Source organism: Acinetobacter sp. YH12134 (assembly GCF_013418555.1).
Classification (GTDB): Bacteria; Pseudomonadota; Gammaproteobacteria; order Pseudomonadales; family Moraxellaceae; genus Acinetobacter; species Acinetobacter indicus.
In genome coordinates, this window is the sequence record NZ_VPBT01000023.1 from 1 (window position 1) to 49,554 (window position 49,554).

General features: G+C 47.1%; 48 protein-coding genes and 1 pseudogene. 7 read left to right on the forward strand and 42 right to left on the reverse strand.

Annotation, left to right across the window (positions count from 1 at the left end; genetic code table 11):
* The 5 genes from FTU69_RS12150 to FTU69_RS12170 form a co-directional block, all read right to left on the reverse strand.
* Positions 1-124: GTP-binding protein (locus FTU69_RS12150; protein ID WP_228151030.1), on the reverse strand; the 124-nt coding region annotated here is incomplete at its 3' end.
* Positions 125-218: 94 nt separating this feature from the next.
* Positions 219-2,354, reverse strand: coding sequence for an elongation factor G (gene fusA / locus FTU69_RS12155; protein WP_005179843.1), 2,136 nt, complete (start codon positions 2,352-2,354; stop codon positions 219-221).
* A gap of 132 nt (positions 2,355-2,486) precedes the next feature.
* A complete protein-coding gene (rpsG, locus tag FTU69_RS12160; RefSeq protein WP_005179845.1) occupies positions 2,487-2,957 on the reverse strand; it encodes a 30S ribosomal protein S7 in 471 nt (156 codons plus the stop codon).
* A 179-nt stretch (positions 2,958-3,136) separates the two neighbouring features.
* Positions 3,137-3,511 (reverse strand): 30S ribosomal protein S12, encoded by a 375-nt coding sequence (gene rpsL / locus FTU69_RS12165; RefSeq protein WP_002050319.1) that lies wholly within the window; start codon positions 3,509-3,511, stop codon positions 3,137-3,139.
* Positions 3,512-3,674: 163 nt separating this feature from the next.
* On the reverse strand, positions 3,675-5,123 hold the full coding sequence (locus tag FTU69_RS12170; protein WP_180103951.1) for an EcsC family protein: 1,449 nt from the start codon (positions 5,121-5,123) through the stop codon (positions 3,675-3,677).
* 276 nt (positions 5,124-5,399) lie between these two features.
* On the opposite strand from FTU69_RS12170, the gene FTU69_RS12175 reads away from it, so the two are divergent.
* Together FTU69_RS12175 and FTU69_RS12180 are read left to right on the forward strand one after the other, a co-directional pair.
* Complete coding sequence (locus FTU69_RS12175; RefSeq protein WP_005179853.1) at positions 5,400-6,629, forward strand: beta-ketoacyl synthase N-terminal-like domain-containing protein; 1,230 nt, start codon at positions 5,400-5,402, stop codon at positions 6,627-6,629.
* 19 nt (positions 6,630-6,648) lie between these two features.
* Positions 6,649-7,101, forward strand: coding sequence for a CopD family protein (locus FTU69_RS12180; RefSeq protein ID WP_005179856.1), 453 nt, complete (start codon positions 6,649-6,651; stop codon positions 7,099-7,101).
* 55 nt (positions 7,102-7,156) lie between these two features.
* Here the strand turns inward: FTU69_RS12180 and FTU69_RS12185 are convergent, their stop codons facing one another.
* The 4 genes from FTU69_RS12185 to FTU69_RS12200 form a co-directional block, all read right to left on the reverse strand.
* Complete coding sequence (locus FTU69_RS12185; RefSeq protein WP_016659472.1) at positions 7,157-8,620, reverse strand: amino acid permease; 1,464 nt, start codon at positions 8,618-8,620, stop codon at positions 7,157-7,159.
* Positions 8,621-8,768: 148 nt separating this feature from the next.
* Positions 8,769-9,131, reverse strand: a complete 363-nt coding sequence (locus FTU69_RS12190) for a RidA family protein (RefSeq protein ID WP_005179861.1) — start codon at positions 9,129-9,131, stop codon at positions 8,769-8,771.
* A gap of 24 nt (positions 9,132-9,155) precedes the next feature.
* Positions 9,156-10,268, reverse strand: coding sequence for an alanine racemase (gene alr / locus FTU69_RS12195; protein WP_180103952.1), 1,113 nt, complete (start codon positions 10,266-10,268; stop codon positions 9,156-9,158).
* A gap of 22 nt (positions 10,269-10,290) precedes the next feature.
* A complete protein-coding gene (locus FTU69_RS12200) occupies positions 10,291-11,544 on the reverse strand; it encodes a D-amino acid dehydrogenase (protein ID WP_075167990.1) in 1,254 nt (417 codons plus the stop codon).
* Positions 11,545-11,683: 139 nt separating this feature from the next.
* Between FTU69_RS12200 and FTU69_RS12205 the strand changes: the two genes are divergently transcribed.
* Positions 11,684-12,151, forward strand: coding sequence for an Lrp/AsnC ligand binding domain-containing protein (locus FTU69_RS12205; protein WP_005179867.1), 468 nt, complete (start codon positions 11,684-11,686; stop codon positions 12,149-12,151).
* Between the two features lie 99 nt (positions 12,152-12,250).
* Here FTU69_RS12205 and FTU69_RS12210 read toward each other — a convergent pair whose 3' ends face one another.
* Positions 12,251-12,931: an HAD-IA family hydrolase gene (locus FTU69_RS12210; RefSeq protein WP_005179868.1), complete on the reverse strand. Its 681-nt coding sequence runs from the start codon at positions 12,929-12,931 to the stop codon at positions 12,251-12,253.
* A 92-nt stretch (positions 12,932-13,023) separates the two neighbouring features.
* On the opposite strand from FTU69_RS12210, the gene FTU69_RS12215 reads away from it, so the two are divergent.
* Entirely contained in the window at positions 13,024-13,791 is a 768-nt protein-coding gene (locus FTU69_RS12215; RefSeq protein WP_180103965.1) for a hydroxymethylpyrimidine/phosphomethylpyrimidine kinase, read from the forward strand.
* 78 nt (positions 13,792-13,869) lie between these two features.
* Here FTU69_RS12215 and FTU69_RS12220 read toward each other — a convergent pair whose 3' ends face one another.
* The 8 genes and pseudogenes from FTU69_RS12220 to rpe form a co-directional block, all read right to left on the reverse strand.
* Positions 13,870-14,964 (reverse strand): catalase family protein, encoded by a 1,095-nt coding sequence (locus tag FTU69_RS12220; RefSeq protein WP_005179873.1) that lies wholly within the window; start codon positions 14,962-14,964, stop codon positions 13,870-13,872.
* A gap of 153 nt (positions 14,965-15,117) precedes the next feature.
* Positions 15,118-15,773: pseudogene (locus tag FTU69_RS12225) on the reverse strand (nuclease-related domain-containing protein).
* Positions 15,774-16,006: 233 nt separating this feature from the next.
* Entirely contained in the window at positions 16,007-16,492 is a 486-nt protein-coding gene (locus FTU69_RS12230; protein ID WP_180103953.1) for a methylated-DNA--[protein]-cysteine S-methyltransferase, read from the reverse strand.
* A 33-nt stretch (positions 16,493-16,525) separates the two neighbouring features.
* Positions 16,526-16,843: a quaternary ammonium compound efflux SMR transporter SugE gene (gene sugE / locus FTU69_RS12235; protein WP_005179881.1), complete on the reverse strand. Its 318-nt coding sequence runs from the start codon at positions 16,841-16,843 to the stop codon at positions 16,526-16,528.
* A gap of 303 nt (positions 16,844-17,146) precedes the next feature.
* Positions 17,147-17,851 carry a copper resistance protein B gene (locus FTU69_RS12240; protein WP_306669962.1) on the reverse strand — a complete coding sequence of 235 codons (705 nt, stop codon included), beginning with the start codon at positions 17,849-17,851 and terminating at the stop codon, positions 17,147-17,149.
* Between the two features lie 184 nt (positions 17,852-18,035).
* A complete protein-coding gene (locus FTU69_RS12245; protein WP_180103955.1) occupies positions 18,036-19,850 on the reverse strand; it encodes a copper resistance system multicopper oxidase in 1,815 nt (604 codons plus the stop codon).
* 41 nt (positions 19,851-19,891) lie between these two features.
* On the reverse strand, positions 19,892-20,359 hold the full coding sequence (locus FTU69_RS12250; RefSeq protein WP_180103956.1) for a hypothetical protein: 468 nt from the start codon (positions 20,357-20,359) through the stop codon (positions 19,892-19,894).
* 407 nt (positions 20,360-20,766) lie between these two features.
* The gene (rpe, locus tag FTU69_RS12255; protein ID WP_005179885.1) at positions 20,767-21,453 is read right to left on the reverse strand and encodes a ribulose-phosphate 3-epimerase; all 687 of its coding nucleotides are present in this window, start codon (positions 21,451-21,453) and stop codon (positions 20,767-20,769) included.
* A gap of 178 nt (positions 21,454-21,631) precedes the next feature.
* Between rpe and FTU69_RS12260 the strand changes: the two genes are divergently transcribed.
* Positions 21,632-21,916 (forward strand): DUF2218 domain-containing protein, encoded by a 285-nt coding sequence (locus FTU69_RS12260; RefSeq protein WP_180103957.1) that lies wholly within the window; start codon positions 21,632-21,634, stop codon positions 21,914-21,916.
* Between the two features lie 16 nt (positions 21,917-21,932).
* On the opposite strand, the gene FTU69_RS12265 is transcribed toward FTU69_RS12260, so the two are convergent.
* The 9 genes from FTU69_RS12265 to FTU69_RS12305 all read right to left on the reverse strand — a co-directional run bounded on the left by FTU69_RS12265 (position 21,933) and on the right by FTU69_RS12305 (position 30,172).
* Entirely contained in the window at positions 21,933-22,970 is a 1,038-nt protein-coding gene (locus FTU69_RS12265) for a M48 family metallopeptidase (RefSeq protein ID WP_180054899.1), read from the reverse strand.
* Between the two features lie 11 nt (positions 22,971-22,981).
* The gene (locus FTU69_RS12270; RefSeq protein WP_180103958.1) at positions 22,982-24,085 is read right to left on the reverse strand and encodes a YjgN family protein; all 1,104 of its coding nucleotides are present in this window, start codon (positions 24,083-24,085) and stop codon (positions 22,982-22,984) included.
* Positions 24,086-24,205: 120 nt separating this feature from the next.
* Positions 24,206-25,042, reverse strand: coding sequence for an S-formylglutathione hydrolase (gene fghA, locus FTU69_RS12275; protein ID WP_180103959.1), 837 nt, complete (start codon positions 25,040-25,042; stop codon positions 24,206-24,208).
* Positions 25,043-25,056: 14 nt separating this feature from the next.
* Positions 25,057-26,463, reverse strand: a complete 1,407-nt coding sequence (locus FTU69_RS12280; protein ID WP_035363274.1) for a C13 family peptidase — start codon at positions 26,461-26,463, stop codon at positions 25,057-25,059.
* Between the two features lie 112 nt (positions 26,464-26,575).
* Complete coding sequence (locus FTU69_RS12285; protein WP_180103960.1) at positions 26,576-27,403, reverse strand: class I SAM-dependent methyltransferase; 828 nt, start codon at positions 27,401-27,403, stop codon at positions 26,576-26,578.
* The gene (locus FTU69_RS12290) at positions 27,397-28,221 is read right to left on the reverse strand and encodes an undecaprenyl-diphosphate phosphatase (protein WP_180074605.1); all 825 of its coding nucleotides are present in this window, start codon (positions 28,219-28,221) and stop codon (positions 27,397-27,399) included. Before FTU69_RS12290 ends, FTU69_RS12285 begins: the two co-directional genes overlap by 7 nt.
* 12 nt (positions 28,222-28,233) lie before the next feature.
* Positions 28,234-28,899, reverse strand: a complete 666-nt coding sequence (gene tsaB, locus FTU69_RS12295; protein WP_180103961.1) for a tRNA (adenosine(37)-N6)-threonylcarbamoyltransferase complex dimerization subunit type 1 TsaB — start codon at positions 28,897-28,899, stop codon at positions 28,234-28,236.
* Positions 28,900-29,023: 124 nt separating this feature from the next.
* Complete coding sequence (locus FTU69_RS12300) at positions 29,024-29,551, reverse strand: gamma carbonic anhydrase family protein (protein WP_163143421.1); 528 nt, start codon at positions 29,549-29,551, stop codon at positions 29,024-29,026.
* Positions 29,552-29,563: 12 nt separating this feature from the next.
* Positions 29,564-30,172, reverse strand: a complete 609-nt coding sequence (locus FTU69_RS12305; protein WP_005179902.1) for a CoA pyrophosphatase — start codon at positions 30,170-30,172, stop codon at positions 29,564-29,566.
* Positions 30,173-30,294: 122 nt separating this feature from the next.
* On the opposite strand from FTU69_RS12305, the gene FTU69_RS12310 reads away from it, so the two are divergent.
* Positions 30,295-30,843: an NUDIX hydrolase gene (locus tag FTU69_RS12310; protein WP_104470910.1), complete on the forward strand. Its 549-nt coding sequence runs from the start codon at positions 30,295-30,297 to the stop codon at positions 30,841-30,843.
* 70 nt (positions 30,844-30,913) lie between these two features.
* On the opposite strand, the gene FTU69_RS12315 is transcribed toward FTU69_RS12310, so the two are convergent.
* The 6 genes from FTU69_RS12315 to FTU69_RS12340 all read right to left on the reverse strand — a co-directional run bounded on the left by FTU69_RS12315 (position 30,914) and on the right by FTU69_RS12340 (position 38,994).
* On the reverse strand, positions 30,914-32,842 hold the full coding sequence (locus tag FTU69_RS12315) for a flagellar protein FilF (protein WP_180103962.1): 1,929 nt from the start codon (positions 32,840-32,842) through the stop codon (positions 30,914-30,916).
* Positions 32,843-32,860: 18 nt separating this feature from the next.
* The gene (gene filE / locus FTU69_RS12320) at positions 32,861-34,108 is read right to left on the reverse strand and encodes a putative pilus assembly protein FilE (protein ID WP_005179905.1); all 1,248 of its coding nucleotides are present in this window, start codon (positions 34,106-34,108) and stop codon (positions 32,861-32,863) included.
* Complete coding sequence (locus FTU69_RS12325) at positions 34,102-35,766, reverse strand: OmpP1/FadL family transporter (RefSeq protein WP_016659496.1); 1,665 nt, start codon at positions 35,764-35,766, stop codon at positions 34,102-34,104. The genes filE and FTU69_RS12325 overlap by 7 nt, the downstream gene beginning before the upstream one ends.
* Positions 35,767-35,778: 12 nt before the next feature.
* Positions 35,779-36,948, reverse strand: coding sequence for a hypothetical protein (locus FTU69_RS12330; protein WP_168383803.1), 1,170 nt, complete (start codon positions 36,946-36,948; stop codon positions 35,779-35,781).
* Between the two features lie 48 nt (positions 36,949-36,996).
* Complete coding sequence (locus tag FTU69_RS12335; RefSeq protein ID WP_045795549.1) at positions 36,997-37,830, reverse strand: C39 family peptidase; 834 nt, start codon at positions 37,828-37,830, stop codon at positions 36,997-36,999.
* A 195-nt stretch (positions 37,831-38,025) separates the two neighbouring features.
* Positions 38,026-38,994: a DUF6160 family protein gene (locus tag FTU69_RS12340; protein ID WP_163145470.1), complete on the reverse strand. Its 969-nt coding sequence runs from the start codon at positions 38,992-38,994 to the stop codon at positions 38,026-38,028.
* 249 nt (positions 38,995-39,243) lie between these two features.
* On the opposite strand from FTU69_RS12340, the gene FTU69_RS12345 reads away from it, so the two are divergent.
* Positions 39,244-40,581 carry an anthranilate synthase component I family protein gene (locus FTU69_RS12345; RefSeq protein WP_180088645.1) on the forward strand — a complete coding sequence of 446 codons (1,338 nt, stop codon included), beginning with the start codon at positions 39,244-39,246 and terminating at the stop codon, positions 40,579-40,581.
* Between the two features lie 123 nt (positions 40,582-40,704).
* Here the strand turns inward: FTU69_RS12345 and hisC are convergent, their stop codons facing one another.
* The 9 genes from hisC to FTU69_RS12390 all read right to left on the reverse strand — a co-directional run.
* On the reverse strand, positions 40,705-41,793 hold the full coding sequence (hisC, locus tag FTU69_RS12350) for a histidinol-phosphate transaminase (protein ID WP_180103963.1): 1,089 nt from the start codon (positions 41,791-41,793) through the stop codon (positions 40,705-40,707).
* Positions 41,794-41,952: 159 nt separating this feature from the next.
* Complete coding sequence (hisD, locus tag FTU69_RS12355; protein WP_168370025.1) at positions 41,953-43,254, reverse strand: histidinol dehydrogenase; 1,302 nt, start codon at positions 43,252-43,254, stop codon at positions 41,953-41,955.
* 184 nt (positions 43,255-43,438) lie between these two features.
* Positions 43,439-44,140, reverse strand: a complete 702-nt coding sequence (hisG, locus tag FTU69_RS12360) for an ATP phosphoribosyltransferase (RefSeq protein ID WP_005179926.1) — start codon at positions 44,138-44,140, stop codon at positions 43,439-43,441.
* The gene (gene murA / locus FTU69_RS12365) at positions 44,140-45,396 is read right to left on the reverse strand and encodes a UDP-N-acetylglucosamine 1-carboxyvinyltransferase (protein ID WP_005179929.1); all 1,257 of its coding nucleotides are present in this window, start codon (positions 45,394-45,396) and stop codon (positions 44,140-44,142) included. The genes hisG and murA overlap by 1 nt, the downstream gene beginning before the upstream one ends.
* A gap of 7 nt (positions 45,397-45,403) precedes the next feature.
* Entirely contained in the window at positions 45,404-45,655 is a 252-nt protein-coding gene (gene ibaG / locus FTU69_RS12370) for a BolA family iron metabolism protein IbaG (protein WP_005179933.1), read from the reverse strand.
* A 136-nt stretch (positions 45,656-45,791) separates the two neighbouring features.
* Positions 45,792-46,124, reverse strand: coding sequence for a ribosome hibernation-promoting factor, HPF/YfiA family (hpf, locus tag FTU69_RS12375; protein WP_005179935.1), 333 nt, complete (start codon positions 46,122-46,124; stop codon positions 45,792-45,794).
* Positions 46,125-46,299: 175 nt separating this feature from the next.
* Positions 46,300-47,751: an RNA polymerase factor sigma-54 gene (locus FTU69_RS12380; protein ID WP_168382171.1), complete on the reverse strand. Its 1,452-nt coding sequence runs from the start codon at positions 47,749-47,751 to the stop codon at positions 46,300-46,302.
* A 145-nt stretch (positions 47,752-47,896) separates the two neighbouring features.
* A complete protein-coding gene (locus tag FTU69_RS12385; RefSeq protein WP_171501505.1) occupies positions 47,897-49,147 on the reverse strand; it encodes an esterase-like activity of phytase family protein in 1,251 nt (416 codons plus the stop codon).
* A 150-nt stretch (positions 49,148-49,297) separates the two neighbouring features.
* Positions 49,298-49,554: transposase (locus tag FTU69_RS12390; protein WP_180103964.1), on the reverse strand; the 257-nt coding region annotated here is incomplete at its 5' end.

Below are 49,554 nucleotides of genomic sequence, written 5' to 3' on the forward strand. Positions count from 1 at the left end.
CACCGAATTTCTTCGCACATACAGTTGCAATTGCAGCTGTTAAAGTTGTTTTACCATGGTCAACGTGACCGATTGTGCCCACGTTAACGTGTGGCTTATTACGTTCAAACTTAGCCTTAGCCATGTTCATCTTCCTTTGTAGATTACTCATGCAGGATCACTGCATGAGCATTAGATTTTAACTATAAAATTAGTTAGGCAATATAGTAATCGAAAGATTACTCGTCGTCACCTTTTTTACCGCCAGCTTGGAACTTAGCGATGATGCCTTCCGCCACGTTACGTGGAGTTTCAGCGTATTTAGCAAATTCCATAGAGTAAGTCGCACGACCTTGAGACATAGAACGCATTTGAGTCGCGTAACCGAACATCTCAGCCAGTGGAACTTCAGCACGGATTGCTTTAGTACCGCCAGGTAAATCGTCCATACCTTGAACCATACCACGACGACGGTTTAAGTCACCCATGATATCGCCCATGTAGTCTTCTGGAGTTTCTACTTCAACTTTCATGATTGGTTCAAGAAGAACAGGATCTGCTTTCATGAAACCGTCACGGAATGCGTAAGAACCCGCCATTTTGAACGATAATTCGTCAGAGTCGACATCGTGGTAAGAACCGTCGAACAATGTCGCTTTGATGCCAACGACTGGGTAACCAGCAAGGACACCATTCTTCATACGTTCTTGGATACCTTTGTCAACCGCACCGAAGAATTCTTTAGGTACTACACCACCAACAACTTCTTCAGCGAACTCGTAGTCTTTACCAGTTTCAGGATCAAGCGGTTCTAAACGTACGTATACGTGACCGAATTTACCTTTACCACCAGTTTGACGAACGAATTTACCTTCTTGTTCGATTGATTTCTTGATCGTTTCACGGTAAGCAACCATTGGTTTACCAATGTTCGCTTCAACGTTGAATTCACGCTTCATACGGTCAACGATGATGTCAAGGTGAAGCTCACCCATACCAGCGATGATAGTCTGACCAGATTCTTCGTCTGTGAATACGCGGAACGATGGATCTTCTTTCGCTAAACGGCCAAGCGCAACTGACATTTTTTCTTGGTCAGCTTTGGTCTTAGGTTCAACAGCCAATTGAATTACTGGCTCTGGGAATTCCATACGCTCAAGTGTGATTACGTTGTTTTCGTCACACAGTGTATCACCCGTAGTCGTGTCTTTAAGACCTACACACGCCGCGATGTCGCCCGCACGAATTTCTTCGATGTCGTGACGGTCGTTTGCGTGCATCTGTACAATACGGCCAATACGTTCACGTTTCATTTTCACTGGGTTGTAAACAGGGCTACCTGCTTTCAGAACACCTGAGTAAACACGTACGAACGTTAAGTTACCTACGAATTTGTCGTTCATGATTTTGAACGCAAGCGCAGAGAACGGAGCATCGTCAGACGCTTCACGAGAACCTTCGGTTTCATCTTTGTCGTCTAGGATACCTTTGATCGCTTCTACGTCTGTAGGCGCTGGAAGGAATTCAATCACTGCGTCCAACATACGTTGAACACCTTTGTTTTTGAACGCCGAACCACACATCATTGGTTGGATTTCACCAGCCAAAGTACGTTGACGAAGACCAGCTACGATTTCTTCTTTAGAAAGGTCGCCTTCTTCCAGGTATTTGTCCATGAGTTCTTCTGATGCTTCAGCAGCAGCTTCAACCATGTTTGTACGCCATTCTTCAGCTGTATCTTGCAGATCAGCAGGAATGTCGCCGTATTCAAACTTCATACCTTGAGAAGCTTCGTCCCAGATGATTGACTTCATTTCGATTAAGTCAACAACACCTGTGAATGTGTCTTCTGCGCCCACTGGAACAACGATTGGCACTGGGTTCGCACCAAGACGTGTTTTCATTTGCTCAACAACGCGGAAGAAGTTCGCACCAGTACGGTCCATTTTGTTTACGAACGCAATACGAGGCACTTTATATTTGTTCGCCTGACGCCATACAGTTTCAGACTGAGGCTGTACACCACCTACAGCACAGTAAACCATACACGCACCGTCAAGAACACGCATAGAACGCTCAACTTCGATTGTGAAGTCAACGTGTCCCGGGGTGTCAATTACGTTAATACGGTGTTGGTCGAACTGGTTAGCCATACCTTTCCAGAAGCATGTTACAGCTGCTGAAGTAATGGTAATACCACGTTCCTGCTCTTGTTCCATCCAGTCAGTTGTTGCTGAACCTTCGTGAGTTTCACCTAGTTTGTGGCTCTCACCTGTGTAGAACAAAATACGTTCAGAAGTGGTTGTTTTACCTGCGTCAATGTGCGCAGAGATACCAATGTTACGGTAACGAGAAATTGGGGTTTGACGTGCCATGATTTCTAGCATTCCTAAATTTTGTTGTTTAAAACAGGACGCTTTAAGCTGCATAGCAACTTAAAGCGCTTTGATGACAAACTAGTGACAACTAAATTCATCACCCTCCTGATTAGGTCCTGTTTTATCCGCTTAGAAACGGTAGTGAGAGAAGGCTTTGTTGGCTTCAGCCATACGGTGCACATCTTCACGTTTTTTAACCGCTGCGCCTTTACCTTCAGCTGCATCAAGCAACTCACCAGCAAGACGTAAAGCCATAGTTTTTTCAGAACGCTTAGCAGCAGCATCTACTAACCAACGCATCGCTAGAGCAGTACGACGGGATGGGCGTACTTCCATAGGAACTTGATAAGTAGCACCACCAACACGGCGTGCTTTTACTTCAACCATAGGACGAACTTTTTCAAGCGTAGCTTCAAAAAATTCAACTGGGTCTACTTTGTTTTTTTCTTGAACGCGGTCTAAAGCACCGTAAACGATACTTTCAGCAATAGATTTTTTACCATCTTGCATTACGTGGTTCATGAATTTAGCGATTGTTTGGCTGCTGAACTTAGGATCCGGAAGGATTTCACGAGCAGCGACTACGCGACGTCTTGGCATTTTAAAACTACCTATAAATATGACACTTCAGGTTAATCCAGCAGTAGCATAAAGTGTCGTATGCATTCGCTGGCCTTACTATACGTCGCTTGAATATTCACAAAATAAATGCAGAAATCAGACAAGCGAGACGATAAAGGATTGCAGTTCTAACGAACTAAGAGCTTAATCTCGAAAGATTATTTCTTAGGACGTTTAGTACCGTATTTAGAACGTGACTGGTTACGATCTTTCACGCCAGCACAGTCTAAAGAACCACGAACGGTATGGTAACGTACACCTGGTAAGTCTTTAACACGACCACCACGGATCAGAACAACACTGTGCTCTTGCAGGTTATGGCCTTCACCACCGATATAGCTAGAAACTTCGAAACCTGAAGTTAAGCGAACACGGCAAACTTTACGCATTGCTGAGTTAGGTTTTTTAGGTGTAGTTGTGTAAACACGTGTACAAACACCACGACGTTGTGGACAAGCCTTCAACGCAGGAACTTTAGATTTTTCAACTAAAGTCGTACGACCCTTACGGATCAACTGATTTGTTGTTGCCATGTGGCAATTCTCCCGTTAATAAAAAGCCCCAAAAACATACTACTTTTTGAGGGCATGCAATTGTAAGTCAAGATACTAAAATGGTCAATATTCGACAGACCGGCAAATATTGACCATTCCCGCATTAAAGGCTGATTTTACTGCTTTTTAAGGTATTAGCACCTTATTGCGCTTTTTGCTTTTTTGTAACCTTCTTCGCTACCGGTTTCTCAGCGTCTGCTTTTTGCGGTTCAGCCTCCGTTTCTGGTGGCTCCTCCACTGCCGGTGGCGTGTCGTCAAACTCGTCATCATCTGCAGGTTCCGGCTCAATCGATTCCGGTGGAATTGCCGGTTTTTGTGGCTCGACTGCAGCATTCGGTTCAACCATTTTATCGGCCAGCTGCTCTAGGCCCTGCTGGATATCCTGATCGATCTGTTCCGGCTCCGGTTTTTCCTCTGCCGATTTTTTCTGGATTTTCACCTTAGAGATGGTGCTGTTTTGCTGCAGCTCAATATCCTGATCCAGCTTTAGCTCCTCGACGGCCGGTGTAGCTGTAGCTGGCTGTTCCAGTAATTTCGGTGCAGCTTGTGCCAGTAAGGCTGCGGCTTTTTCATAGGCATCGACCGGGGATAGCTGACTGCCCTTATGCTGGATGAGATATTCACGGGCATGCGAGAACACTTCCTGCGCTTTCTGGTGCACATGTTCGACCAGCTTCCAGCTATAGGCGGCACTGACCGAGGCTGTCGCCACCGGGGTTAATTTGCTTAACAACGAGAACTTCGGCATCGAGTTCATCCACTGCCACTTCATTTCGCCCTGCTCATTGACCAGATATTTACGTAGCGCTTCCATATCATTACTGGAACCGACCAGCTGCTGTAACTGATGCACATCATGGGTTTGCAGCATGTTCAGCACGCTTTTAATACCCAGCAAGACCGCCTGCTTTTCGGCAATCAGGCCCAGATCAACCTGTTTGAAAATATATTGCACAATGGCCTGGCCTTCTTCTTTATTCAGCTCAAAGCCATACGAACGCCCAACCTGATAGATGGTACGTAACGACATGATCATCGAAACCGGCACATCTACCGCGGTTCCAATCACGCCGGTAGCCCCGGTGATCGCGCCCTGAATCGAGGCCAGCCATTTATTCTGCTCTGCCAGCGCCTGGCTGATGCGCTTGGAACGGTTCACATCCTGGGTCAGTTCCTCTAAGTCACGTACTCCGGCTTCATCTAAAACTGCATCGACCGAACTGATATTGGAGGTAAAGGTATTTAGCTGGTGAAAGAAGTAATCCGACACCTTATCGGAAAACTGAGGCGCCACAAAATGGGCAAGATTATTGACCTTATTATAATGACGACCTAGCAATTGACGTGAGACCTGCGGCAAATGTGCCTTCAGTACCTGCTGCGGATTGTCATAACGCGATGAATGGCGGCCGAATACCGGGCTGGCACTGCCTTCCACCACCCGCCCCTGACTGCTACCCGCCTCTTCTTTACTGGTCGAACCGGGCGCCACATGCTGAACCAGGTCAATGCCGGTATGACTGAGCTTTTTAGCCACTCCAAACGCACTCGAGAGGAATCCGCCTGATTGCTTATTATTAGAATCTGTCATTCTTGCTCCTCATTTTCTTTCTTAAGATTTATTGCTAAATACTAGGTATAGTCTGCGTTTATCTCAACCTTATTGTGTTTCTTTTGGTTATGTTCACGTAGTCTGCTCCCCAAATCTGGTCATTCCCAAAGAGGCATAGGATTTGCCATAAGAATTCAAAATTCTTTCTGTTATTATGAATCCAATTGAAAAACTTGGGAAATGCACTGGACACCGGCATTTGCGCCGACAGTCTCCAGGGTTGGACCCGATAATATCACCATAAGGGAACTGTAGATGAAACGTGTTGTAATCACTGGCATGGGCATTAATTCGTGCATTGGTAATACATTAGAAGATGTAACCCACTCTTTGCAAAATGGTATTTCAGGCACACGTTTTAACCAGACTTATGCTGAACTGAATTTTAAGAGCCATGTCAGTGCAGCTGCAGAACAGAATTTTGACAATATCGACCGTCGTTTAAAACGCTTCATGGGCGTGTGTGCAATGTATGCCTATAACGCAGCGGCAGCAGCCATTGAACATGCCGGCCTGAAAGTTGAAGATTTAGCTGGTAACCCGCGTTACGGTATTGCCGGTGGTTCAGGCGGCAACTCGACTGCATCTGTGGTTGAAATGGTGGAATTACTGGAAGAAAAAGGCGCGCGTAAAATTGGCCCATTCTTTGTACCACGTAACATGTCAAACACCATTACGGCCAACCTGGGCGTTGCCTTTAAACTGCAAGGCGTTGCGCACTCGATTACCAGCGCATGTGCAACTTCTGCCGATGCGATTGGTTATGCCTACAACCTGATTCAACTGGGTAAACAGGATCTTATGCTGGCTGGCGGTGGTGAAGAAGATCACTGGTCACAAAGCCTGCTGTTTGATGCGATGGGTGCGCTGTGTGCCAAATACAATGACACCCCAGAAACTGCTTCTCGTCCATATTCAGCAGACCGTGATGGTTTCGTGATTGCCGGCGGCGGTGGCTTCCTGGTACTGGAATCGCTGGAACATGCACAAGCACGTGGTGCCAACATTCTGGCAGAAGTGGTCGCGTATGCAGCCAACTCGGATGGTGCTGACATGGTTGCGCCAAGCGGTGAAGGTGCAACACGCTGTATCCTGATGGCGCTGGATGAAGCCAAACAGCATGGTGTTGAATCGATTGACTATGTGAACACACACGGTACATCTACCCCTGCAGGTGACGTGACTGAACTGAAAGCCATGGAACGTGCCTTTGGTGAAGGCCAGGTACCAGCCCTGAGCTCGACCAAATCTATGACCGGTCACAGCCTGGGTGCTGCCGGTGTACAGGAAGCGATCTACTCTGTCCTGATGATGCAAAACGACTTTATTGCGCCAAACATCAACGTGACCGAGCTGGATGAAGGCGCGAAAGGCTTTGATATCGTACTTGAAAAACGTGACGCAAAATTGAATACTGTGATGAGTAACAGTTTTGGTTTTGGCGGCGTAAACGCTTGTCTGATTTTCAAGAAATGGGATGCATAATCCCTAAATAGGATTTTCGATGGATGCACCTTCTGATGCTTTTTTATGGGTAAAAGCATTACATATTATTGCCGTGGTGTGCTGGTTCGCTGCACTGTTCTATCTGCCACGGTTATATGTTTACCATGCCATGAGTGAAGATGCGGTCAGTCATCAGCGTTTTGAAGTCATGGAACGCAAGTTGTACCGCGGAATTATGTGGCCTTCCATGATTGCCACCCTAATTACCGCCCACTTTCTGGTAGATTGGGGTGATGCCACCCGGAACTACCACGATGCCTTGTGGTTTTACCTGAAAGTGGCACTGGTCGGATTATTGGTGATTTACCATCTGGTTTGCGGTTATTACCGTCTGAAACTGATTGGCAATGCCCATTACAAGTCACACAAGTTCTGGCGCTTTTTCAATGAAATGCCGACAGTGCTGTTATTTGCAATTGTGATTCTGGTGGTGGTGAAACCTGTGTTCTAGCTCCATCGAAGAACAGATAAAAAAAGCCTCGTTTGATACGAGGCTTTTTTGTGGGCTAGCGAAGGGTTTCTGACTTGGCATATTGCTCGGTCTGGGCATATTGCTGGTATTTACGCAGCCGCGGTTTATATAGACCATAGTAAGTCACGGTTAAAATCACCAGCCACAACGGACTGACCAGCAGTGCTTTCAGCGTATCCGGCTCCAGACTGAGAATCACCAGTGCAAACAGCAGGAAGGCCAACACCACATAGCTCATCAGCACCCCGCCCGGCATTTTAAAGCGTGAAGCAGCGTGTAACTGCGGCTGCAGTTTACGATAGCGCAGGTAACACACCATAATAATGCCCCAGATGCTAATAAACAGAATCACGCACAGCGAGCTGGCCAAGGTAAAGGCTTCAACGGTATTCGGCACAAAATACTGCAAGGCTGCACCGGCCATAATAAACAGACAGGAGAACAGCAGACCTTTGGCCGGTACTGCCCGTTTTGACAAGGTCGCCAACGCCTGTGGCGCCTGCCGGCCACGCGCCAGGCCAAACAGCATGCGGCTGGTCGAAAACACACCGCTGTTCATGGAAGACATCACCGAAGATAACACCACCAGATTCATAATAATCGCAGAGGTGGGAATACCGGCATGTAAAAACAACGACACAAACGGACTACGGTCTGCCGGAATCTGGTTCCACGGCGTCACCGACATCACCACAAATAAAGACAGCACATAAAACAGGATAATCCGGGTCGGAATTGCATTGACTGCTTTGGGTAAATTCTTTTCCGGATCTTTGGTTTCAGCCGCCATGGTGCCCAGCAGCTCCACCCCGACAAAGGCAAACAGCGCAATCTGGAAACCGGCCAGAAAACCGTTACCGCCTTGTGGAAACATACCACCATGTGACCAGACATGCTGAAAACTGGCAGTGGTGCCATCTGGCGCGGCAAACTGGTTAAAGACCATATAGCCACCAATACCAATCAGGCCTAAGATGGCCAGAATCTTGATCAGGGCAAACCAGAACTCGATTTCACCAAACAGCTTGACCGTCAGTAAATTCAGTCCCAGTACAAACAGCACACAACCAACACTGATCAGCGCCTGCCCCATGGGAGTAAACGTGGTATCTGGTGGCAGCCAGAAACCGAGATAATTGATGATGGCTGCCAGATCGGCAATTCCGACCAGAATCCAGCCCAGCCAGTAGGACCAGCCAATATAGTAGCCCGCACCTGGCCCGATCAGCTCATGCGCCATATCAATAAAGGATTTATAGTGCAGATTGGACAGCAGGATTTCACCCAATGCGCGCATCAGGAAGAAAAACATCAGGCCAATAATCATATAAATAAACAGGATGGACGGGCCAGCCAAGGCAATGGTTTTGCCGGAGCCCATAAACAGTCCGGTGCCAATAGCGCCGCCAATGGCAATTAACTGCAGATGCCGGTTGGAGAGTTTGCGTTGTAATTCATGTGGCGACGAATGAACGTCATCGTGACGAGAGGAAGTCATGTTCAATATCCTTATTGTGCCCTGACCCTGCCATCAGCGCAGGCTGTGCATACGTCATCCTGCAATGATGGTCCTGTACATCCCAACAAATCCTATCTTGGGCTGTACGCAGCGTCAGTGGCTGGGAGAGAAAACCAAACCAGACGGCTTATTTCTGTGCAGCGGTCACTGCAATTTCAATCAGCCAGTCCGGGTTGACCAGTTCCGCCTGAATGGTGGCGCGTGCCGGTGTGGCATGGCCCTGCAACCATTCAATCCAGAGCGCATTCACGGTCTGGAAATCGGACAGATTCTTTAAAAAGAGTTGCGCAGATAAAATCCGGCTTTTATCGCTATTGGTTTCGGCCAGCAGCGTATCAATGGTCTGCAGCACTTCTTGCGTTTGCGCAGTGATGTCCTGCCCGGCAGTGGTTTTCGGAATCTGACCCGACAGATAGACCACCTGATTAAATACCGTTGCCGCACTCATCACTTCAGTGCTGTGAATACGTTGAATATCTTGAGAACTCATGTTGTGATCCTGTTGAATAAAATTTTATGCCTGCACCACAAACGGCACCCGGGCGGTGATGGCGCACATCAGCTCATAGCCAACGGTACCGGCTGCCTGACTGACCTCATCGACCGGCAAGATGGAACCACTGCTGGAATAGCCCCACAGCACCACTTCAGCGCCAATATCGGCGTCAGGAAGATGGCTGAGATCGACCGCCAGCATATCCATACTGACCCGACCCAGCGTCTGGCTGCGCTGCGAATTGACCAGTACCGGTGTACCGCTTGGAGAAATTCGCTGATAGCCATCGGCATAGCCACAGGCCACTACGCCAATCCGCATGGCTTGTTCAGCAACAAAGCTGGAGCCATAGCCAATACTTTCTCCAGCCTTCAGCTGCTGGACAGCAATAATTTCACTGCGCAGGCTCATGCTCGGTTTCAGGTTCCAGTCCTGAATCGTATGCTGTGGAAAATCGGGCGAACTGCCGTACAGCATGATGCCGCTACGCATCACATCGCTGTGCAGGGCCGGCGCATGACGTAGCAGCGCCGCGCTATTACAGAGCGAACGCTTGCCAGGCAGGCCGGCAATGGTCTGTTCAAAACACTGCTGCTGATAGTCAATGCCCGGCGCGCCAAAACGTTCGCCGTCGGCATCGGAGAAATGCATCATGTGGGTAATAGAGGCGATAATTTCCAATGCCTGTAACTGGGCGAAGGCGTCCCGGTAAGTGGCGGGTGCAAAACCCAGACGGTTCATGCCACTGTTCATTTTCAGATAGACATGAAAACGTGCTTCCGGATGCTGGCGCTGGAACTGCTGTAACCAGTCAATTTGATGGGCGCTGTGAATGCTAAAGCTCAAGCAATGTTGCTGACAGACAAATAAATCTTCCAGACAGAAAATACCTTCCAGCAACAGAATATCGCCCTGCCAGCCCAGCTGGCGTAATCTCAGTGCCTCGGCCAGATCCAGCAAGGCAAAGCCATCGGCGGACTGAAAAGCCGGATAGACCCGCTCGATGCCATGACCATAGGCATTGGCCTTGACCACGGCATAAACTTGACTATCCCCAGCATACTGCCGGGCAATCTGCAGGTTATGGCGCAGTGCATCGAGATGCACCACCGCCTGAATTGGTCTGGACATCGTTCTTCCTTGAATCAATACCTTAAGCAGCGTAACGCTGTAACGATAAGCCTTCAGTGCTAATTTCCGGTTGCTGCTGCATCACCAGATCACTGATTAACTTGCCCGAGCCACAGGCCATGGTCCAGCCTAAAGTCCCGTGGCCGGTATTCAGGAACAGGTTTTTATAGCGGGTGCCGCCAATAATCGGGGTGCTGTCTGGCGTCATTGGACGTAAACCGGTCCAGAAGCTGGCCTGCGGTAAATCACCACCCGGGAATAAATCTTTGGTGACCATTTCTAAAGTGGCACGACGATCCTGATTCAGACCGAGGTTAAAGCCGCTTAATTCAGCCATACCACCGACACGAATCCGCTGGTCAAAACGGGTAATGGCAATCTTGTAAGTTTCATCCAGAACTGTTGATTGTGGCGCCATGGCTGGATCGACAATTGGCACAGTCAGCGAGTAACCTTTCACCGGATAGACCGGCAGGTCCAGATGCAGCGGTTTCAGGAATTCACGTGAATAACTGCCAAAGGCTAATACATAACGGTCTGCGGTCAGCACTTTGCCATTGACCAGCACGCCTTTAATCTCGTCGCCTTCAACCAGCAGTTTTTCTACATTCTGGTTAAACTGGAAATCAACACCCATCTCCTGTGCCAGTTTGGCCAGCGCATTGGTAAACAGATAGCAGTCGCCGGTTTCATCATTAGGCAAGTGCAAACCACCAACCAGTTTGTCCTTGGCCGCAGCCAAAGCCGGTTCAACCCGTGCCAGACCATCACGGTCTAACAGCTCATATTCCACACCGCTTTCTTTTAATACTTCAATGTCACGCTGTACGGCATCGAGCTGGGCATCTTTACGGAACAGCTGCAGCGTGCCTTTAGAGCGGTTTTCATAGCTGATTCCGGTGTCTTGGCGTAACTGTCTCAGGCAATCGCGGCTATATTCGGCTACCCGCACCATCCGCTCTTTATTAATAGCATAGTGCTGCGCATTACAGTTTTTCAGCATTTGCGCCATCCACTGTAACTGCCACATACTGCCATCCAAATTCACGGCCAAAGGTGCATGATGCTGGAACATCCACTTCACGGCTTTAAATGGAATCCCCGGCGCTGCCCACGGCGTTGAATAGCCCGGTGAAACCTGTCCGGCATTCCCGAAGCTGGTTTCTTCCGCCGGCCCGGTTTGACGATCCAGCACCGTCACACTTGCACCCTGCTGCGCCAGATAATATGCGCTGGTCACCCCAATGACACCGCTTCCCAACACAATTACACGCATAGACTTGACCTCAAATACATTCCAGTTTATTTAACTAGTATATTTTCGGATCAATAGTGAATTTTGCTATTTTTAGTGGGTATTTTCAGATAATCCGCCCATTTTTTCAGGATATTTTTTGGAATAAAGGAATTTTTAGATGCGTAAATTAGACCGGATTGATCGCATGATTTTGGACATCCTGCAAAACAATGGCCGGATTGCGATTAGTGAGCTGGCGGCCAAGGTCAATTTATCCACCACGCCCTGCTCGGAACGGGTTAAACGGCTGGAACGCGATGGCATTATTATGGGCTATTATGCCCGCCTGAATCCTGAACTGGTGGACAAGAAACTGCTGGTATTTCTGGAGATTAAACTGTCGGCCAAATCGGGCGATGTGTTTGATCAGGTGGCGCGAGATCTGGTGGATATTCCGGAAGTGCTCGAGTGTCATCTGATTTCCGGCGAGTTTGATTATCTGGTTAAAGCACGGCTCAAAGAAATGAGCGCCTACCGGCGTTTACTTGGCGATTTACTGAAAAAACTGCCAGCCTCAGCCTCTTCGCACAGTTATGTGGTAATGGAAGAAGTCAAAGAAAGCCTGTATTTAAATATTGAAGGCTGATGTTTTCGTGAATTACCCGAACCCGTCTATGTGATCAGACACATGGGAAATTCATCCACCGACTGATGAATACAGCATCAGCCGAATGGATTTTTTATGTTAAGCCTGACAGAATGCCAATGCACTATTTAAGTCAGCCACCACATTCGGCAACTGGGAAAACTGCTGAATACGGGCTTTCGGTGCAGCATGATCCAGCTCTTGCAGCGTGCCATAACCATATTCGACCGCGACCGCTTCAATCCCGTTATGTCGCGCCCCCAGCACATCATATTCCCGGTCGCCGACCATAAGACATTGGCTGGCCTGCAGCTGTTCCTGCTCCAGAATATAGGCAATTAATTCATCTTTATGGGTCCGATCACCATTCAGCTCGCTGCCATAAATGCCGGTAAAATACTGTTCCAGCTCAAAATGCTCCAGAATCTGCCGTGCATAAATGGTCGGCTTGGCCGTGGCTAAAAACAGCTGATAGCCCTGGAGTTTCAAGGTTTGCAAGGTTTCTGCCACAGTCGGATAAACCTTATTTTCATATAAACCGGTCACGGCAAAACGCTCGCGATAACCCATCAGTGCCTGTTCCGCCAGCACATCATTCGGTTCAACCTGTAAAATTTTTGCCAGTGAAGCTTTCAGTGGCGGACCAATAATCCAGTCAATATTTTCAGATTCTGGTAGTGGATGACCAATTTTTGCCAGTCCATAACGCGCCGAGGTGGTAATACCCACTTTTGGATCGGTCAGGGTGCCATCCAAATCAATCAGCAGATGTTTAATCATGAATTTTTCTCCCCCTTCGACCGTGAAATACACTCGAGACTTGATTCAAAGTTGCCTATACTAACGTAAATTCATGATTGAAGGATATGGATGTGCGTCCAACGGTACTTTGCTTTTCTGGTTTAGATCCCTCTGGGGGCGCGGGCTTACAGGCTGATATTGAAGCGATTGGTCAAAGTGGCGCACATGCGGCCATTGCCTGTACCGCCCTCACGGTGCAAAACTCGCAGCAGGTGTTTGGCTTTGAAGCCACTTCCAAAGCATTGCTACTGGCCCAGGCCAATGCCGTGGTGAACGATCTGCCAATTCGCTGTGTTAAATCGGGAATGCTCGGCACCACCGACAATATTGCAGCGCTGGCAGATTTCTTGAGAGAACATCCGGACTATTACTATGTGCTGGACCCGGTTCTGGTCGCCAACAGCGGTGGCTCTCTGGGTGATCAGGCGACTTTGGTCAAGGCCTTTGTCGAGCTGATTCCACTGGCAACCTTACTGACCCCGAATACGGTAGAACTGCGTGCCCTGACCGGTGAAGATGATCTGGAACTGGCCACCCAGAAACTGTTTGCGATGGGTGCCAAGGCGGTTTTGGTTAAAGGCGGCCATGAAGATACCCCAGATCACATCCGCAATGCTTTATATATAGATGGTGAACTGATTTCAGAAACCCGTTGCCCGCGTTTAGAAGGCGAATACCACGGTTCGGGCTGCTCGCTGGCCAGCTTTATTGCCGGCCGTTTAGCACTAGGTGATGAACTGCAAGCCGCTGTGAATTATGCTGAAACCTGGCTGTTTGGGGTACTAAAACAGGCAGAAAGTCCGGTAACGAATGGTCAGAAGATTCCAAAACGCTTTTAATCCTTAATATAAAAAATACCTGCTATAAAAAATACCTGCCCCATGGCAGGTATTTTTTCGACCTGAATCTGAAGCCCTTTAATCCGGCATATCATCCAGCTGCTGCGGTTCGGCTCGCGGCTGGGTGTTCATACGGTGCCGGAACGAGGCGGAACGTTCATAAGCCTGTTTACGTACCCGCATAATTGAACCCAAAGGTTGATGCGCCTGCACGCCATGCCACGGGTTAAACGACAACACATCATCGGCATAAACCCGCCGCTCCGGACTATAGCTGTCCTGTTTGGGAAAATGTAAGGTACCAATGGTCTGATGCGCAGATTCTTCTTCCGGCCATAACACCGAGGCATCTTCAATGGGCATACGCTCCAGGCTGGTACACAATTGCGCACGCAATACATAATCGGCGCTATGGTGCTTAAAGAAATCGCGGACCAGATCCCGGATGCTGGAGTCATGACTAATCTGCATCGGGATATTGGTCAGCTGGCGTACCGAAGTCGATTCCGGCGCCACACTGAGTTTTGCCATATAGTCGCCATAACGCAGCGCGGCCATGGTGTGATAGGTCTCGCCCAGAATATGGTTCTGACTGCGCGCCCAGCCTTTTAAAGTCACCGGCACTTCTAAACCGGCTTTATCTACCAGTGCATTTAAACTGCGCGCCATACTGCGCATGCCTTTTAACATCGGATCGGGCGCCTGTTCCGCGCGTGTCACCAGGGGCAGCATCTGCTGGTATTTACGCAGCGTACCAAAGGCCAGCACCGGAATATTCACCATCAGAATATCCTGGTTTTTACCATCACTCGGATCATCGGCCAGTAAGCGTGCGCCCGGCACATTCAGGATTTTTAAGGCAAAGCCATGCGGTACTGGCACCTGGTCACTGCGTAAATCTCCCGGCGCAGCCGATAAACGCACCATCACATCATAATGTCCTGGCTCGGCAAAAATTCCCTGCGCCAAATGCGGCGGCAACACCGGCACGGTCAAAATACCTTTCAGAAATGCATGTGATTTGGCATGCGCATCGCGGACTGCATGGCGATGCTTGTCAAACACCTGTTGTCGGGCTTGGGCCATATGCTCGATAATATCTTCAATCAAGCGGCTTTCATTCGGCTGTTCCTGTTCAACCTGCGGGGTATACAGTAGATACGGCTCTGACATCGTGAACGCTCCTGTTCCGACCTGAACATCTGGCAAAAATTGGCTAATATCCACCAATCTAGCAAGCTGAGAGCCAGAAAAATATAGTGCTTATTCAACAGTTCAGGAGAGTTTGGTAAGCGTAGACGACTCAGCTCAACACGATACTTGGGTTCAGTCTTGATGATGTCTGGATTTAAGCTGCGCCACATGCGCGCGCCGGGTTTGCCAGGACGGGTCCAGTACTTCTTTTTCCAGTCGTAATTGCAGACGTTTTAAGCGCATGGCGGAGATGACTTCGGTCTGGAACTCCTGCACATAATTCACCCAGCCTGCCCCTTGAAATACCTACTTTGGCATCTCTGTTTTAAATTCGCAGCCCGGCATAAATACCACTATTGAATGTAAATGCTCCGGCCCCAGCAGATCAGCCAGCAGATGACTCAATACCTGAGTATGTTTGTAATTCTGATGCAAGGGATTCTGAAATTGATCACTTTTTTATAAATTTTCTGGGTCCACATTTTTTGCCGCGCACTGCCAAAAATCCAGCCCTTATAGTTTTTGCTTTCTATCACAAAGACGCCAAAAGGACTTAAGAGCACATGATCAATTTGTGTGGTGCCGCCATCCTGATCGGGCAAGGTCAAATCATTGAGTAAAATATAACGCTCATCCAGATGTTGCTTGGCCTGCCGCTGAACAGCCCACTCCCCGATTTTACCTTTTAAGTCCGGCAGAAACACCCGCAGCAGGCTCAAGCCCAGCAGAATCAGCAACAGCCACCACAACTGTGAAATCAACATACTCAAAATATTTACATCATGCATTGCGGTTTTATTTTAATGGTGATGATCTTGACCCAAATCTAACATAAAACGGCGTTCCATTCAGGAATGATAATGCTGGTTTAATCTTCATTATCAGGTGGATACAGAAAGATTCTATCTACCTGAAGATGCTCAATCTGGATAGTGATCTATTTTTTAATCAACGGATGCTTACTGATTCAAGCTGTTTATTGGCCTACTGTGGGCAATGCAACACCACAAAGCATCCGTGGCTATTTTTGCTGTTGTTCTAACTTTAATAGAATCTCTTTATTGTCTAATCCGCCAGCAAAACCAACCAGTTTACCGCTGCTGCCAATCACCCGATGACAGGGTGCAATAATTGAAATTGGATTTTGCCCATTGGCCGCACCGACAGCCCGTACCGCTTTCGGACTGCCAACCTGCTCGGCAATTTGCCGGTAACTGCGGGTTTCGCCAAAAGGAATATTCAGCAACGCCTGCCAGACTTTTTTCTGAAACTCTGTGCCTTCAAAATCTAAAGGCAGTTCAAAAGTCTGGCGCTGGCCCTGAAAATATTCATTCAGCTGTTGTTGTGCGTCGAGTAAAATCGGATGATCCAACTGCTCTACCAGCTCGGCCTGCCGGACCCGTTTGGGATTTTCATTGTCCCAGATCACGGCGACCAGCGCGCTGTCTGTAGCCACCAGTTTTAAACGCCCGACCGGAGAAGGCATATACATAAATACAAGTTTCATCTCCTTCTCCTGTTCAGTTTTAGTCTAGCTTGATTATGCCGATGAAAGTTTCATCAGCACAAGACCGGAAATAATTAACACTGCCGCCAGCATACGCATGGCCGATGCCGGCTCGCCCAGTACAAAAATACCCACCAGAAAAGAACCGACCGCGCCAATCCCGGTCCAGATGGTATAGGCCGTGCCCAGCGGCAGACTGCGCATGGCATAGGCCAGCAGGCCAAAACTGAGCACCATAAAGAAAATGGTCAGAATGCTCGGGGTAAGTTTGGTAAAACCGTCTGAAAGCTTCATAAAATAAGCCCAGACAATTTCAAAAATACCGGCAAAAATTAATACGATCCAGGCCATCACGCCCTCCTCCATTATTCAGATAGAGTCAGGCCGTCCTGACGATTTTTCTTAAAGACAGCACCTTTAAGGGAGGTCGTTCCTCCAAAATTACGGTATCAGTATAGCAAAAATCCGCCGCCTGCCAGTAGAACGCCGTTGAAGGGGAATGACCTTCAGCTCAAGAGGGACTGAAAATCACAACCCAGATAAGGCGATTCAAACTTATTCACTTGAGTGAATAAATTGCTTACTGGAGCATAGGTCGTTTCTCCAGCAAGCAAAAGGATGAACCAAAGCCCATCCAGTGTATGGATAAATGCTTTAAAACTTCAACCGTAATCCGGCACCATATTGCCAGCCCTGTTCCGACTCCGTCGCATCCTGCTGAGCTGTCTGGGCCAGCCCTTTATGATAGCCATAGGCCACATCTACAAACGGCATGACTTTTTTGCTGATTTCATAACGCATCTGAAGCCCGGTCTGCAGCTGGTTTAAACCAGTTTTCTGCGCCTGTTCCGATTCATCTGAAAGTACCAGCTTGGCCTGCAAATAAGGCGCCAGAATCAGTTTCTGGGTCAGCAAAAAATCCCGCTCAGTATCCAGACTCAGCTGCACCTGCTGATCTTCGGCAAGGGACAGATAGGCCTCGGTTTCAAAGAAATACGGCGCTAGCCCATGCAGGCCAACCACACCACGCCATTGCTGTGCCGAAGTCTGATCCTCCTGCTGATAGGCTACACCAGCCTGGATATCCCAAAAATCAGAAATCATCCGGCTATATAAAACCTGTGCCTCATATTCAGCTTGTTGCGACTCGGCCTGCTCGGTATGCAGTTTGAAAAACAGCTTGTTCTCATCAGTTCCGATCCGGCTTTCCAGCTCGGACTGCCATACTCCGCGTCCACCCGCATGCTGCATCCATTTTGATTCCAGCATACTGGACTGATACCACTGCCCGCCATGCTCCTGCCGGTGATCATGCGTTGTTGCCGTTGCAGCCTTCTCCACCGGATGAGGCATGCTCATGAGCTGATGTTGCTGATGTTCAGCCTGCATCATCTGCTCGTGTTGTGCATGCATATCGACAGATTTTACTGACGTCTGCGGTACAACTTCATGTTCTGCAGCGTGAGAAGCTACATGTGGTGTCTGCGCCGATAACATCGGTGTCGCAAACAGCATGGCTCCCAGCAAATTGAAACGGGCAAAATTAGTGATGTGCATGTGCATCTCCCGACGACTGAACAGCAGCAGGCAGCGCAGATGAAGCGGCGGGTAATGAAGGTGTCTGCTCTGGCGTTACCTGTGCCACCACCAGTTTATTCATCATACCCGAACTCATGTGATACAGCAGATGACAATGGATTGCCCATTCCCCCAGCTCATCGGCAGTCAGTAACGCACTCACGGTTTTTCCAGGCGGTACAATCAGGGTATGTTTATTCGGCAGGTCGGCAGCGGCCTGGCCATTTTCCAGCTGCATAAACATGCCATGCAAATGCATCGGATGCGCCATCATGCTGTCATTGATAAATTTCAGCCGAATCCGTTCGCCATAGGCCACCTGCAACGGTTCAGCCTCGCTAAATTTCTTGCCATTGATGGTCCAGATATAACGTTCCATCGTGCCGCCCAAACGAATCACCAGCTCTTGCACCGGCGCGCGCGTATCCGGCTGCGGCTTTAAGGCTTTTAAGTCCGCATAGCGAAGTGCTTTATGTCCGGCGGGTGTTGAGGCATTGGCCCAACCTTGAGGGACCGAACTGGCCGAAGATTTTGACTGCGCCTGCGTTGCATGCGATGAATGCACTGCAGGATGATCTTCGGCTACCGTTAAAGATTCAGTTTCTTTAATGGCGGTATGATCCATCGGTTGATGCTGTAGGGTCGAAGAGGTGGATGACGCACTATGCGCCGCATGTGGCGCAGTACTTTCTGCACCATGAGCAGCATGTCCCATATCTTCCATCGTCAATACAGCACGTGGTCGTGCAGTTGGCATGTGCAGTGGCGGTGGTTGCATGCCCTGTTGCAGCAAACTGCCAATGGCAAAACCTGAACGGTCAATTGATTCTGCTTCAATCTGGTAATGGCCGGCTTTTGGTTCCACCAGTACATCATAGGTTTCTGCCGTCCCAATCCGGAACTCATCCACAGGCACCGGCTGTACCGGCTGGCCATCGGCGCTGATGACGGTCATTTTGAGCTGCGGAATGCGCACATCAAAAAACGACATGGCCGAGGCATTAATAAAACGTAAACGTACTTTTTCATTTGGTCGAAACAGTCCGGTCCAGGCCTGTTCCGGCGTTTTGCCATTGATTAAAAACTGATAACCGGTGACATCCGACAAATCGGTTCTGAGCATACGCATCTGGTTCCACATAGAACGTTGCTGCCAGGTCTGTTTCAGGCCCTGCTGTTTCACCTGCTGCACCACATCGGCCAGGGTTTCACGCTGGTTCTGATAATACTCGGCCGATTTTTTCAGATTATTTAAAATCGTGTCGCTGGAAGATGCGTGAAAATCGGACAGCATCACCACATAATCCCGCTCGGCCTGTTCATGCGCAGCCACAGGCTGTTTGCCTTTGGGATAAATGACTAGCGGACCATATAGCCCATCCTGTTCCTGACCTTTGGAGTGCGCGTGATACCAATAGGTGCCCTGCTGCCGTAGCTGAAAGCGATAAGTAAAATGCCCCTTCGGCGCAATGCCCTGAAAGCCGTTAAAGCCCGGTACGCCATCCATTAAACCCGGCAATAACAGACCATGCCAGTGAATGGAAGAATCACGATTTTGAAGCTGGTTATGCACATGAATCACCGCTTCATCACCTTCCTCAAATTCAAGCAAGGGCGCTGTGAATTGGCCATTCACACTTATTTTTTTGACAGTTTTTCCGGTCAGCTTGACCGGCTGCTCATCAATATACAAATGATATTCCCGGACTGCGGCCATCGCCCAGGACGATGCGCACAGACATAAGCCAAGCACGATGGCCTGACGCAATTGAATTGACATGATTTATCCTTAAAACAATAAAAAAAGAAAAGTTTTTAAAGTCAGGATAAGGTTTTCGGTGGACGCAGGATTTCCTGCCAGTAGCCGGGTAAATGCTGGGCATGATAGAGATGAAAGTGCGACTCAGACTCAAAGGTCGGGCTTGCCTGTTCCAGCACAGGGAGCGCAATCTTGAGATAGCTCAGACCCGGCTGGCAATGTAGGGGTGGACAATCCTGACAGTTTAAATGCTGCTCTGGATGATGTACCTGCTCGCAGTCGGGTAACTGTGCAGATGGACTGGTGCTATGATGGCTTGGGTGATGTTGTTCTACAGGAGAATCTGCCTTTTCAGCATGACAAGGTGTAGGTGATGAAACGGATGATTTCGCACTGGTGATCGCGGCAGAGTTAGACAGTTGCATGGCCGCATGCGCTGGTTGTACAACCGCCAGCACAAGACTGCTCCATCCCATGACAAATGCCATCAGATAGCTGAACCACACCGGTTGTCTGCGCTGTGTATACAACAGGATTTCCTCACCCCATAAGACCAAACCCCAGCGTTGAAGCTGCTTAAAACAGCTAAACGCCTGTGCAAACCAGCATAGAGAAATTCACAGTTATACACAATACTTTAAATTTTAAATTGCTGCTGCCGGGAAGATTGTTTTGCATATCAATAAAATAATAAAGTTATTTATTGTGCAGTATAACTCTTAAGCAGAGCTGAATAAAAAAGCAGGAATTTTAGGGCTTTTGCTCAAATAAAAAGGACTCATTTGAGTCCTTTTTATACATTTTATGTCTAATTGATAAACGATTGATGTACAACTGTTTATAAATTAATCCGGTTATCCATACTGTTATCAACATAGATATCCATAGAGTTAATCACAAAGTTATCCACAGGGTGCCGATAACTTATCCAGTTTTATTAGGTATTCACGGCACCGACTTTGGCCAGTTCGGCACGCATCTCATCAATCACAGCTTTATAATCCGGTTTGCCAAAAATCGCTGAACCGGCCACAAACATATCGGCACCGGCTTCGGCAATTTCACGGATATTGGCCGGGCCAACACCACCATCAACCTCAAGGCGAATATCACGGCCTGAAGCATCAATGATCTGACGCGCCTGACGTAATTTTTCCAGGGTCATGGGAATAAATTTCTGGCCACCAAAGCCCGGGTTCACACTCATCAATAAAATCTGGTCGACTTTATCCAGTACATAATCCAGATAATGCAGTGGTGTTGCCGGGTTAAAAACCAGACCCGCTTTGGCACCGCCCGACTTGATCAGTTGCAGCGAACGGTCAATATGATCTGAAGCTTCCGGATGAAAGGTAATAATATCGGCACCGGCTTCCAAGAAGTCGCCAATCATGCGGTCCACCGGAGAGACCATTAAATGCACATCAATTGGCGCTTGAATTCCATAGTTTTTCAGGGCCTTACATACGCCTGCACCAAAGGTGAGATTGGGTACATAGTGATTGTCCATGACATCAAAGTGGACAACATCAGCACCGGCTTTAAGCACTTTTTCTACTTCTTCGCCTAAACGGGCAAAGTCTGCAGAAAGAATAGAAGGCGCAATTAAATATGGCTTGGACATGGGAGACCCTGGCTAAGTATTTGAGTGACTGCGCCATTATAACAAATTGTCTCCCGCTCTGGGGCGGCAGATGGCCACCTGCGGCAAGATTGCAAATCTACAACGCTGTGTTGCAACACGCGGCTTTGTCTGGGCGCTCTTTTCTCTTAGACTTAAGGCTTACTGAACAGGATTTTTCATGAAACGTTATAGTCATATTGCCACCCCACAAGCGGCCCGTCTGGCCAAACGCCTGGGTAACCACTGGAAACACAAATTTGAAGTACAGGAAACAGCACAGGAACTGCGTATTTTGATGCCGAGCGCGACCATTGTGTTACAGCCTCAGCCTGATGCGCTCTATACCGAAATTATTGCTTTAGATGAACACACCGACCTGAACCGGCTGGAACAGGTGGTGCTGGATCATCTGCAACGCATGGGACAGGAACAGTTAAGTGCTGACTGGCAGCAGGTCGATTAAACCTGCTTAGATCTGCTCATTTTACTTCGGCAGATTGCTTGGCTTCAAAGGCCTTCACCGCCTCAATACGTTCCTGTGTGGCCGGATGGCTTTGCAGGAAATCCCAGACTGATGTGCCCTGCTCGCTTTCGCCGCTTTCATCCGCCAGCCGTTGTAACAGGTTGGCATAATGGATGGTTGGCACCTGCTTGTGCTGCATGGTGGTTAAGGCATAATGATCGGCCTCGGCTTCAAAATTACGCGAATAACTGGCACCTACCAAAGCCAGAGGCAGGCTGGTCATTAAATCGGAGCCATCACCGGTAATCGCAATCAGGATGACCCCAAAACCTAAACTGGCCAGCGCCTGTTGCAGACTATGCCGCTCGACCAGATGACCCTGCTCATGTGCCAGCACCCCCAGAATTTCCCGGTCATCCTGTGCCAGCTCAACCAGTTCATCGGTCAGAATAATAGTATTGTTGGGAATCGCCACCGCATTGGCACCCAACCGATTCCCTTCTCGAAACAGCAGTTTCGCCGGCCGGTCTTCTGCCACCAATGCCTGATACTGCTGTAAAATTGCCTGCTGGCGCGCCGCACTTAAACGGCTTGGACCCGTCATCTCCAGCACATAGTGTTCTGCTTCATTGCCGACACTGTTCAGGGTGGTTTCCGGTAACTGATTGGCCACCACATGCGAGGCCCACGGAATGCCCCACTTCACCGTGGCAAAGGCCAGCGCCACAATAAAAATGGTGCTAAACAGAATCAGGCTGGGGGTACGCTCCAGCTTCCAGATCGACTGATAAATATTCTTTTGCTGCAGCTGAAACCAGTCCGGTAAAGGCTGCTGAAACTCCAGACGTGCATCATCCTGGAGTTCAATTACCGGCTGGATACGGCCCAATGCGCCTATCAGCAGCATGTCCTGATAACGATAACGGCGCTGCAAGGCAAAGTTTTCACCATACTGGACCCAGATACTGTCTGCATCGGCTGCCAATACCTGAGCAGTATAAGGCTTGGCACTCTGACCATCATAAAACACGGCTTCAACCGTCATCTGTTGCATCAGTGCTTTCCTTATAAAGACACATCAATATCAAAGATATCGCTGATTTCTTCCGCAATCGCGCTTGGATCACCCTGTAACTGGTTCATCAGCAGGTCCGGATCATTATTTAAATGCAGGCTTAAAGACTCCACCTGATAGCGATATAAACGGATTGCCGCCCACGGCGTCATAAGGCCAAGGGTTAAAATTTTCACAATCCAGTTGCTGAGCACAATCCAGGCATAGCGCCACTGGTTGCAACTAGTCTGAAACTGGCTGCGACTGAGGGTGGTATTGTTCCAGCTGGTCATAAAAATCCGCGCCAGCATTAATGGCCAGATGAATAAAGCCGCCAGCAGATAGATGCCCATAAAAATCCAGACATACTGCACCGCACTCAGACTGGAAAAATCGGCCAGCAAGGCCAGTACCAGCGCTGCCGCTCCCAGCAAGCCGATAAACAGAAACAGCGGCACATACATGGCGCGCATATAGGCCGGCCAGTCGGCCTGTAATTTAAACTGTAGCTGTCCCGCATAAAGATGATCGAGGCAATAACGCTTATACAGCCAGATCAGCACCGGGAAAAATATGCCCAGGGTCAAGATATACACCAGAATCCCTTTTAAAAATTCGATATAGGCTTTTTTGCTGGTGCCAGAAAAGAAAAAGCGGCTGTTACCAAATTTACTGTTACGTGCATTAAAGCGGATGGTAGCCCGAATCAGCCAGGGTACCGCCAGATACAGAATCAGCACCCCAATCAAGGTAGCGCGTACCGAATAGTTGGATAACAGTGAAATGGCCAGATACAGGCCAATCGCAATCAGTCGACCAATTAAAATCTTGCTCGGCACACCGGTAAAGTCAAAACGGCGCTGGATAAATTCGGTATTGCCATAAAAATAGCGCAAGCGGCGTACTTTGGCCCATGGCGCATACAGTCCCAGCGTGACAATAATCAATAGAATATTGACAATCCAGATGCCGAAATATTCCATGGCAGTGCCATAAAAATGAAAAGGGTGGCGCTGTCCAAGCAGCTGCGGTTCATGTGAATCAAGCACAAGTGCCGGCGGCAACTGGGTCTGTTCCTCTGCGGTAAAAGTCGGATGTATATCTTGGTTTTGCATATCAGGCCTTATAATTATTTTTTAAAATAAAGACACGGTTAAAAATTAAAAAAGCAAAAATTCACAGGCCGCTTTCACCCTGTATCAGGTCGAAAGCGGTGTTCTGCGCGATGGATTATATTAGGATTGTAATTGAACTGCATGAAATTGCAGATGATCATCGATAAAACTTTGAATAAAGTAATAACCATGATCATAGCCAGCATGTTCACGTAAGCTCAGCGGCTGTCCGGCCTGCGCACAGGCGGCCTGGAACAGCGCGGGATTCAGCTGGCTATAGAACTGATCCTGCAAGCCCTGATCAATTAGAATATCGGCAAATTGCTTGCCTTTTTGCTGGACCAGTGCGGTGGCATCATGCGCTTGCCAGCCTTGACGATCATCGCCTAAATAAGTACTAAAAGCTTTCTCGCCCCACGGGCACTGGCTTGGTGCACAAATCGGCGCAAAGGCAGAAACTGATTTAAATTTTTCCGGATATTTAAAGGCTAGCGTTAACGCACCATGGCCGCCCATACTGTGGCCGAAAATACCAATGCTGTCGGTTTGCACCGCAAACTGTTCACACACCAGCGCATACAGCTCTTCTGCAACAAACTGTTCCATCTGGTAATGCGCTGCCCAGGGTGCCTGGGTTGCATTAATATAAAAACCTGCACCCTGCCCGATATCCCAGTGATCGCCCTGCGCCACCTGCTCACCGCGAGGTGAAGTGTCCGGGCTAATCAGAATAAAGCCCAACTGTGCCGCCAGACGCTGGGCATGCGCTTTAATTGCAAAAGTTTCTTCCGTACAGGTTAAACCCGCCAGGTAAAAGAGCGCCGGACAGTCCTGACCGGCCAAGGCTTGTGCCGGCAGAAAAATACCAAAACGGCTTTCCCCGTTTAAGCTGCTGGAATTAAAACGGTAAATTCGCTGTTCGCCATCAAAGCATCGATTGTTCTGTATTAATTCCATCGTCTTATCCTGTTTTAAGGGCTGTCTAAAGTTAAAGGCATTTCATTTGGCTGCGCCACCATGGCTTGCGGGAATAAACGCTGCTCCAGTTGCGGCAACATCAGCTGCATGTTCTTGCCCATCGACCATTGCGGTTCAGACGGTTCAAAACCTTGTGCCTGCTCCCATTTTGCCACGGTCAGCTTGGCCTGTGCAAAAGCCTCGGCAAAGCTGTTATTTTCACGCATGGCCTGATCAAAGAAAGCCCGGCCAAAATAGGTATAATCGGCTTCGTTAGAACAGCCGAATGAAGCGCGATCTGCGGCCGATGCGGTAATTACCAAAGTATTGTCATTTTGCAGGGCCGAAACAAAACTGCCCGAATAACAGGCCGAGATCACAATTACGCGCCAGCGGATACCGGATTTATCCAGCGCATCGCGCAGCCATTTTGGATCAACCTGTTGCAGTTCCAGCGGCGCATTTTCCATTTCAAACTGGTTCGGCAAGCCATGTGAAGTCATGTATAAAAACAGCACATCGCTTTCCGGATTCATCTGCTGGCCTATACGGCGCAGTGCCAGTTCCATACTGGTGCGTGAGGCAATCGGGGTGACATTGCGTGTCATCGGGTTATTGACCAGAATCATCGAGCGGCCAAAAGTGCCAAAGCGGGTATCGAACTGTTCCCGAATCCGCTCGACTTCGGACATAAACACATCCTGATAACTGGCCCCGGCCACGCCCAGAAAATACCAGTGTGATTGTGCAAATTCACCATACTGAATCTTCTCCAGCGCCTGATTCAGTATCTTGCTTTGTGCATAAAAGGCTTCTTCGCTAAACGTCGGCGGGACCTCTTCCACCTTCCAGATTGGCTGGCTCTTGACCGACATCTGCCACACCACCAGGGTAAACAGCGTGGCCAGAACAATCAGCGCACGTTCCCACCACGGCCATTTCAGTTCACGGGAAAATACCCAGACCACGGCCAGACTCTGCCAGACAAACAGCACCATAAAAATCAGTGGCAGATAGTCATAGAACACATAAGGCAACACATCAATCATGCCCAGATATTGGATCAGGCTTTGCAATAAGGCGATGTGGGTGTCTAACACCAGCCACAGTAAAGCCGGTACCAGCATAAGGCGTGGATTATTAACGCGCTGGGACAGGAAAATCCCGACAATTAAGGCAATAAACGGCCATAAGGCATAACTGACCAGACCTTGCGGGTTAAAATCACCGGTTTCACCGGCGCTGAGCCAGCTAAATAAAGTGTTGGCCAGACCGCCTAAAATGCCCCAGAAAATCAGTTGCAAAATGGAAGGACGGACAATCTGTAAAGATCGGCGCGAACCAAAAAATAACCACATCCCCGCTGTTTGGTTGCTTTTAAAATCATGCCAAAAATTGATGGAGGGTTTAAAATCGATCATAAGATTGTCGTTAGCAGTGGCTCGCTTTGTGCAGACTTAGTTTATGCCTGATGTCATAATTATCAATGCTCTTTTTAACTATATAACAAATCTTTGCCCAGTTTTGAAGCGATTACCCGTTTACTTTGGTCGCGTCCTGCTGGAAGTAGGCATCGAAGCGGCAGGCATCTCCCGTCCATTGATGATCCGGTGTTTGCCCGGCCAGATACACCGCCAGACGTGGTCGCTTGACCACCACACGTTTGGCGATTTTTTGCGCCAGCGGTAGCAAGGCATCGCCCAAATCCATTTCGCCATGTTCCGGCAATAACAAATGCAGCAGCTGCATCTGCTTTTTGACCTGCGCCTGTTTTTTTACCGCCTGCTGGTTCTGGTCACGCTGTGGAAACATCGGGTCCAGATACACTACATCAACAGCCTGCCCTGCTTCTGCCTGCGCTTTTAAGTAATCAGCCGAATCAGAAAAGACCAAGTGGATGCGTGCGGCAACCTTGCTTAAAAACGGGTCCTGTAGGGCGCGCTGGTAGCTATCTTCCAATAAACTAAACAAAATTGGATGCCGTTCCACCAGCGTCACCTCAGCACCAAGATGTGCCATTAGCAAGCTGTCATGGCCCAGACCTGCAGTTGCATCAGTCAGCTGCGGTTTTTCCGCCAGGTTACAGGCACGGGCTAGCATTTCTGACTTTAATGACGCGCGTTTTAAACGCGGAATCTCAGTCTGCCAGTCTGGCTGCATTTTCATGCCCAGCGCACATAGCCACAGGCCATCGGCATCAACGCACAGCGCCATCTCCGGATGCAGTCTTAAAAAACGTGCATTCAGTTTGTCGATGACATCAATTTGAAGGGTAACCCCACGTGAAGAAAGCACAGCCTGATAGTGCTGTGCTTTCTCAAAAAATGCGGGTTCGGTATAGCAGCGAAGTTCGCTTACCATAAGGTCCAGCCTGTATATGCAAAGAGTAAAATCAGAAGGCCTGACACAATACGATACCAGGCAAAAATCATAAAGTCGCGTTTGGCCACATAGGCCACCAGCGCACGAATTAAGAGTAATGCAGAGATAAAAGAAACGATAATCCCGACACTCAGTACGGTCCAGTCCTGGGTGGTCTGGAAGACATCATAACTTTGATATAAATCTAGCAGGCCGGCGCCAATAATCACCGGAATCCCCAGAAAGAACGAGAATTCCGTCGCTGCTTTACGCGATACGCCCAAGAACATCGCCCCAATAATGGTCGCACCCGAACGGGAAGTGCCCGGAATTAAAGACAGTACCTGAATCAGACCAATCCAGATCACATCTTTATAGGTCAGGTCTTCAACTTCCTGCGCCCGTACTTGAGGTGGATGTTTCTCAATCCAGATAATGATCAGACCACCAATAATCAGGCCAATGGCCACGGCGATATCATTAAACAACATCGCTTTCACGGTTTGCCCGAAAGTCAAACCAATCAGCATAATCGGCAGTGAGGCTAGAATCAGGCCAAAGCCCAGACGGCGTCCGGTTTCTTCGCCGGTGAACATGCCGGTGGCTGCGCCCCAAAGCCGGGTCCAGTATTCATAAATCACTGCTGCAATTGCCCCCATTTGAATGGCAATTACAAAAACATCACTTTTTTCTTTGGTCCAGAAGTTCATCAGTTCTGAAGCCAAAATTAAATGGCCGGTACTGGAAATTGGTAAGAATTCTGTGATTCCTTCAACAATTCCCATAATTGCCGCTTTCAGCAGCAGTAAAAAATCCATAGAAAATCCTAGTTATGATTTGCCTTGTTCTGGAATTTTTTTCCAAGCATTATCCCGCAAATACACTGGTAATGCGTATTCCGCACTGACCCATGCTTCACGTTGGGCCAATACGCGTGCAATGGTAGCAATATCTTGCGCCGTTGCACTTAAGTCTTTGTATTGTGTTTGTTCTTGTTGCAATAAGGTTGAACCTGAGCCTACCAATGGGTACTGCGCTACGGCCGCCGCATCACTATAGCCCAATAACTGTTCTTCGCTCACCGGCTGCATAATACCTTCTGCATCTAACTGGAAACTGGCGATATAGACTTCATTCATCCGCGCATCCAGCACTGCCGTTACCGCGCTTAAACCTGCCAGCCGATAAGCCGCTTGCGCCAGCGCCTGCAAAGTCGATACCGGAATGACCGGTAAATCATGTGACCAGGCCAGCGCCTGTGCCACTGCGGCATTAATCCGCACGCCACTGAATGAGCCCGGGCCACGGCTAAAGGCCACTGCGGTTAAATCGACAGTAGCCGTTTCGGTCTGAGCAAAACCTTGCTCAATCATCGGGAGAATGGTTTGGGTTTGTGCCTTGGCGCGCTCATCCAACTGAAAAAACAGTTCCTGCGTGTCATTTACAATCGAAACGGAACACTGCTCATTGGCAGTTTCCAATGCCAGTAACTTCATGCACAACCTTAAAATTAAATTTTAAAAACTGGCCGCTATCATACTCCACTCCTAGACACTAGGCGAGAACTTCACCGGCTTTCACACAGAAAAAAAGCCAGTTTCAAACTGGCCTTTAGGTATCTTAAAGTTCGACTTTTTCCAGTTGCTGGAAATGCTTGAAGTGCTCGGCATAATGTAAGGCGCTCAGTTTCAGGCGGGCTGCCCCTGCTTCATCCAGGGTTTTTACAATCTTGCCGGGAGAACCCATCACCACCGAATTATCCGGGATGACTTTGCCTTCCGGAATCAGCGCATTGGCGCCAATAATACAGTTTTTCCCAATCACGGCATGATTCAGCACCACCGCGTTAATACCAATCAGGCTGTTATCGCCGATGGTACAGCCATGCAACATGGCCTGATGACCGATAGTGACATAGTTACCAATCTGCATCTCAATACCCGCATCGGTATGCAGCACCGCATTTTCCTGGACATTACTAAAATCTCCAAGACGAATCAGGCTGTTATCGCCACGCACCACCGCGCCAAACCAGATACTCACCTGCCGGCCCAGCTCGACCTGACCAATGACCGTTGCGGTTTCGGCGACCCAACCATCCCATGGTTGATGTAATGCTTTTGGGGCAATGCCCTGAAATTTATACAACATTAAAATTCCCTATTTAGATGATTTAAATCGAAACGTCGGTGAATTCAGTAAAAATGGCCATTCTTTTTGATAATCCAGCCCATACTGAAATAAAGCCACCAGCATCCGTGCAGTTAATCCCCAGACAATCTCATTTTCAACGCGCATGCTGGGAAAATATAAGGACTGATGGGCATAGCGCACCTCATATGGCACCGGCGGCGCTTCCATCAGATTTTTTAAAGAGGCGAAAAAAATACGGTCAATTTCGGTCGGTTGCGCTGACAGCTGCACCTCGGGTGGAATCAGGCCGACAATGGGTTTGACCAGCATGCCATTACGCGATTTTTGCATTGGCAAATCGCCAATCAGTTCCACATCAAAAGGATTCAGCGCGGTTTCTTCCTGTGCTTCGCGCAGTGCCACCACAATATTACTGGTATCCTGTGGATCGCGCTTGCCGCCCGGGAAAGACACCTCACCGGCATGGCTGTTTAAATAGGCCGAGCGGCGAGTCAGCAGGACTTTCGGCTGAGCTTCATCGGTAATCGCAATCAACACGGCCGCATGCGCCTCACGCATACTTCGCGAGAAGCGTAAGCGCTGTTGCAATTCCTGTGTCAATGAATGCTCTACCATCTTTTATTATCCTGATTGCCTGACTTTCATCATAGCTGAAATTCTGGGCAAAAGGATAGAAATGATGCCAAAGTTCATTTTTTCAGTTATGCTGATCAGCAACTTTATCGTTGATGCTGAATATGAACTTTTGCGGAACGTGTGGACATAAAACAACGGAAAAAATTCCTTTAGGCGATCATCAGTTACGCCGTGTTTGCAGCCATTGTGGCAGTATTCATTATGTGAATCCGAAAGTGATTTGCGGTGCTTTGGTGCTGTGGGAAGATCAGGTGTTATTATGCCGCCGTGCCATTGAACCGCGTTATGGACTCTGGACCCTACCTGCCGGTTATATGGAACTGTTTGAAACCATGGAACAAGGCGCGGCACGTGAAACCCGTGAAGAAGCAGAAGCGGAAATCGAGATTGAGCAGCTGTACTGCATGTACAACATTCCACGGATTGGCCAGATTTATGTGCTGTTTAAAGCGCAGCTGATTGAAGGTCAATTTGGGGCGGGTGAAGAAACTATTGAATCGCGTCTGTTTAGCGAAGATGAAATTCCATGGGCAGAACTAGCCTTCCCAAGCGTGGAACATACCTTAAGACATTATTTTGAAGACCGCAAAAACCAGCATTTCCCGACTCATCTGGAAACCTTAGGTACGCGTTTGGATCATACTGGTTAACAATAAATATCCCCGCCAAGAAAAAGCCCATCCGTAGATGGGCTTTTGTATTTTAATGAATATATTGCTGTTACTGGATACGCACCTGTTCCGGGTTATAACAGTCCGCCACTTCGATGCTCACGGTTCCACCGGTGAGTTTAGCCAGTTCTTTATCGGCATCCGTAGCATTGTTGCTATCCTGATTGGTAAAAGTCTTGAGCTGCAAGGTATACAGGTTACTCCATGACACGGTATTGTTGCCGGAGAAGTCACTCAGGCTAATCCGGGTCGAGGTATGATTGACCAGATTACCCATATTCAGCCGCGCACCACCTACCACCATGGCCTGCTCGCCCTGGGTATTGTCAACCCGGGTATTCAGACCAATTACGGCACCATTCAGCTGGTTAAAGACCGGATTGGCCAGAATCATCCGCAGGGTAATCGCCTGATTGCTCAGATCGGTTGCTCCCAGCACACCAATACGATATTGCGTGACATTATTACTATCCACAATCTCTGGCGTGCTGCTATCTGTAGCGACTGCGCAGGTCCCCGACAGATCGGTTGCGGTCGGATTTGGGCCAATATCGGTACGGATATTACCCTGCTCATCCAGCACAATCCCGAGCTTAATTGCTGGCGCGGCATTATTAGCAAAATTGAAATTCAGAGTGGCATATAACGGGAAAATATAACGCTCACCCAAGGCCACATTTTTCGCCGAAGTAAAAATCCGGTTATCCAGGAAATTCACCTGAAAATATTTATAGATATCCAGTGAGCCCTTAAACTGATCCGTGCCAATAGTCTGGGTCCAGCGGCCATATTCTTCCGGCTTTCCTGTCGGGAACTTGGTCAGGGTTTTATAAATGCCTTCGGTGCCGGCAATCATATAATCGTTATACAGTTTCCCCTGGGTCACGGTAAAATCTTCAGTCCGGTTACTGTTGATGCTAAAACGATAAGGCCCCTGGATCGTTTCATTCAGTGGATTAATCCAGTTATTTTGTGCCGCTGCGGTCATCAGTTCCGGACGGACACGTTTCAAGAAATCGGCCGTAATGGTCAATAACGGGTTTTCATTACTGGTCGACATGGTTCCACGCCACTGCATGCCATAACCGAAAGTATAACCCGAGCGATCGGTCATCAACTGGAACTGGCCAATCAGGTGTCTTAAGGTATTCGAGTTCTGTTTACAATCATCCTGATTACAGCCATATAAACCTTGTGGTAAGGTCGAACCCTCCACAGCCAGTACCGGATAGTTGGCCTGATAAGAGGCAGAGTTGGTCATATAAACCAGGGTTTTCAGCGCGTCAAAGGCCTGCGCATCACTGACGGTGCTCAAGTCAACCCAAGGACTTAACTTGCTGACATAGGCACCGGAACGGTAATCCTCCAGCGTCACCGAACCCAAAATATCATCCAGCTGTTCTTTTTTTAGCGCAGAAATATAAAGTGGCTGCACATCACCGGCAATGGTCGGCCGTTCTTGGTTCTTGGAACTTTCAATTGATAAAGCCTGTAAAATACGTGTAATTGCCTGTGCCACTTGAACAGTTGAATCCGATGGGGTCAGTTCGGTTGCGGCCTGTCCGGTTAAGCCACTGGCAATATCCAGCAGGGTTAAACGCGGCAAGCTGGCACTGACCGAATTGGCCAGACCAATATCAGCTAGGCTTACTGTCCCCAGATTAATTGATTTTTCTGTTTTTTCCTGAATAAAGAAATGGACTTTATCACCGGCACTACATTTACCGGTGGCGGCATTGGTGGTTGGCGCAATCAGGGTAATATAGGTTTTGCTTGGATCACTGCTACAGGTGAAATTCAGGCCATCCACCGGATAATCCAGGGCAAACTCCACACAGTTTTGCCCGCTAACACAACTGCCATTAATTTCCGACACAATATTCGGCTCTGGAATGACATTGGCACTTTCACCACCACAGCCACTGAGTGCCATCATCAAAGCGGTACTGCTCAAGGCTAAAATATTTGATTTCTTCATCCTGATGTCTCATGTTTTTTATTGATCTAAGGCAATAATTTTCAATTGGCCCTGATTACTTAACTGGCGGTTTTCCATATCGATTGCCGATGCCAGCGGGGTTAAAAGAAGATAACGGGTTTGAGCCGGCAATTGAATCACCCCTTCCACCTGCTCATGTTGCAATAAGGTGGATTGAGTATCCTGGCTCTTGTAGCCGCCTGCACCTTCAATCACACAGCCTTGCGCATCCAGAAAAACGGCAAAAGGCCAGTAAAATGTAGGTTGCCGGGTTTTAGAAGCGTATGAATTCACCTGAAGATGGCGTAAATCTCCCTCCAGCTTCACCACCTCATAATCAAATTCATCTGTTAATGGTGCACGTGGCCAGAGATTAACGTCTTTCTGTACGGCCAGGGTCTTGGCATGTTTAATTTTTTTATTGTTAAAACAGGACTGGCCTAAACTGCTGATGGCATCGGCCTGTGCAATACGATAATAAGTCGATGACAGCACCATTGGCTTGACACTTTCTGGCTGGCGTTTCTTGAACAGGCGATCCAGCACCGATTGTCCGACTCCTTTTTCACGTTCTACCACCTGCACCCGGGTCGCACCACCGCCCAATTTACTGTCAACTACGCCTTCCGGCATCATATAAAAACGCTTTTTCCCCTCCAGGTTAAATTCACTGTGTTCCAGGTATTCATTATTGACGTACTGCTCCCCTTCCATTTCGGTAAAACCGGAAGATGAAGTACGGTCTGGTTGATCAGCTTGCACAGTCTTCAATACTTTCTGAGATTCAGTTTGCGGGATGACAGATGTAATCGTTGGAGATGATGAAGCTGATACCGGTTTTGTGGTTGCCGATACAACTGGTGTGACGACAGGCTGTTCCACAACTGCTGTATCTGGTGTTTTTTGTGGGATACTTTCTGTGAGTTTTACCGTAGTGACTGGTTGAGTCGGTACAGTACTAACTGTGGGTACGACTGCAACAGCAGGAGCTCTGACAGGTTCAGAAACGGGAATTTGCGCTTGCGGCTGCGCCGGATTCAAAGCAGAGGATGCTCTACTTTGTGCCTGCGTTTTGTTTACCGGCACAGCTTCTTTTTTCGCGGCCGGCCGGGTTTCGGCCTTACGCTGTACCACCATCGGCCGGCCATCCGGGCCAATAATGGTATAAAACTCATTGGCATAACTTACACTGGCCGAGCCCAAAGACAGCGCCCAGAGTGAAGACAGGCAAATCAAGCCAGATAAACGCTTTGTCACTTTTACCATCGTGTTCTATAGCTCAGACCTAAAATTGTAATGTTGCTAGCGGTTTTGACATTCAGTCCCGCATACGGGTTGAGTAATAAGTTATTCACCCCTTCTTTGTTGGCTAGGCTACTGGTATTGGCTGGAATTTTGTCCCGGCTTTGCAGAAAGCCGATCGATAAATCCAGGTCAGTATCGGCATCAAAACGATAGCCCACACCTAAACCAAACAGACGTGCATTATTAATGGGTACCATGGTATTACGCTTGTCATCTGGAATCGCACTGGTTCGTGGTTCATAACCGGCACGCAGCTTTAAACGGTCGGTAGCAGAATATTCAATCCCGATGCCCCAGCTCCATGGTGACTGGAAGCCCATCGGCAAGGCCAGTGAGCTGTCAGAGACATGTTCAGACAATAATTTGGCAATTTTCAGGGCAGAAATCTGGCGGTCAAATTCAAACTTGAACTTGTCCCAAGCAGCATAATCGGTCCAGCCGACATCAAAGTTCACCTGTAAATCTGGCATTACCTTGTATTTAATCCCGGCCTGGAAATGCGCTGGATATTCAAAATCCATCGCCACCAGCCCTGACTCACTGGCCGGAATATAGTTCGGGAAGCCTAAAATTGCCGCCAAAATTTGCCCGGTTGGGGAAGACATCAAGCCTTTAATCAGCTCACTCGGCGCCTTGGCATTATCAATATGATATTTACCTTTGAGCCGCATTTTGGCGGAGCTTTGATAGACCATACCAAAGCTGAAATCTTCACGTGGCTCCCATAACACCCCGAGGTTATAGCTTGGGCTCAGACTTTGCTCGACGGCCAGATCCATTTGTCCAAAACGACCAAACGGATTCATGCCTTCCTGTGCGTTACAAATCCCCAGCAACAGAATATCGGTAATAATATCGGAGTTTTCTTTAAACGGGGTGCAGACGACTTCATCAATCATCCGCAGCATCCCGATCAGGTCATTCGGGAAACGCAAGTCGGTATTCATGGCAATGGCCTGGTAGGACATTCCCACCGATGCCCCGACTGATAGCTCATCATTGACCTGATAGGCAATTGACGGTGAGAGATAGGTAATCCGTTCCAGTGCCACCTGCTGCCCCATGAAGTTACCTGGGTTGCCATCTTCAGCACCAAAACCGGCAATTAACGGCGCATACATCGCAGTAGCAAAGGTGGTTTTAGACCCCGGCGGATTGTAGGCAATCCCTGCTGTTGGTGCGGCCAGTGGCATGCCTTCACCCAGATCAACAAACTTTTTCAGTACCGGCACATACAGCGATGCATATTCCACATCACCCGATACTTCACCTTTAAAGTCGGTACAAAAGTCAGCCAGAATTTCCGGTCCATCATGACAGACCAGTGGATCATCGGAATAACCAAATACGTTATAGTCGGCTGGCGCAGAAAACTCACGCTGTACATCAAAGTGCGCCAGCACCCCTTGTACATCGGTTTGCAAGCCTTCAATTTTGGTTAAGGCTGCCGGGTTAAAATGGATGGCACTAATGCCCGGTGGATCTGCCGTGACCGCGTTCCCCATGGTCAGGGAACGGATATCGACAGACAGGTTTTGTCCCAATTGTGCAAAAGCAGCACTCGAACAGCCCGATAAGATCAGCGCAGACACTAACGGGCGAAGTCGAATTATTTTCATACGACCAGCCTCTTAGCGAAGTTTCTTACCAAAGCCCAGAATATCGAGTGGGAAAGACAGACCTAAAGACACATCCGGTGCATCTTCTGTCAAACCAATACCAACAGTACCATTGACAATCGTTTCAGGAGAAACGCGCACCCCTAAAGAAATGGCCAGGGTAGAACTGGTCTGATCGGCCGGAGAATAGCTTTCGCCGGTGTGATAGAGGAATTCAGCGCCAGTATTAAAACTCTGCTGATACGACATGGTCATTGAAACATCGTAGTTAAAGGAATAGGCAAAACCAAAGGCGAAACCACCACTAATGCCCGGCTCAAATTCCTCAATAATACGTGGGCCACGAACTTGGTTTAAGCCCGACTCTTTAAAACCATAATTGGCGGAGACCGAAGCGAATAACACCACTGGGTCGATATATTTACGCGTACTGGCTCCAATCCCTGCAGAATAATAGCCCTTACCGGTCGCAAGTTCGGTGGTGCTATTAATTTCATACGGACTATCACCGGTTTTGGTAGAAAGATTTCCGAATAAAATTAGTGGCAAACGGCCGGCTTTTAAAGGGAAAGGTTCCCAGCGTGCGCCTAAAGAAATATCTCCCAGACCCGCGGTATTCGCATCTTTTAATTGATCGGTCTTAGCCACCAAAGGTAAAGAGGCGGTTAAGGTCAGGTTATCCAATAATCCATATTGAACGGTGAAAGTATTGGTCAATGCATGCGATGCATTTTCCTGAACACGTAACTGATAGATTTGGCCTTGCGCCATTTCCATATCAATTTGCGTATCACGATAATAGGTATAATCAATATCGTAATAAGATGAGATATTGCCTTTTTTGATTAAGGAATATTGGCGTTCATTGGAGGTAAAGACTTCTTCCAGATTGGCTTCTTTGGTAGCATCCCCTTCCTGCTGCTGTAACGCAGTTGATGCAGCCTGCTCAGCACTCGGTGCAGTCGCTGTTGCTGTTTCAATATTGGCCTCAGCAACTGCTTCAGTGCTAACTTCTTCAGGGCTTGAGTTTTCTGCTGGAGCTGTGGCTTCTGACGCAAGCTGCTGCTCTTCTACTGTTTCATCTTGTCCTAATTGTGGCTCTTCTGCAGCATAAGCAGCTGCGCCCCAGACCATTTGGATACTGATGGCCAATACGGTTTTATTCATCCATTTAGATTTCATCTTCTTCCCTTCCAATTTTTAATTTTTTTTCGTTTTTAAAGTAAATATTTACTTACTTTTATAATAGAGTCTTAAAAAGTTGTACTGATGTTCGCCGAAATTCTCTGACTCAGGATTCATGTTTCGTTCTAAACGAATGGTCGAGGCTTTATCGGCAATTTTGTCCATATAGAATTGTGGATATTGAATATTGACAAAGGCATGATGGTTAACAGTGGCATCTTCAACATGGCGCATATCACTATCCTGTAAAGCCAAGAAGTCTTTACGATATTCAGGCGCCACATTAATCAGGAACAAGGTATTGTTTTCCCACACCTCTTTAAAACGCTGCTCATCAAAACTGATATTCCCCAGTGCCGGGTCGGCCACATAGACCCGGCCATCCTTATAGGCCTTATACACCACAAAATGCTTAAAACCGGCATAGGAAATCGGCACAATTGCGGGCTGGCCCTGCTTGACCAGATCTGAAAATTCCCCACGATAGCCGCCACTTTCCATGCCCAATGCAGCAACAAAACGTTTCATATCCAGCAAAGAGAAACTACGCCGTTCAATAATGCGCTCATATTCCCCATAACGTAGCAAACCACTCATGGTCTGCTGCTCTGTCAATCGGGTTCCGACATAACCATTTAACAGCGTGGTTAAAGCGGCCGATCCACAGCTATAGTCATAAGCCTGACGTACAATGCCCCGGAATTGATCTTGTAAAGCAGGTTGAATACGTACAGGCTCACGATGCATACGGGTAAAAGAAGAATTGCGGGAATCCAGTGTCTCCGTATAGCGTACGGTTTCCGGATGTTGTTCCTTTAAGTCGAAGGCTTGTGTGGCAGCGTAATACATCAATGCCGAGCCTAATGCGATCTCTAACATAATTTTTTACTTTTCAAGTTCCAGGCAGCTCTGCCAGTTCATTTTTTATTTTTAGAGTAAGAACTCTACTTCCATGTATTTAGCAAGATACCTTTTTTTTAGAAAAAAAACAGTATTTTTTTATATTTTTGCCAACTTTTACAGTTTTTGTGTAAAAAAAAGCGCGTGAAAACACGCGCTTTTTCAATAGAAGACTTAGTGACCACGAATAGTGATAACCGCCCCCGGAAGATATTGACCAGCCGCTGGGCTGAAATAGGTTTGCATACCTTGAATTTCAACATCACCGATAGATGCAGCATCTCGGCTACCTAAATGAACACCTTGTACATAGTGATCTTTAGCACCACCATGGCTAATCATCTGGATATAACCTTTGTCATCCGGGTTGCTGACACTTGCCCCCATAACACGCACATCTTGTGTAATGGTTAAGTCATTAGCATCTGCATCGGCAATTTTAATACTTTCAATAAAGATCTCACCAGCTGCACGCTCAGCACTTGCTGTTGAGTTATCCAGAATACCCAAATTATTAATTTCAAGACCACCAATCATCGTAGTATTCAGTTTAATCATCGCCCCTTGTGGCGCAGCACCTAACTGGATATTGGCTGACATTGGGCCAGTTTTAAGCGATAAACCTGAAATAATCGCATTGTAGTTATTTTCGTCACCCCCACGGCGAAGTGCTGAGGTTGCGCTTGCGCTGCCTTGCACACCCGAAGCAGTTACACCAATCTCACCAATTTTAATATCCAGACCAGACACATCAGCTGCGATGTTAATAAAGGCTGTGTTACCACCACCTGCACCGGCATCAGAGTCAATTTTTAAATCTGCCAAGTTACGAGAGTCAAGTAGATAAACACCTCCATCATCATAGTTAGCACCAACGACGATACCAAAGTTTTCATTCGCATCACCAGCAATGCCATTCCCTTGAATAACAATCGCACCAGCATTATCAATGGTACCATTTAAACCATCATTATCATGGATAAAGAGCTTTTCAATTTCAATTTTTGAAATACCGATACCAATCGATAAACCATCTTGACCTGTGGTTGCGCTAAGTGCTGAATCATCCATTGCCTGCATTGCAAATGCATTTGCACTTAATGCCATTGAAGATACTAAAGCTAGTTTAGTAAATGTTTTCATATTTACTCTCCCAAGAGTATTATTTTTTTGATTGTTACCACTCTTGTGCAGCAGGCTGATTATTTGTTTTTAGCAACCTGCTACGTATTTCCTTGAGCGGCTGGATAGCACTAACAAAGTTATCCCCCTGTCAATTTTTGTTCAACTGCTATTGATCATATTTTTCAGCTTGCCGATAAACGGTCATAAGCATTTTCTTGGCGCAGAATCAGGTAAAATAGATATTTATTGTTGATTTTCTCCAAATTTATGGCCACCTCATCTTTCTACAAACAAGTACTTTGTGAATCACCCTATACCCCAGCAGAAATTTTAAAAGCGCTGGGTTCACTCTCACATCTTGTTTATTTAGAAAATAATGGCCAACCGATTATTGGCTTATCGGCAAAACATTACTACCTTATTCAACAAAATAAATGGCAGTATTTTAAGCAACACAGTTTTAATCATTATCTTGAAGAAACAGCAGCGCCTTCTTTAGATGACTTTTTGCAGGCAACTGCTTGTATTGGCGACAGTTATTTTAAAGGTGGGCTGATCGGTTTTATCAGCTACGATTATGCCGCCCAACAGCACATTCATACTCAAAGCAAAGCTCAACCGTGTTTATTTCTAGGACAATTTCACAGTTTTCTAACTCTGGAAAATGGGCACTGGTATTTCACCAGCGATGAGCAGCAAGCCGAATTTTTATTGACTTATATTCAAAATTTGTTGGCTCAAAAACAGGAGAATTCATTTAAATTAACTCAGGCCTGTACCGCACGCTGGAATAAAACTGAATATCAACAGGCCTTTAATCAAGTCCAGGATTATATTGTTGCAGGTGATTGTTATCAGATTAATTTAACCCAGGAATTTAAAGGTTCTGCGGAAGGATTATTATTAAATACCGCTGCAGATTTTTGGGCGCTAACCCATGCTCCTTATGCTGGTTATTTAAAAATAAATGACTTTGAATTACTTAGCTGTTCACCTGAATTATTTATTGATTTTCTGCCTCATCGGCAACTCCTCACCAAACCGATTAAAGGCACCATGCCACGCTATACAGATCCACGATTAGATGAACAATCTAAACAGACCTTAAAAAATTCTGAAAAAGATCAAGCTGAAAATGTGATGATCGTCGATTTACTGCGTAATGATCTGAGTGTCTATGCCGAAACCGGTTCAGTAAAAACGCCGAAGTTATTCAATATTGAATCATTTAAACAAGTACATCATATGGTGAGTGAAATCACCGCGACGTTAAAAGCAGAGATCAATCCACTAGATGTATTGCTGTCTGCACTTCCGGGCGGCTCGATTACTGGCGCCCCTAAAATTCGTGCCATGCAGATTATTGAAGAGCTGGAAGGCACACCACGCGGGGCCTATTGCGGATCAATGGGTTATTTTAATTTTGATGGTACCGGTTCCTGGAATATTCTGATTCGCTCAATTCAAAAATATCAACACGAAGTTTCGTTATGGGCCGGTGGTGGTATTACCATTGCCTCTGATTGTGATGCAGAATATCAGGAATGTTTTGATAAGGTTTCGGCGATGCTGGATTTACTCAATACCTGGTACACACCTGAATAAATAAAAAAGCGACTCAATTGAGTCGCTTTTTTATGAATCCCTCCCCTTGAGAACCATTGTTTCTCACCTTTTCTAGAGGGAAGAGTTCCCTCCTTTATCAAAGGAGGGTTAGGGTGGATTCACTTAAGCCAAAATCTCGTTTTTCAAAGTATCCACTAAACGCTGGTTTTGTTCATCGGTACCGATGGTGATCCGAAGGAATTGGTTAATCCGTGGCTTGTTAAAATAACGCACAATGATGCCACGTTCACGCAATTCAGCTGCCAATTCACCCGCGTCTTTACTTGGCAGTGAAGCAAAAATAAAGTTGGCACTCGATGGCAATACCTTAAAACCCAGCTCAGCCAGCTGAGCTACCAGTGTTTCGCGACTCGCAATCACTTTCTGGTTCTGCGCTTCAAAGTATTCCTGATCTTCAAACGATGCGACAGCTGCTGCAATCGCGAAACGATCCATTGGATAAGAGTTAAAGCTGTTTTTCACCGCTTCCAGCGCAGCAATTAAATGTGGCTGGGCAATCGCAAAACCGACCCGTAAACCAGCCAAAGAACGCGATTTAGATGTGGTTTGACATACCACTAAATTCTCGTATTTTTCCACCAGGCTGACCGCAGATTCGGCACCAAAGTCTACATAGGCCTCATCAATCACCACAACTGAGTTTGGATTGGCTTGAAGCACTTCCTCAATGGCAGCCAGGCCCATATCAATACTGGTTGGTGCATTCGGATTGGTAATAATAATGCCGCCATTTGGCTGCTTATAATCATCCACCACAATTTCAAAATTGTCATTTAGAGGGATGACCTGGGTATTAACCCCAAAAAACTGGCTATAGACCGGGTAGAAACTATAGGTAATATCCGGATACAACAGCGGCAGATCCTGAACAAAGAAGGCTTTAAAGATATGTGCCAGCACTTCATCAGAACCATTGCCGACAAAAACCTGCTCAACCGGCACCTGCTGCTGTTTGGCAATGGCCTGTTTTAACTCGGAGGCATCCGGGTCTGGATATAAACGCAACGCATCCGCAGAGTTTGCCAGTACCTTCTGCACCGCTTCCACCACTTTTGGCGATGGCGGATACGGGTTTTCATTGGTATTCAGTTTAAGTAAGTTCTGGATTTTCGGTTGTTCGCCCGGTACGTATGGTTCTAATTTACGTACTGCCGGACTCCAGAAACGCATTTGTTCTGCTGTGAAATTCATTTTTAAATTCTCAAAGTTCCCTCTCCTTTTAGGAGATGAGCAGCACTGCTGCACAAGGAGAGGTTTTATTTTCTTTATCCCCTCATCCCAACCTTCTCCCTGAGCCATATATGGCGCAAGAGAAGGGGCTTAAAATTATATGGGAAAGAGTCACATTAATTACTGATAACGATAACGTGCTGATCTCGCATGTGCATCCAGGTTCTCTTGCTGCGCCAATACATCCGCAGTTTTGGCCAGAGTTTTCACCCCTTCTTGCGAACACATGATCAGGCTAGAACGTTTCTGGAAATCATACACACCCAGCGGTGAGGAGAAACGCGCAGTACCTGAGGTTGGCAGCACGTGGTTTGGACCAGCACAGTAATCCCCAATCGCTTCAGGGGTATAACGTCCCATAAAGATTGCCCCGGCATGACGAATATCTTCTGCCATCACTTGCGGATCATCCATGCATAATTCCAGGTGTTCAGGTGCCACCTGATTAATTAACTCAATCGCTTCCTGACGATCCTTCACCAATACCAATGCACCACGGTTTTCAATCGAGGTACGGGCGATCTCAGCTTTTGGCAATGCTTCTAGGTGCTTTTCAATCCAGCCATCAACAGCATTCAATAATTCTTCATCTGGTGTAATGAATACTGCTTGTGCGACGGTATCGTGCTCGGCTTGTGACAATAAATCCATCGCCAACCACTCTGCATTATTCTCGCCTTCGGCATAAACTAAAATTTCCGAAGGTCCGGCGATCATATCAATACCGACTTGACCAAATACCGCACGTTTTGCTGCTGCGACAAAACGGTTACCTGGACCGGTAATTTTGTCGACCGATGGAATGGTTTCTGTACCATAGGCCAGCGCCGCGACCGCTTGTGCACCACCAATGGTAAACAGACGTGTCACGCCCGCTAAATAGGCCGCCGCCAGAACCAGTGGATTCAACTCACCATTCGGCGCCGGAACCACCATGATAATTTCAGGCACACCCGCGACATGCGCAGGAACAGCATTCATGAGTACTGAAGATGGATAAGACGCCAGACCACCCGGCACGTAAATGCCCACGCGGTCCAGTGGCGTGACTTTCTGACCCAAGGTATTGCCCAAGGCATCAACATAGGTCCAGCCATCCTGCTTTTGCGCCTGGTGGAATTCACGGATACGTGCTGCAGCCAGCTCCAGTGCCTCACGCACTTCAGTGTTTAATGCGTCAAAGGCAGCTTTAAGCTGTTCCTGGGTCAGTTCTAGATCTGAAAATTGATGCGCGGGATGTCGATCGAACTGCTGAGTTAATTTAAGAACATGAGCATCACCATGCTGACGGACATCAGCAATGATTTGGTCTACGGTTTTTAACAGTTCTGGATCACTCACTGTTTCAAAAGCCAACAAGTCAGCAAACACCTGCTTGAAGTTCTGATCTTGAGTCGATAAACGTCGCATCAATTTACCCACAAGGTTGATATGGAAAAGATTAGTTTACCTGTTTTCAAGGCTTTTGTGGGTATCAATCGCGCATTGGGCCACGGACTTTTATGGAAAATTACTTTTGCTCAAATTGAAGAAAAGTATTAACAGGACTGTTCTCATAGACCGCCATAAAAAACCGCTCTCAAGAGCGGTCTTTTATTTGAACAACTTACGCCTGTTTGGCCTGTTCACGATCAGCCACAGCCTGTTCTAGCTGGGCAATAATCGGATTTAACAACGCCTGTTTACGTTTAAAACTGGCTTTATTGACGATTAAACGGGAAGATACTTTACAGATTTCTTCCAGTGGTTCTAAACCATTGGCACGTAACGTATTTCCGGTATCGACCACATCGACAATGTAATCACCCAGGCCGACCAGCGGTGCCAGTTCCATCGAACCGTAAAGCTTGATCACATCAACCTGTTCACCCAGGCTGGCATAGTATTGACGGGTCAGGTTCACATATTTGGTCGCAATTTTTAAGCGGCCTTTTGGACGAACCATACCGACTTTACCCGCTGTCATCAGTTTACAGTTGGCAATTTTTAAATCTAATGGTTCATAGACATTTTGTGCGCCATGTTCCATCAAGACATCTTTACCTGCCACACCTAAATCTGCTGCGCCATTTTCCACATAGGTCGGCACATCAGAAGCACGTAAAATCAGAATACGCACCTGTTTATGGGTGGTTGGAAAAATTAACTTACGGGATTTTTCAGGATCTTCCAGCAAGTTAATGCCCGCTGTTTCCAGCAGCGGCAGTGTCTCTTTTAAAATACGTCCCTTACTTAATGCTAAAGTTAAACCATGATCAAAATTGCCCATTACGTCAAAGTTTGGATCATCGTTTCTCATATCGCTCATTAACTTACTCGCTTAATTTGGGCACCTAAACCTTGTAACTTCGCTTCGACATTTTCATAACCGCGATCAATATGATAAATACGGTCAATCAGTGTTTCCCCTTCAGCCGCCAGAGCTGCTAACACTAAAGAGAACGAAGCACGTAAATCTGTAGCCATGACAGGTGCTGCAGATAATTTTTCTACACCGGTTACCACAGCATCATTGCCTTCAACCTGAATATTGGCGCCCATACGTGCCAATTCAGGAACATGCATAAAACGGTTTTCAAAAATCGTTTCAGAGATGGTGGCAAAACCACGACCAACGGCATTCACCGCCATCAACTGGGCCTGCATATCGGTCGGGAAATCTGGATGTGGCAAAGTACGGAAGCTGACCGCTTTCGGACGTTTACCCATCATATCCAGTTCAATCCAGTCATCCCCACGGGTGACTTCTGCGCCCATCTCTTCAAATTTGTCTAGCACCGATTCCAGCAGGGCCGGATCGGTATGCGTGGTTTTAATCTTGCCACCAGTAATGGCTGCCGCCGCCAGATAGGAACCGGTTTCAATCCGGTCCGCCACTACCGCATATTCACAGCCGTGCAGACTTTCTACACCAGTTACCACCAAAGTATCGGTATCCAGGCCTTCGATTTTGGCACCCATCTTAATCAGCATTTGTGCCAGATCGGTGATTTCCGGTTCACGCGCAGCATTCCGGATGGTGGTGACACCATCCGCCAGCACGGCAGCCATCAAGATATTTTCAGTGCCGCCTACGGTTACCATATCAAAAACCACTTCGCCGCCTTTTAAGCGGCCATCGACTTTGGCATGTACATAGCCATTTTCGACCTGGATTTCTGCACCTAAAGCTTCTAAAGCTTTTAAATGCTGATCGACCGGACGCGAACCAATCGCACAGCCGCCCGGGAGTGATACTTGTGCACTGCCATAGCGCGCCAATAGCGGTCCAAGCACCAAAATAGACGCACGCATGGTTTTAACGAGCTCATACGGTGCAAACTGGTTGTTCAGGGTTGAGGTATCGGCCACCACAGTATCGCCTTCATAAGACATGGTGATACCGAGGCCCGCAATGAGTTTAACCAGTGTGTTTACATCTTTCAGATTAGGCACATTGGTCAGGGTAATAGGTGAGTCGGCCAGAATCATGGCAGCCAGTAATGGCAATGCTGCATTCTTTGCACCAGAAATGCGCACTTCACCTTCGAGCTTAATACCGCCCTGAATTAAAAATTTATCCATTAATTTATTAAGCTCCGAATAAGCTTGCTTTACGCCATTCTTCTTTGGTCATTGCTTTAATTGTTACCGCATGAACTTCACCGCTGGCGATCAAGGCATTAATCGGCGCATACACTGCCTGTTGGCGTGCAACAAGACGTTTGCCTTCAAACTGATCATCGACAATACGAAGATCAAATTTACCACCCTGCCCACTAACGACTACATCTGCCTCTGGAAAAGCAGCTTTTAAAATTTCAGCGAGCTGTTCATTATTCATCACAAGACCTCTTATAGGACCAACGGTGTAAAACCGGTCATTTTACTATAAATGAAAAAAATAATTCATTAGTCACATACATTATATATATAAAAAAAGAGGTTTTTTAAAAACCTCTTTTTGCCGATTGTTTCAGCTAAATCGCGACAGGCTGATAAACCAGCTGCATTTTGCGATGCTTGTCTAATTGGCGTTTTAATTTTTCTGACATTTTCTTAATCGATGTATACATATCATCAGCACAGGCCTGGGCAAACAGCTCCGTTCCAGGTAAACGGATAATCGCTTCTGCGATATGGTTGGCACTGCCTTTTTTAGAATGCTTATCGATCTGATGATCTTTACTGAGCTTCACCTGCATACTATTGACCTGATCCAGATGTTTGGTCATTTGCGCGAACTTTGCTTTTATATTTTCTTCAATTGCAGGTGTAATTGATAAATGATGGCCACGAATTGTTATTTGCATAATTCTATCCCTCACCTTCGTTAGGATTAGACGAGTCATCATCAAAATGATTCACGTACAGGACCAGAACTGCTGCTCAGTGATACCTTCATGCAATCATTTTGACTCATCCTCATAGAAAAAAAGATTCATTATGTTGTCATAATGAATCTCTAGAATAGGCAGATTTTCAAAACTAGATCAAGACTTTTCTTTCAGAAGAAGATGGAATATGTAAAGATTCGCGATATTTTGCAACCGTACGTCGCGCCACATCAATTCCCTCTTCTTTTAAAATATTGGCAATTGCGTTATCAGACAAAGGCTTACGTAAGTTCTCTTCAGCAATCAGTTTTTTGATCTTGGCACGAATCGCAGTTGACGATGCTTCACCACCCGATGTAGTGCCAACATGACTTGAAAAGAAATATTTCAACTCAAACAGGCCACGCGGGGTCAGCATATATTTATTGGTGGTCACGCGGGATACCGTAGATTCATGCAGCTCGACCTCTTCGGCAATATCGCGTAGCACCAAAGGTTTCATGCCTTCTGCGCCAATTTCCAGAAAAGTACGCTGATGCTCAACAATACAGGTTGCCACTTTCAGTAAGGTTTTATGCCGCTCATCAATACTCTTGATAAAGTTTTTGGCTTCCAGCATCTGATTGCGTAAATACTGATTGTCATCACTCTGATCGGCACGACGAATCATATTGGCATAAAACGAGTTAACCCGGAGCTTTGGCATGACATCCGGATTCAGCTGTACCTGCCAGCTGTCATTTTTTTTCATCACCACCACATCTGGAATCTGATAATCCGACTCTTTATCTTCAAACTCCATACCCGGATGCGGTTTCAAGGTTTTCAGCAACTCGACCGCACATTTCAGCTGATCGGTGTTTAAACCGGTCTGCTTGAGTAGTTTTGGAATTTCATTGCTGATTAATAACTCATAATGGGTCATCAGCTGCATAGCATCCTGACGGCATGGGGTATTCGCCGGAAGACTTTCCAGCTGAATCAACAGACATTCCGCCAGATGACGCGAGCCAACCCCCACCGGCTCCAGCCGTTGAATATGTTTCAACACCACCAGCACTTCATCGTCTTCGATGCTGTCTTCATACTCCATCGAATCGAGCAGATGCTGGACTGAAGCAGTAATCTCGCTGATATCGCTTTCCAGAAAGCCCTTATCATCCAGAGAATCAATAATGCAGTAAGCAATCAGCTGGTCAATTTTAGAAAAATGCAGCAGGTTAATCTGCTCCAGCATATGCTCTTTTAAACCCAGTACACCCTGACGGTTATCTTCACGCTCTTCATATTCTGGCGTACCTAAACTAGTCGGCTGATGGGTATAAACATCATCCCAGTCGGTATCGACCGGTAAATCATCTGGCAGATGATCGGCATTTAATTCATTGGTTAAATCTTTTTGATCACGATCTGTATCTGCCGCTGACAGACTCTCAACATCGGACTGTTCTTCAACTTTCTCTAATAATGGATTACTATCGAGCTGTAATTGAATTTCTTGCTCAAGTTCTAAACTTGATAATTGAAGTAAACGAATGGCCTGTTGCAACTGGGGTGTCAATGACAGGGAGTTGGCAACTTTTAATCCCACTGATAACTTCATACTACCCACCTTTTTCAATACCGCATTTTATAAGCAATTTTTATGCCTGTTTTAATTTTTATAGCATGATTTTATTAAAAAATATACAAAAAAATTTTCATAAAGAAAGGCCACCCGAGGTGACCTTCTGTAATTGCTGATAAATTTAGAACAATGCTTTTGGCAAACGGATCTGAATAATTTCATTATCATCGGCCAGATTGGCATTTCGCCCGCTTGAACCTGGAAAGTTATTATCATTCAGCACAGTAATCAGGTCTGGACCTTCAATGACAATATCTTCAATGGTCTGAAACGGAAAACCAAAACGCTCACCGGTCGCAATATCGCCCGCTCGCGCAGTGCCATAAAGTAAATCCGGATTGGCAATATCCATCAAATTGACCAGATCTTCTCTCTGCATATTCTGACCAGCGGTGCTGAGCGTGACTTTAATCAGCTTTTTATAGCCCAGCAGATCGTTTTCACTATCATCCCGTTCAATAATAATTCCTTCAGTCGGGCTATACAGCTGAAAATCACCAATCGCGGTGGCGCTAGTATGCAATGGAAAATAATAATATTTGCCTGTATAGGCTTTTTTTGCCAAATCAAATTCAGACACGATTAAACGATTAGAACTATCGTTCAGTAATGGCTTTTCCAACAGCGGATACAGATATTTTCCATCTTGAGAGATCGCCATGCCTTCAAAACCACCGCTACGCTGTACCAGTGGTTCAACAAAATTCAGCTGTTCTTTATTGAACTGATTCTGAGGTGAACGCAGCTCTTGCGCCGGATTCAGTGGATTCGGTAATGGAATTGGTGGACTCAGCAATATACCGTCGGCAGAAAAATGCAGTAAATAGGGTCCAAACTCATCCCCAATCCAGATCTCGCCATTCGGTGCACGCTGCATCGATTCCGGGTCAAAATCCGCCCCGGTTAACAAACGTTCGGCAGTATCTTGATGGACAATAGAAAAGGGAATGAGTTTATTCGGATCACGCAGCTGCACATAACTTAAATGCTTCACTTCAGTGTTAGTTGCTATTTTTGTTCTAAAGGTCGGTTGAATCACATGCAAACGCAGCAGATAGTCAGCCGAGTTATCTTGCGTGCCAAAACCATTGTCAGACATCACCAGATAAGTCCCATCATTATTTTTTAAAGCAGCCGAAAAACCTTGCACAGGCTGCCCAGAAAATGGCGGCAAAATTCCGTTTGCACCGGTCACATATGCACCGGAATCTGGTCCTTCTGCATAGGTGGCCACATCCAGTTTTGCAAAAGCCACCAAAGTTGGCTCATTGATCAAGGGTGTAGGCGTCACCTGCGTCTTTTCATCAGAATCATTACATCCGTTCAAGCCCAACACAACGGCCATAAAAAGGCCAATAGATCTTTTTTTCATAAAGTTTAAAAATAGCAATTGGGGAAACCATTCAAACAAGAAAAAATGACAGTGTTGGGATGATTCAGTGACAATTTAAAGACCGGTTTTTGCGACCGAATACTTGTCTTTCTATTTATTTGATCATGATGCTTAGGATCTGTTGACATTTCATAATGGTAGCCAAATAAAGATACAAGCTAAGGCAACAGAATTTTCATAGCTTTGCTTTAGCTTGTCATAGCGTGTGGCAATTCCTCTAAATTGCTTTAATCCATCAAAGGCATTCTCAATTAAATGCCTGATTTTATAAAAATACCAATCCACATGATCATTATTTGAAAGTGTATTGGACTTCTTGGGAATATTAGCTTGAGTTCCCGTTTTTTCTATCTGTTCTCTCAAGGATTCAGAGTCATAACCCTTAT

Coding starts and splice junctions, on each gene's coding strand:
- fusA (WP_005179843.1), bottom strand. CDS start 2,354: ATGGCACGTCAAACCCCAATTTCTCGTTACCGTAACATTGGTATCTCT.
- rpsG (WP_005179845.1), bottom strand. CDS start 2,957: ATGCCAAGACGTCGCGTAGTCGCTGCTCGTGAAATCCTTCCGGATCCT.
- rpsL (WP_002050319.1), bottom strand. CDS start 3,511: ATGGCAACAACAAATCAGTTGATCCGTAAGGGTCGTACGACTTTAGTT.
- FTU69_RS12170 (WP_180103951.1), bottom strand. CDS start 5,123: ATGACAGATTCTAATAATAAGCAATCAGGCGGATTCCTCTCGAGTGCG.
- FTU69_RS12175 (WP_005179853.1), top strand. CDS start 5,400: ATGAAACGTGTTGTAATCACTGGCATGGGCATTAATTCGTGCATTGGT.
- FTU69_RS12180 (WP_005179856.1), top strand. CDS start 6,649: ATGGATGCACCTTCTGATGCTTTTTTATGGGTAAAAGCATTACATATT.
- FTU69_RS12185 (WP_016659472.1), bottom strand. CDS start 8,620: ATGACTTCCTCTCGTCACGATGACGTTCATTCGTCGCCACATGAATTA.
- FTU69_RS12190 (WP_005179861.1), bottom strand. CDS start 9,131: ATGAGTTCTCAAGATATTCAACGTATTCACAGCACTGAAGTGATGAGT.
- alr (WP_180103952.1), bottom strand. CDS start 10,268: ATGTCCAGACCAATTCAGGCGGTGGTGCATCTCGATGCACTGCGCCAT.
- FTU69_RS12200 (WP_075167990.1), bottom strand. CDS start 11,544: ATGCGTGTAATTGTGTTGGGAAGCGGTGTCATTGGGGTGACCAGCGCA.
- FTU69_RS12205 (WP_005179867.1), top strand. CDS start 11,684: ATGCGTAAATTAGACCGGATTGATCGCATGATTTTGGACATCCTGCAA.
- FTU69_RS12210 (WP_005179868.1), bottom strand. CDS start 12,931: ATGATTAAACATCTGCTGATTGATTTGGATGGCACCCTGACCGATCCA.
- FTU69_RS12220 (WP_005179873.1), bottom strand. CDS start 14,964: ATGTCAGAGCCGTATCTACTGTATACCCCGCAGGTTGAACAGGAACAG.
- FTU69_RS12230 (WP_180103953.1), bottom strand. CDS start 16,492: ATGAAACTTGTATTTATGTATATGCCTTCTCCGGTCGGGCGTTTAAAA.
- sugE (WP_005179881.1), bottom strand. CDS start 16,843: ATGGCCTGGATCGTATTAATTTTTGCCGGTATTTTTGAAATTGTCTGG.
- FTU69_RS12240 (WP_306669962.1), bottom strand. CDS start 17,851: ATGAGCATGCCTCATCCGGTGGAGAAGGCTGCAACGGCAACAACGCAT.
- FTU69_RS12245 (WP_180103955.1), bottom strand. CDS start 19,850: ATGTCAATTCAATTGCGTCAGGCCATCGTGCTTGGCTTATGTCTGTGC.
- rpe (WP_005179885.1), bottom strand. CDS start 21,453: ATGTCCAAGCCATATTTAATTGCGCCTTCTATTCTTTCTGCAGACTTT.
- FTU69_RS12260 (WP_180103957.1), top strand. CDS start 21,632: ATGAAACGTTATAGTCATATTGCCACCCCACAAGCGGCCCGTCTGGCC.
- FTU69_RS12265 (WP_180054899.1), bottom strand. CDS start 22,970: ATGCAACAGATGACGGTTGAAGCCGTGTTTTATGATGGTCAGAGTGCC.
- FTU69_RS12270 (WP_180103958.1), bottom strand. CDS start 24,085: ATGCAAAACCAAGATATACATCCGACTTTTACCGCAGAGGAACAGACC.
- fghA (WP_180103959.1), bottom strand. CDS start 25,042: ATGGAATTAATACAGAACAATCGATGCTTTGATGGCGAACAGCGAATT.
- FTU69_RS12280 (WP_035363274.1), bottom strand. CDS start 26,463: ATGATCGATTTTAAACCCTCCATCAATTTTTGGCATGATTTTAAAAGC.
- FTU69_RS12285 (WP_180103960.1), bottom strand. CDS start 27,403: ATGGTAAGCGAACTTCGCTGCTATACCGAACCCGCATTTTTTGAGAAA.
- FTU69_RS12290 (WP_180074605.1), bottom strand. CDS start 28,221: ATGGATTTTTTACTGCTGCTGAAAGCGGCAATTATGGGAATTGTTGAA.
- tsaB (WP_180103961.1), bottom strand. CDS start 28,899: ATGAAGTTACTGGCATTGGAAACTGCCAATGAGCAGTGTTCCGTTTCG.
- FTU69_RS12305 (WP_005179902.1), bottom strand. CDS start 30,172: ATGGTAGAGCATTCATTGACACAGGAATTGCAACAGCGCTTACGCTTC.
- FTU69_RS12310 (WP_104470910.1), top strand. CDS start 30,295: ATGAACTTTTGCGGAACGTGTGGACATAAAACAACGGAAAAAATTCCT.
- FTU69_RS12315 (WP_180103962.1), bottom strand. CDS start 32,842: ATGAAGAAATCAAATATTTTAGCCTTGAGCAGTACCGCTTTGATGATG.
- filE (WP_005179905.1), bottom strand. CDS start 34,108: ATGGTAAAAGTGACAAAGCGTTTATCTGGCTTGATTTGCCTGTCTTCA.
- FTU69_RS12325 (WP_016659496.1), bottom strand. CDS start 35,766: ATGAAAATAATTCGACTTCGCCCGTTAGTGTCTGCGCTGATCTTATCG.
- FTU69_RS12330 (WP_168383803.1), bottom strand. CDS start 36,948: ATGAAATCTAAATGGATGAATAAAACCGTATTGGCCATCAGTATCCAA.
- FTU69_RS12335 (WP_045795549.1), bottom strand. CDS start 37,830: ATGTTAGAGATCGCATTAGGCTCGGCATTGATGTATTACGCTGCCACA.
- FTU69_RS12340 (WP_163145470.1), bottom strand. CDS start 38,994: ATGAAAACATTTACTAAACTAGCTTTAGTATCTTCAATGGCATTAAGT.
- FTU69_RS12345 (WP_180088645.1), top strand. CDS start 39,244: ATGGCCACCTCATCTTTCTACAAACAAGTACTTTGTGAATCACCCTAT.
- hisC (WP_180103963.1), bottom strand. CDS start 41,793: ATGAATTTCACAGCAGAACAAATGCGTTTCTGGAGTCCGGCAGTACGT.
- hisG (WP_005179926.1), bottom strand. CDS start 44,140: ATGAGCGATATGAGAAACGATGATCCAAACTTTGACGTAATGGGCAAT.
- murA (WP_005179929.1), bottom strand. CDS start 45,396: ATGGATAAATTTTTAATTCAGGGCGGTATTAAGCTCGAAGGTGAAGTG.
- ibaG (WP_005179933.1), bottom strand. CDS start 45,655: ATGAATAATGAACAGCTCGCTGAAATTTTAAAAGCTGCTTTTCCAGAG.
- hpf (WP_005179935.1), bottom strand. CDS start 46,124: ATGCAAATAACAATTCGTGGCCATCATTTATCAATTACACCTGCAATT.
- FTU69_RS12380 (WP_168382171.1), bottom strand. CDS start 47,751: ATGAAGTTATCAGTGGGATTAAAAGTTGCCAACTCCCTGTCATTGACA.
- FTU69_RS12385 (WP_171501505.1), bottom strand. CDS start 49,147: ATGAAAAAAAGATCTATTGGCCTTTTTATGGCCGTTGTGTTGGGCTTG.